The organism is Kribbella sp. NPDC059898, assembly GCF_042730855.1.
GTDB lineage: Bacteria > Actinomycetota > Actinomycetes > Propionibacteriales > Kribbellaceae > Kribbella.
This window is the reverse complement of the sequence record NZ_JBHWKR010000011.1, coordinates 216,312-273,982: the sequence shown is the minus strand read 5'-3', so window position 1 is coordinate 273,982 and position 57,671 is coordinate 216,312. Positions and strand designations below refer to the sequence as shown.

Genomic DNA, 57,671 nt, shown 5'->3' with positions numbered 1-57,671 from the left:
GAAATGGAACTACGCCCTTCAGGATGCGCAGGTCGCGCACGAGGCGATCATCAGCATCGATCACCCATGGGAAGCAGCGTCCGCGCTCGGGGCATGGGTGAGCCAGTTCAAGAGGGCGTACCACCACTGACCAAGGCCGAGTTGCGAAGTGCGGCGGTTGTCAGCAGACCTCGTTCGAGGGCGAGACCGAACAGAGTCTCTTCCAGCAGTCGCACAGTCACCGTTCGGCCCGCAGTCTCGAGACGATCGCGTCGTCCCTGGACCACGACTCGCGACGTGTTGTTGCTGACGGCTACAACTGTCAGACCGTGGTAGTCCGCATCCGCCATCGCAACACGGTCAGGCGCCACGCGACGAACGACGATTCCTGGGGCCACACCGTTGAGCTGACGCAGGTCATCGATTGCCTGGCGCCACGGGCGTGTCGAGACAAAAGCCTGGATCCGCACCGGTCGTCCGGGATCCCCGAGGTCTGAGCCATCCGAGCGACTCTCCATGCCGGTGGAGGCTAGAACCTCCCAGACGCTCAGCGTCGGTCGGTCGAGGATAGCTCCGTACGCCGCCGATGCACGTTGCCACCCTGCGGGCAGCATTTCGACGACCGCGGAGACGTTCAGTCCGAGCAGTCGTGCACCGACAACTACGAGGCCATCCCAACCGGCTGCTGTGGCCGCGGCATGCAGGTGGTCGGGCTCGTTGATCTGCGGTGCCCCGACAGTTTGGTCGCCCGGCCGTCGCCTGGTGCTCATCGGGTGACCTCGGCCGGCTCACCGGGTGTGCTCGTCCTGACGCGCGCAGCGGGCAGCAACCGAATGCCTCGCCGGCCGCGGTCCAACATCATGTAGACGCGGTCGCTCAACGTGATCCCCGCTGTGGTCATGATCTCGGCCGGGATGGCGACCTGGCCAGTCGCAGTCACCAGTCGCGGCCTGCCAGGATCGCGGATCGCCAACGTCGTTTGGGACATCGCTGCCGGCCTGATGCGTATCGCCTCAGGATCGTTGCCAGGAACATCAATCTTCACCAGGTGCCCGGGCGCTATGCGCGCGGCCTCGCGCAGCTGCCGCGGAAGGTGAATCCGCCGCCACTCGGTGATCGGCACCGGCCCCCAAGGTAAGTTGACATCGATCCACATACTGCTTATTTCAGCAGTAATGCTATCGATCAGCAACCCGTCAGACGGCTTGAACCGGAACACGATGGGGTACTTGACGCAGTGAGATGTTGCTGGCGCCGACTACAGTTGCTGGGTGAGCATGGGTGGTGACGCCGTGGGCGATCAAGAGATCCCGGCCGCATCCAGTGCTAACTCTCGGCGGCATCTGTATGCGGAAGGTGCGGCTCTGCTCGAAGAGGACTGCCACGTCGTGGGTGCCGAGGCGCTGTTCGACCAAGCGCTGACCAACGGGCTGCTGGCGATCGCAGCCCGCGCGATCCCGGGCCACAGCGCCGGCGACCCGACCGCCCGACAGCCGTCTGCGGCGAAGGTTCTCGACGACCTGGCGGCGATCGCTTCCGTGATCGACGGCATCGTGATGCTCGGGACTAGCGAGCCGGACTACGAGCTGGACGAGCGAGGGATGCTTCGGAAGCTCGACCATGAGAAGCAGGTGCCGTTGCACGTCGTCCAGTTGCGCGATGCGATTGCTCGAACCCAGACAGCTCGCCACGGTCGAGGTCCAGGACAGCAGGTGACGCCAGTAGACGTGGCAGCCCTCGTTGCATTGGACCAGGACCCGTCCCTCGGCACGCTGATCGACCACTATGCCGACCGTGACTGGCGGCGCGCGCATGTTGACGACCGAGCCGAGTGGGCGCGCGCAGCAGACTATTTAGACCTGCTCAGCAACAGCGAGATCGAGCGGCGCGTAGCTCAGGCTGCGGACCAACTCGGCAGTTCGTCCTGGAGCGACGACCTGGATCCGCAGGAGTGCCCGGTGTGTGGCAATGAGGCAATGCAGTCGACCGGCGGCGACGACTTCGGCTACCGAATCACCGCCGCCACCTGCCATGTCTGCTCGTACCGTCGAAGCGACCGAATCGCCTACGATCTAGGCATGGATGTGGAGTGGGAGACCCGTTGGAAATAGCCGAACTGGCCAGAAGCCGAGGCAGCCGTACGACGCTCCGTTGGCGGGTCCCGGACGGTGGTTGGGCGCTACGAGATCACCTCGGTCCGACGGTAACGACGCTGCCGATGTGACGACTCAGCCTGGTGGTGGGATGGAGGAAAAGCCTGGTCGCCTGATGTCCTCAGGGAGCCGACGCATTGTGGGGTTGACCCGGTTCGACGGACAGGGTTGGTGTGAGGTCGGTTCACGCTACCTGTTCGTGGGTGGCGTGGGTTGATTCGAAGGTGGCGGGGCTGAGGTAGCCGAGGGTGGAGTGGCGTCGGCGGGTGTTGTACCAGCCTTAATGGCAACCGCGGGGACGCCTATACCAGCCAGTGGCCACCGAGTCAGGGCATCGAGAGCGGCGCCTTTGCGGACGGAGTGCTGTTGCCGGCGTGGAACCCTGTGGCCAGGGCTGAGCCCGGACGTCGTGCATCACCAGGGCAAGATGCCGGTGGCAGCACCCCTGCCGCGAGGATGATCGCATCCTTGACACCAGCAGGGACCAGCCATCATCTTCATCAGACCTCGAGTCTCGAACGAGTTCGGGCGCTGCTGGTTCGCGGGGCGAGACGGCTGGTGAGATGTCGTGCCCAGAGCACTGTCCATTAGGGCGCCGGTGCCCCGCTAGGGATCCAACGACGAGGAGATACGGGTGCCGGCAGCAGGATGTGGGATCGACTGGGCAGAAGCCCACCACGATGTGGCGATCGTGGACCAACACGGTGCGGTCATCGTGGCTGAGCGGATCAACAACGACGCTGCGGGATTGGCGCGGTTGCTGGAGATTCTGACCGAACACGACCCGATCGAAGGCGCACTGGCCGTAGCGATCGAAACCAGCAAAGGACTGCTCGTCGCAGGACTACGTGCGGCCGGCCGCCGGGTATTCGCGATCAACCCTTTGGCGGTGTCGCGGTATCGGGATCGTTACCGGTCGTCGCGAGGGAAATCGGATGCCTTCGACGCCATGGTGTTGGCCAACATCATGCGCACCGACCGCGACGCGCACCGGCCCTTGCCAACCGACAGCGTTGGAGTGCAGGCACTTCAGGTACTGACCCGCGCGCAGCAGGACGTGATCTGGGACAAGATCACGTTAACCAACCGGATCCGATCACTGCTCAAGACATTCTTCCCGGCCGCGATCGCAGCGTTCGAGCGTGGTGGTAGGCATCGTCTGGAATCGGCTGCCTGCCGCGTGATCCTTGCTGCGGCGTGCACACCGCAGGCCGCACGGGCACTGTCGACAGGGCAGCTGGCGGCGCTGCTCACGCGTGCCGGTCGGCAACGCGGCATCGACGCCGAGGCCCTGCTGCTCCGCGAGTTGTTGCGTAGCGAACAGATTCGTCAGCCGGAGAATGTCGAACAGGCCATGGGCATGCAACTACGGGGTCTGGTGCGGCAGTTGGACGCGGTCTGTCAGGTCCTGGCCGAATTGGAGGAACAGATCGATCTCGCGTTCGGCGCGCATCCCGATGCCAAGGTTGTGGCCAGCTTTCCTGGTCTGGGGACCGCGCTCGGTGCTCGGCTTCTGGCCGAGATCGGCGATGACCGCACTCGGTTTGCTGATGCGCGGGGGCTGAAGGCATTCGCTGGCGCCGCGCCGGTCACGCGGGCGTCGGGCAAGTCCACCTTCGTGCACGCTCGGCGAGCCAAGAACGACCGGATCGCCGCGACCGGATACGTCTGGGCTCTCGCGGCCATCCGGCATGACCCCGACTGGGAGGCCCGCTACCGGGCCCGCCGGGCCGCAGGTGACCGGCACGCCGCCGCGCTGCGCAAACTGTTCAACCTCATGCTCGGCAAGCTGCACCATTGCCTGGCTACCGGTCAGGTCTACGACGCCTCCACTGCGTTTCCACCACCGATGCCAACCGAAGATCAATCAACTGCGGCTTGACTAACTGAGTTGGTGAGATGTCTCGATGTAGTCGAAGAGCGCGCTGGTGGCGGCTTTGCGGGTCGGCCAGGTCCGGCGGTGGATGAGCTCGGTCTTGACGGTGGCGAAGAAGGACTCGGCGACGGCGTTGTCCCAGCATTGCCCCTTGCGGCCGACCGACAGCGTGACGCCCAGGTCCCTGGCCAGGTTGGCGAACTGGGCCGAGGTGTACTGGCAGCCCCTGTCGCTGTGAAACAGGACGCCGGCCGCGGGCCGGCGCCGGTTGACTGCGTCGGTGAGGGCATCGGCGACCAGGCTGGTGCGCAGGTGGTCGGCGGTCGCCCAGCCGACCACTCGGCGGGAGGCCAGGTCGATCACGGTGGCCAGGTAGAGCCAGCCTTGCCAGGTGTGGATGTAGGTGATGTCACCACACCAGCGGGCATCCAACGCCGCGGGCTGGTCGGGGTCGATGCCGAAGTCGCGGCCGATCAGGTCCGGGCGCCTCGCGGCGCCGGGATCAGGGATCGTGGTCTTCTTCCATCGTCGCGGGATCCGGCCGTGACGGTCGGCCGCCTGCATCAGCCGCACGACCCGCTTGCGGGAACAGCGCTCGCCTTGGTCGAGTAACTCGTGGTGGACCCGTGGCGAGCCGTAGGTCAGGCGGGATTCGTCGTGGATCTCGATGATCTTCGCGGTCAGCTCGGCGTCGCGCTGAACACGGCGGGACGGTCGGCCGGCGCGGTCGGTGTAGTAGGCGGAACGGGAGACCTGCAGCAACTCACACGCACGCTTCACGTTGTGGTTGCCCTGCTTTTCCGCCTCGATGAACGGGTAACACGTGGTTGCCCTGGTCACCGGGTCTCCTTGATGCTCCTATGTCAAGCGGTTGGCGTCGTCACGCGGCGATGGCGGTCTCGGCGAGGGTGTGGGCCGTGCCGACTTGGTCGCCGCGCAGGGCCGTGAAGACGGCGTCGGAGAGCCGCCGGCGCAGGAGTCGCAGTGCGGCGGTCTTGTCCTTGCCGCGGGCCTGCTGCTTGGCCAGGTAGACCTGGCCGGGGCCGATGCCGCGGGCCTGGGTGACCGCGATCATGTGCAGGGCACAGTTCATCGTCCGGTTGCCGCCGCGGTTGAGCCGGACCTTGCCCTTGCTGGCGCCTGACCAGACCGGGACTGGCGCGGTGCCGGTGAAGCGGGCGAAGGCGTCCTTGGTGCGGAACCGGTGCACGCCTGCGGTTTCGCCGATGATCACCGCTGCCGAGAGCTCCCCACATCCCGGGATGCCCAGCAGGCTTGGCGCGAGGGCACGGACCAGCTTGCGCAGCTCGGCCTCGAGCGCGTTGACCTGATGGTTCAGCTCGTCGCACCGGCTCAGCAGATTGCGGGCCAGGCGCGCGACCGTACCATCGAAGCGATCCAGCTCCAGGAGCAGTTCGGCGACGACGCAGTGGCGCTTGAGACCACGGGATGGGATCGCCAGGTCGGGGTCAAGCTCGTGCAGGTACCAACGGATCTGGGAAGCGATCCGGGTGCGCTGAACGACCAGGTCATGGCGGTGATCGGACAGCAGCTTCACCTCTCGCGCCGGCCCGTCGAGCTCCGCAGCCGGCAGGTCCGGGTGGCGCAGCGCGGCCAGCGCCACTGCCTCGGCGTCGATGGGGTCCGACTTGCCCGGCTCCCTGGCCGCACGACGAGCACCGGCCATCAGCTTGGTCGGAACGCGCACAACGCGACAACCGGCCGCGAGCAGATCAGCCTCCAGACGGCGGGTCAGATGGCGGCAATCTTCCAGCGCGAAAGCGACCTCATCGAACTGAGCCGACCAACGGACCAGCCCGAAGTGGCCGTCGCTGTTGGTGCGGACGGTCTTGACTCCCAGCCGGCGGCCCACGTCGTCGACCGCGACGACAGTGTGGGTGCGCTTGTGAGAATCGGTGCCGATCATGACCATGCCGAGGGAACTCCTCACGTCCAGAGCAGGAAAGGATCCCGGGACCGCGCGAGGCGGGCACGCCTCAATCGAGCACGAAGGCAGGCTCCTATCAAGCCACATCCCCACGCGACCTGGGTGCCCGGCCGGGCCGCACATCGAGGACAGGCCATCAAATTGCGAGGCAGCAAAGAAACGAGCGAACCCCACCGGGCACCAAGATCATGGCATTGACGCGAAGAAAGCCGTGGCCCGCTTGAGGATCTCGACATCCTCACGCAGCCGGCGGTTCTCCCGCCGTAACTGGTTGAGCTCGTCTTTCTCGCGGGTGGTCAGCCCGCCGTCACCGGTGCCGGCGTCGCGCTCGGCCTGGTTCAGCCACTGCCGGACCGCGGTCTCGGTCAGATCGAAGTCCTTCGCGACCTGACCGACCGACCGGTCACCGCGCTGACACAGCTCGACGATCTCGGCCTTGAACTCGGGTGTGAACGAACGACGAGGCCGCGGCTTCTTCTTGCCCATGGACTCCATGATGAACATCCTTCCGGAGCACAAGCTCCTGATCTCGGATGTCCGTCAAAACGGGTCAGGCCCATTGATCTTCACGGCGGTCATCTGGTGCTGCATGTGGTCTACCGACGAGGCGACACTGACCGGTCATCAGAAGAGGCTCGCGGGAGCCACTGACCCCGAGAACGGCCGCCTCGTCGATCGGCCCCGATGCTCAGCCGGTCTCGGGGAACGCCGATGCCAGCACCTGCGACGGCGCCATCGCAGGTGAACCCGCGCGGCAAGATCCAGGAACCACCGCGCTCCGGGCAAGGCCGAGTCGGCGATCCGGCCGATGAACGCTGTCAGCAGTCCACGCGTGAGCTACAAGCATCCGCAGGTCACGCCGACGGCGGGCGAACTCGTCCACCCCTGCGCCCCAGCGGCCGCGCAAGCACGCTGTGTAACGGTCTGGACCGTTACGCGATGTAGTGGTCATGCGGTACTACGAGAGCTCGAACCAGTTCCGGTTCCTTGCGGGTGCGTCCGGTCCGGGCTGGCGCATCGCCCAGGAGGGCGCGGTCGCGGCGCTTGTCAAGCACTGGTCGACGTCGTCCCATCCCGGGCTGATTTCCCTCCCGACCGGCGCCGGAAAGTCTGCGGTCGCGCTTGCGGCGCCGCACCTCTGCAAGCCGCAGCGGGTGCTCGTGGTTGTCCCGACCCGACAGTTGCGGTCGCAGCTGGTGGCAGCTTTCGAGAGTCAGCAGGTGCTCCGAACGATCGGAGCAGTGAGCGGACGGCGCAACCCGGCCGTCGTCGAGCTGACCGGGATGGTGGACGACTGGTCCGTTCTGCGAACCGCCGACGTCGTCGTCGCGCTCCCCAACACGATTAGTCCGGTGTACTACGACGAGCACGAGCGACCGCCGCACGACCTGTTCGACCTGGTCGTCATCGACGAGGCACACCACGCACCGGCACGTACCTGGCGCGCAATCCTGGAGCACTTCGCGGATGCGCGCGCGGTGCTGCTGACGGCGACGCCCCGCCGGCGGGACGGTCAGCAACTGCCTGGTGAAGAGCTCTACTACTACCCGGTCAAACTTGCTCTCGACCACGGCTTCTACAAGCCCGTCCAGCCCCGCATCATCGGCCTGCCGACGGGTGCGTCACAGGAGTTCGTGGATCGTGCGATCGCGGCAGAAACCGTTGCAATCGCCAACCTTCCGGAGCATGCCTCGAGCTCGATCCTGATTCGCGCGAAGACCCGCGTCCGTGCCGAGGTCCTCGCGGGGCTGTACCGCGAACTCGGACTCGAGGTGTCCACGCTCTACAGCGGGATACCGCGTCCGTCGTACGAGGAGCTGATGGAGCGTGTCCGATCCGGGGAGTGCCGCGCGGTCGCCGTCGTGAACATGCTCGGAGAGGGGTTCGACCTGCCACGGCTCCGGATCGCGGCGTACCACGACAAGCATCGATCGCTGATGGCGACCGTGCAGTTCCTCGGCCGCTTCGCCAGGATGCACACCGACTATCCCCAACCCTCCACGGTTGTCGCCGCCCGGGACGTCGACGTGTACCCACAACTCCGGGACGCCGTTCGCGAACTCTACAAGCAGGACGCCGACTGGGCCCGGGTCCTGCCCGGCCTCATCGACGATGAGATCGTCGAGCAACGAGCGGACCGGGTGTTCGCGGCCGACTTCGCACCGGCTCCGCCGACGTTGTCGTTGGAGGCACTCCGGCCCGGCTGCAGCGTGCTGATTTTCGAGGTGCCGACCGACGCCGGTTACGAACCGGACTTCTTGTCCGGAGCTGTCCCCGAGGCCCTGCATGAAGGTCAGCGACTGGCCGGGCAGACGATCTTCTACAGCGCGGTCAGTCCGACAGGAGCGACGCTGCTGCTCGTGACGACGGCGATCGACCGGCCCAGATGGCATCCGAACCACCCCGGTCTCGACGCACCGACGTACGACCTGCACCTCCTGACCTGGCGACGAGCGCAACGCGTCGACGAGCCGCACCTCCTGCTCGTCAACAGCCACGACCGCCGGGTGATGAATGTGGTTCTGCAGGCTGTCGGCGCCGACGGGCAGCTCACGACGGCCGATCCGCGGCAGTTGCAAGATGCGTTCGACGCGCTGGATCGCGCATCTGTTTCGTCCGTCGGCGTGCGCAACACGTACCGCGGCAGCGTCGGTGTCCCGTCATACACGATGTTCGCCGGCAGCCAAGTGGACCGCGGCCTCCGGGACGCGGACACCGGGCGGCGCGCACTCGGGCACGCGATCGCACAGATCGGCTCCGGCCCCGGCTCGTACTCCGCGGGCGTCGCCACCGCAAAGGGGAAGTACTGGGAGTCCCGAGCGCTGTCGCTGCGGAACTACGAGGCGTTCACCGCCGAACTCGCCTCCAGGTACTGGCTGCCGACAGTGTCCGCTGCCGGCCGCCTCCTGCCGAACGTCACCCGTGGCGAGCGGCTGCGCCGCTTCCCGGACTCCGCGGTGGCACTGGTCGAGAACAGCCCCGGAATTCGCGGCCTCGGCTGGGTCACCGTCGACGGCGAACCGGTCGAGGAACTCGAGCTGCACCTCGACACCGACCGGACACGATCCGACGACAGCCTTCCGTTGGCGGCCTTCAGCCCAACCGCGCCCGGCGCACCTCTGTGGCGCGGCAGCCAAGGTATCGACGGCCACTTCTCCACAACTGGACCGGATCTCCAGGTGCAGTTGGGCTACGGCTCGCCGCTCCCGCTCGAGGACCTGCTGACCGCCCGGCCGCCGAGCATCTTCTTTCTCGATGGCCAGACGGTGATCGGCGCGGTCGGGTACCAGTCGATCGGGCGTACGACGTACCTCCCGGCAGTGGACGAGCGGACCATCGACTGGGGCAAGGTCGACATCACGAGCGAGACGAAGAAGAAGGCGGCCGAGAAACAGTTTGGTATCTCGATTCACGAGGAGCTCGAGCGGTACCTGAAGGCGCAGCCGCGGCGGATGAGCAGACGGTGGATCCTGTGCAACGACGGTCAGCGCGAGATCGCCGACTATATCGTGATCGAGATGGACCCCGGCCGCCGCGTCGCCGTCTCACTGTGGCACGCGAAGGCCGCGAACAGCGCCCAGCCGGGTGTCCGCGTCAACGACGTACAGACCGTTGCCCAGCAGGCGATCAAGAGCCGCACCTACATCACCGACCCGGGATTCTGGCGCGTCCTCGGCGCCCGCCTCACAGGGAAGGACACTCCCGCGATCGAGATCGTCGAGGGCAGCGAACGCCTGCTCCTGCTCCTGTGTGGCCACAATGCGAACCATTCCGATTGGGGCATCGCACGCCGGCCGCCGATCGTGACCGGCCGGATCGCGATCGCTCAGCCCGGCCTGTCCATGACGCAGCTCCGCAGTGATCTCGCCACCACCCAGCCGACGATCGCCGCGCAACAGATCCGCGAGTTCTTGACCGTTCTCCACGACTCGGTCAGTCCCGTCGCCGACATCGTCCTACTCACCAGCGACTGACATCAAGCGGTCAGCGGTGAGGCCCAAGGCCTCTCCTCATCCAGCGACAGCCTGGGGTCGTGCCGCGCCTGACACGGTTCGCTGTTGCCATGCGGGCCGGTTGTGGCCGAGGCGCTGCTGCTAGTTGGCGCGCTGCTCGCGCGCATAGGCGTCGAGACGGCCGAGTTCCTTGAAGTACACGCGGTGCAACCTGCGCGGCGCGACGATCCGCTCGACGAAGCCTGCGACGCCAGTCTCGCCGTGAAAGCTCGAGGTGATGTTCACCAGCGCTTGCTTGCCTTGGGGGCACGGTGTACGTCTTGACGAGCCCCGAGTCGTTGGTGTCGGTCTGGACCGGGGCTTTGCCTGACTCGGGTTCGGTGACCTGCATCCGGAGCTCCCGGACGCCGCCGGCGAAGTCGATCTTGAATCGGACGACGCTGTCGTTCTCGACCTGGAAGTCGTAAAGGGAGGTGGCAGGAACTTGGAGTGAAGTTGCGTGTCAGCGAGGTACCGGTAGATCTCGTCCGCGGGAGCGTCGACGGTGCGCCTGGCTGTTGCGATGAGTTGTGTTATGAGTCTTGCCTCCGTGTCTCTGGGTTGAAGCGCTGGGTTCAGACCGTCTTGATGGTGCCGCCGTCGATGACGTAATCGGCGCCGGTGATGTTGCCCGCGATGTCGGAGAGCAGGAATGCGACCAGGGCCGCGATCTCCTGGACTTCGATCATGCGACCGGTCGTGATGTTCTGGGCCTTCGCGATCTGCTGGACGAAGTCGGCCAGGCTGACGCCGGCGGCCGACGGCCCCCAACTGATTCGCTCCTGGTGGATCCTGACTGAGAAAGTTGCGGAGCCGGAGAAGGTGGGAGTGCTGCTCGGGTGCGCTGTCTGGTACGGCGGGCTGCGTGCTCGCCGTCCGGCTCAGCGAGAATCCGACCAGCAGGGCCCTACTGGTCGATGCCGGAACGGCGACACCAGCGACCGGATCACCCCTGCGCCGGCTTGGCCCCTGCTCCGCAGAACGGACATCGATGCGGCCTTCTAGACCGACCGTCAGGCAGGGTCCGGCCACGTCCATGATGACCTGAGAGGACGAGGTCATCGGCGGGACGGGGCATTCTCGCGATTTGCTTCCGGCGCAACTCCTGACGGCGTGTCGCAGCGTTGTTCTGCAACAACCTGCAAATTCGGCGAGATCGGGCAGGGCAGGCTCTACGATGCTGCCGACCTAACCGGGTCCGCTCGGGGGAGTGACTGGTTAGCTGGGGGATCTCGTGCGCCGCTTCCGCACCGTTGTTAACCTTGTCCTGCTCGCTCTGATCGGTACGCTTCTGGCGATCGATTCGTCGTCAGCGACGTCGCCGCCCGCTGCCGCGGCACCGCTGTCCAAGAGCGCCGGCGCGACCGCTGCGACGCCGGCTCTGCAGGCGGCGGCGGGGCAGTTCGTGCAGGTGCCCAACGCGACTGTCGTGAATGCGGCGTCGGTGGCTGCCGGTGGCGTGGTGACTGCGACGGTCACGGGTGCGAACGGCATACCCGCGGCAGCTCAGGTGAGCGCTGTCGTGGTACAGATGAGCGCGATCGGTGTGTCTGCGGCCGGGTGGGTGCAGACGTATGCCGCCGGAACAACGCGACCGTCAGACAGTACGACCAGTTTCGTGACCGGTCGGTACACGGCGACGTATGACGTTGTTCCGGTGTCGGCGAGTGGCCAGATCAGCGTGTACTCGAGCGCGGCGTCGACTGTCTACGTGCGTGTTCGTGGCTATTACACGTCGGCGTCGGCAACCGCGGCGGGTGCGACCTTCGTTCCGCTGCCACCGACGACCGTGGTGAACAACGTGTCCCTGGCCACGAACGGCACCTACACCTACACGTTCGCGGGGGCGAACGGCATCCCGGCGACCGGCAATGTTGCGGCCGTGGCTTTGTCGGTGGTCGCCTCCGCGGCAACGGCTGCCGGGTTCCTGCGTACCTATCCGGCCGACGCGGCCGCGCCCGCAGACGCCTCGGTCTATTACCCGGTCACCGTGAACCAGGGCAACTACGAGACGGTGAAGTTGTCGGCGTCCGGACAGGTCACCTTCGCGGCGACCGGCGCGACGCACCTCTTCGTCAGGCTTCGTGGCTACTACCTGGTGCCTACGGCAACTACCACCGGAGCCACCTACGTTCCGGTTGCCCGCGCGTCGGTGGTGAACGGCGTTGCGCTAGCAGCGGGCGGTACGACGACTGCCGCCCTGACCGGTGCGAACGGCGTACCGGCTGCTGCCTCGGTCGCGGCTGTCGCAGCGAACGTGGACGCGAGTACGCCGACGGCCGGTGGCGTGATCACCGGCTACCCCGCGGGCGCGACGCGGCCGTCGGATGCCTCGGTCTACTACGCCAGCGGCGTCTCGACCCAAGGCCATGACACCCTGGGCTTCTCGACCGCTGGACAGACGACCTTCTACGCCAGTGGCGCAGCGAAGCTGTTGGTGCGCCTTCGCGGCTACTACCTGAAGCCGACTGTGCCGGCCGCGCCGGCCACGGTCACGGCTGTCGGCGCGGACGGGTCGGCGACCGTCGACTGGGCGACGCCGAAGGACGGCGGATCGCCTATCACTGGATACACGGTCACCGCGAATCTCGGTGCGATCAAGATGACCGTGGGGCTGGTGAACGGCGCGACCATCGGGGGCCTGACGAACGGCGTCCCTTACACGTTCACCGTTCAGGCGATCAACGCGATCGGGACCGGTCCGAACTCGGCGCCGTCGAAGGCGATCGTGCCGATGGGCGGCGAGGTGCTCTACGCGCACGACCTGGATGGCCGGGTGAAGGCGGCGTTCACCTCCGACGGCACCGGCGTCGAGTACGTGTACGACGAGGTCGGGAACATCACCGCGACCACCACGTTGCCTGCCAACGTGCTGAAGATCGTCCAGACCGGTAACCCGGAGGTCGCGGTCGGAGACGAGTACGAGATCTACGGAACTGGGTTCGGCCTGGACCCGACGCAGGTGAGCGTGTCCGTCGGCGGGGTCAACGCACCGATCCAGACGCTGCGCCGAAACCACATCACGGTGTCGATTCCGGCCGGCAGCACGAGCGGAGCCGTGACGGTGACCGTGGGCGGCGTCACGGCCGGCGCGGGTAGCGTCGCCGTGCTGGTCGCACCGCAAGTCACGTCCTTCAGTCCACTGGTCGCCGACCGCGGCGCCACGGTCACCATCACGGGTTCCAACTTCGCACCGAGCACCGCGGGCAACACGGTCACCGTCAATGCGATGAAGCTCCAGGTGCTCACGGCGACACCGACCACCCTCACCGTGAAGGCGCCGACGTTCGGTTTGGCAGGCAAGGTCTCCGTCCGCACCAAGGGCGGCACGGCGTCGTCATCGGGCCATCTGGCCGTCGTGCCGACGCCGTTCCTCGCCGCTGACGTGGCCGGGGCGCCGCACACCACGATCGGCACGCCGAGCACGATCACCCTGACCACGTCCAACCAGATCGCGCTCGCCACCACCGACGGCACCTCGGGCAAGCGGTTCGGGTACCAGGTCGACACGACCATCAGCGGTTGCTACGAGGCGCACATTTGGGCGCCGGACCGGAGCGCCGTGTACGCCCAGGAAGAGCTGTGCGGCACGCAGTACATCGAGTTGCCGCGGACGGCGACCACCGGGACGTACCTGCTCGAGCTCGATCCGCGCGACCCGGCCACGGGCAGCTTCACGATCACGGCGCAGGAGAGCGCCGACGTGAGCAAGGCGATCACGATCGACGGCGCGTCCGGCAGTATCACCACAACAGTCCCGGTGTCGCACCCGGTCTTCACCTTCACCGGGTCGAAGGGCCAGCTGATCTTCACCACTCTTGGCGCGGCCAGCGATGCCCAGGTCGTGGACAACGCCGTACTGTGGGGCCCGAGCGGCCAGAAGCTGGGTGAGTCCGGGCAGTTCGTCGGAAACTCGTCGGTGAACTACCTGCCGACGATCGCGCTGCCCGAGGACGGGACCTACACGCTCGACTTCGACCCGGCCCGGTTCGATGTCGGGACGTTCACCGCACAGGTGACCACCGTTCCGCCGCCGATCACCACGACGACCACGATCGACGGTGCTGCCGGACGGCTGGACATCACTAAGCCCGGGCAGACCGGCTCGGTGAGCTTCACCGGTACGGCCGGGCAGCTCGTGCACGTCGACTTCGTGTCGAGCGCCGTGACCAGCGGCAAGGTGTCCGTCCGCGCGCCTGACGGCTCGTTCCTGTACCGAGACCTGTCCTGGTCGGCCTTCCTGCAGTACGAGGCGGACCGGTACACACTGCCGCAGACCGGCGAGTACATCCTGCTGCTCGTGCCGGGCGGGACGATGACCGGGAGCATCGACGTCAAGATCAACTCGATCCCCGACGACACGGTTTACCCGACCGTCGTCGACGGGCCGGCCAAAGTGGTGGCCAACACGGCGCCCGGCCAGTACGCCCGGTTGACCTTCCTGGCCACCGATGGCCAGCGGGTCCAGGTGACGTGCGTGCGGGACGCCGCGCACGACATCGATGTCGTCTACGAACTGCACGACCCCACCGGCGGCTACGTCGCCCGCAGCTTCTGCGACGAGTCCCACAACGGAATCCTGTTCGATGCGCGTGCGTTAACCGCGGGGACGTGGACCGTGCTGGTCGATCCGGAGGGGTCGTTGGTGTGGGGCCCAACGCTCCAGGTCGTCACGGCACCGGCGGGGCTCGTCAAGCCGGCGGCGCGCACGAAGACCACGGCGAAGAGTGCCGTCGCCGGCGAGCCGTCCGCGCCCCCGGTCTGGCCATCGCGCCAGGACGCGTCGCTGACCGGCAAGATCCTTCGCACCGACGGGGCGCCGCTGGCCAACGTGACCGTGCGGGTCGCGGACCGTTCGGTGAAGACCCGTCATGATGGCTCGTTCGTCCTGGACCGGCTGCCGCAAGGCACGTTCCTGTTCGTGATGGACGGGCGGACGGCCTCGACGCGGACCACGAAGTACGGGTACTTCGACGTACAGGTCAATCTTCGGCGGGGGCGCAACAAGCTGTTCTACCAGCCATACCTGCCGATCCTGGACACCGCGAACGAGGTGCCGATCGCTTCGCCGACCATCGCGCCGGTGGTGATCAAGACCCCGAAGGTCAAGGGTCTCGAGCTGCACCTCCCGGCCGGTGTCTCGATCACCGACGCCGACGGGAAGCCCGTCACCCGCGTCGGGATCACGCCGATCCCGGTTGACCGGACGCCGATTCCGATGCCCAAGGGCGTGCAGGTGCCGGTCTACTTCACCATCCAACCTGCCGGTGGCGTGATCCACGGCGGCAAGGGCCAGCTCTACTACCCGAACTACCTCAAGCAGAAGCCCGGTCAGGAGCTGAACTTCTGGACTCATGAGAAATACGCCGAGGGCTGGGAGGTCTACGGCCACGGCAACGTCACCTCGGACGGCACTCAGGTGAAGCCGTCGGCAGATACCGGGATCGAGAACTTCGACGGCGCGATGATCAACGTTCCCGACTGGCTCAAGGCGCTGACCAAGGGCGTCCTCGAGGCGCTCGGATCGGCAGGTGACCCGATCGACCTGGGGACCGGACGGTTCACCTACACGCAGTCCGACCTGTCACTCGGGGGCTTCATCCCGATCGAGGCGCAGCGCGCGTACAACTCTGGTGACGGGCGCGCTCGGCCGTTCGGCATGGGGACGATGGGCACGTACGACACATTCCTCACCTCTGACAAACAGTGGGAGGAGCTCGACCTCAACCTGATCGACGGCAGCCAGGTCCACTACGTCCGGACGTCTCCCGGCGACGGCTGGTCCGACGCCCGCTTCGCGGCCACTGGCACCTTCGGCCAGTTCGCCGGCTCCACCGTCGCCTGGAACGGCAGCGGCTGGGATCTGCGCCTTCGCGACGGCACGACGCTGGTGTACGGCGACCTCGCCCCACTCCAATCGATCAGGGACCGGTTCGGCCACTCGATCAAGATCCGCCGGATCGCCAAGAACGAGTGGGGCAGCCAGATCGGCGCCATCGTCTCAGTGACCTCCTCCGAGGGCTACTGGCTCGCGTACGACTACAACACCGCGGGCCAGGTCACGGCAATACACGACAACTCCGGACGTACGGTCTCGTACACCTATCAGAACGGCCTGCTGAAGACCGTCACAGACGTGAACGGAGGCGTCACGACGTACGGCTGGGACACGTCCAACCGCCTCACCACCATCACCGACGCGAAGAACCAGCTCTTCCTCACCAACACCTACGACACCAACAACCGGGTCATCCAGCAGAAGCTGGCCGACGGCGGCCTCTACAAGTTCGACTACACCCTCGACAGCACGGGCAAAAACGTCACCAAGACGACAGTCACCGACCCGGCTGGCGCCGTCCGCACCGTCGAGTACGACTCCTCCGGCTACCTCACCAAGGACACCAGCGCCGTCGGCACACCGGCGGAACGTAGTCACACCATCGAGCGTGACCCCACGTCCCACATCCCAATGAAGTCCACCGACAGCGACGGCCACTCTATGGTCAGCACCTACAACACCGACCTGCAGGCCACGTCGACCACTGTCACCCTCGGTGGCGAACAACAGCAGGAAACGGCGACGTACAACGGACCCGAAGGCGCGATGGATTCCTCTACCGATGCTCTCGGCAACACGACGCGTTACACGTTCGATGCCGCTGGCAACGTCGCCGTAGCCACCGACGCGGAAGGTCGCAAGATCGACTACGAGTGGAACAAGGACGGACTGCTCACCAAACAGACCGTCGAGGGTGCGGGGTCGACGACGTACGAGTACCAGGATGACGCCAGGACGGCTGTGACAGATGCGCTCGGGCGAAGGACGACGTACGACCTGGACTCAGTGGGACGGCTGGTCCAGACCGTGAATCCGGATGGCGGCGTTTCATCGGTCCAGTACGACGCAGCGAACCAGGTGCTGTCCAGCACGGACCCGATGGGCGCGACGACGGTGGCGACGTACGACAAGAACGGCAACCAGGAGACGTTGAAGGACGCGCGGGGCGGAACCACCACGTGGACATATGACATCTCGGACCGGGTCAGCCAGTTGACGGATCAACTCGGCAAGTCGACGACGTACACTTACACGGCGCTCGGAAGGCCGGAGACAGTCACTGACCGCCGTGGGATAACCACTGAATACCAGTATGACGATCTGCAGCGTCAGGCTTTCATCGGTTACGGTCGCACTGGGTCGCCAGGGGCGTATCAGTACCAGTCGACCATCGCGTCGATCTACGACGACCATGGTCGGTTGAAGTCTGTCGACGACTCGACTCCAGGTGCCGGCGCGATCACGTACACCTATGACAACCGTGACCGCTTGGCGACCGAGACAAGCGCGGAAGGGACCATTACCAGGGAGTGGGACGACGCCGACAGGTTGAAAACCCTCAAGGTGTCTGGGTTGCCGGACACGACCTATGAGTACGACAAGACTGATCGCCTGACCCAGGTCACCCGCGGAACAGTCACGGCGTCGTACGGGTACGACATCACCGGGCGGCTCAAGACCGAGACTCTGCCGGGTGGAGTGGTGCGGACAGCGGGCTACGACCCCTCCGGGGCGCTGACCGATCTTAGCTTCGCGTCGGGCTCGCAGGTTCTGGGGACCGTTACCTACCACTATGACAGCGCAGGCAGGCTGGATCGCACTGGCGGGAGCTGGGCACGTGCGGACCTCCCGACGCCAGTGTCAGCTGCCCAGTTCGATCCAGCCAACAGGCTGACCTCTCTCGACGGCGTGAGCCGGCAGTACGACCCTGAAGGTCACCTGCTGTCCGACGGATCGTCGACGTACATCTGGAACGCCAGAGGCGAGCTCGTCGGGACCACTGGCGCGGCGGGCGCGACGCAGATTCGGTACGACGCTCTCGGCCGCCGGATCGGGTCTTCAGTCGGTGCGGACAGTTGGAGTCTGCGCTACGACGGCGACAACCTGCTCGTCGAGGACGGGCCGGGCGGCCAAGATGCGACCTACCTGTCCGCGTTGGGCATCGACTCCGCAGTGGCCCGGGTCGACGGGCTGGACGGCACTGGCGGAGCCTCCGCACTATTGACGGACGGCCAGGGCTCGGTCGTTGCACGGACCACGCCCGGTACGGCGAGCCTCGCGGCGGAGTATACGTACGGTCCCTACGGCAGCGCCCGATCCAGCCTGACGGCGGATCCCAATCCCGTGCGATACACCCGCCGCGAGTCGGGTCCAGGGTTGCCAGCGGGGCTGCAGTTCAACCGTGCCCGGTGGTACGAACCCGCGACCGGACGCTTCTTGTCTGAGGACCCCGAAGGCTTCGACGCCGCAGGACCGAACCTCTATCCGTACGTCGGCGGCGACCCAGTCGACGCGACCGACCCGAGTGGCGGCATGCCGCAGATCGTCGCTGCCTGCGTGAGCGGTGCGATCATCAACACGGTCGCCGGCGCGTTGCTGGGCCGAAAGCACACGGCGGGCGACTACCTGCGAGGGCTGGGCAAGGGGTGTGTTGAGGGCGCGCTGATGTTCGGTGTCGGGGAGGTCCTCGGGATTGGGCTGCGGTCGGTCAAACCGCTGGCGAAGGAACTCGACGAGGCTGCGGAGTCGGCATCGCGCGCCTGCCCACTGAGTTTCGCAGGCGAGACACCTGTGCTGATGGCAGACGGAACCAAGAAGCCGATCTCGCAGGTCGAGGTAGGGGACATGGTGCTCGCGACCGACCCGGCGACCGGCGAGCAGGGGCCACACAAGGTCTCGGCACTCATCGAGCACCCTGATGACCTGGTCGACCTCGAGGTTGGTGACGCCGCTGTCACGACGACGCCGGACCATCCGTTCTGGAACGCGACCGACCAGCGCTTCGAGCCTGCAGCCGAGTTTGATGCAGGTGATCAGGTTCTGTCGGCGGATGGACGCAGGGTAGGCATCGGAAAGCTGTCCTCCGGTAGGCCGCATCACGCCGCGGCATACAACCTCACCGTTGACGGCCTCCACACGTACTATGTGCTGGCGGGCGAGACGCCGGTCCTGGTTCACAACTCCGGTGGTTGTATTCCGTGGTCAAGTGGAAGCGTTTCTAGCGCGTCCAAATCCTTGGCTGATGGTGCGACGAGCGTCACGGTGAAGAGTCGTTCAGAAGCAGAAGAGCTTTTCTTTCGGACGTATCAAGGAGACGGCTACAGAAACGCGTCTGGAATGGACGGCGTTGGAACGAAGCAATACTACGGAACTAAGCGCGGAACGTATCACTGGGATGACCAGCTCGGGGAGGACGGTCGAGTCCTTGGGCACGGCGCCGGAAACCGCGATGGAGATCTTCCGCACCTTCAAGTCCACACCTTTGACGGTCCGATCGTTCGAATCTTCTGGGGGCCCTAACATGCAGATTCAGGCGGTGAACAGGCTTCTCATGTCAAAATCAGAGGTCGCTGCCCGCAGGACGTCTAGTTCTGCAGAGAGCGAGTCTTGGATCTGGGTTATCCCACTCCGATCCGGAGAATTCAGAGTTCGGGCATTTGAAGTTCTTCGCAATCTATTGGCCGACGACAACGACATCTACGATGGGAATATGTCCATCGTTCATGACGAGACCGTCTCGTCGATTGACGATGTTGACGAGTCGGTCATCCGGGCGGGTGCTGATCCCGAAGAGTTGGATGTGCCGTGGAAATGTGACTTTCCGCTTTAGGTGACTCGTGAGATTCTTCAGCCCCGTGGAGCGGACCCGATGAGAGGTTTTCATCAGGGCCGCTCCACGGGTCTTCTGTCGTGCTTGACGGCAACGCTGACGGCAACGTCAGCGGACAACGCCTGTGGTGGTGGGGCATCGGGGGCGTCGGTCGGGCCGAGGGCGTTGCCGAGGGTGTCGATGGCCTGGCGCTGGAGGCGGAGGCGTACAACATGAAATCTCGAGGCTAGGACGCGTCTTTTGGACGCCAGTGTCCGCATGGCGACCACAGCGTTCTCGGCTGGCTTCTGCAACCTCTTCGGGGTTGTCCGTCTGCTTGGCTTTCTCGTTTTGCCGCCTCCGCGACGGCGAGGGCGCCGACGGCTACGGAGGTGGGGTCGATTTCGTTGTCGCCGATCTTCAGGCGGGGGACTCCGCTGGTGATGGCGACGATCGAGAAGAAGAGTCCTACGAAGTACGCTGCGGCGGTACCGACCTCGTTCTCGGTTTGGAGGGTGCAGTAGGCACCGAAGCCGAAGCCGGCGAGGGACAGGAATGCGGCAGCGATGCGGGTGATGTGGCGGTCGTGCCGATCAACCACAGTACGCGTTTCGTCATGCGGATTGCGTCCGCGATTCGGCGATGCCGGCGCTTGTCAGGGACGTGGCAGCGTACGGCCACGGGAGGCGTTCTTGCTCGAGGCGACGCGGTGGTGTGGAGCTGGAGAGCGCTGCGAGGGTGGATTGTTCGGATGGGGTGAGGGTTGAGTCGGGTGCGTCGACTCTGGTCGTGGTGTCGTCGACCGTCAGGTCTTGGTGGGTTTGCAGGGTTCGTCGGTCCATCAGGAGAGAGCGGATGGACGGGATCCGGCTGCGGGCTCGGGAGAGGAGGGTGAAGCCGGCTCGATCGAGGTCGCCCCAGTACCAAACCTCTGCGTTGGCGAGCCATGGGAGGGCTGGGAGCACGTCGAGGAAGTTGCCGAGGGAGTGGATGACGACGAGGCCGTCTGCGTCGGGGATCGGGAGGGCTGTTTCCTTGTTCTCGACTACTAGGGCTTTGGTGGGGGAGAGCGGCAGGGCGGCGATCTCGTCGAGTGGGGCTCGGAGGTGGCGGAGACCGTAGAGGCGAGCGCGGTCGTGCGGGTCGGTGAGGATGACGTCGACATGGCTGGGGAGTGGCTTCAGACCGAGCTGGTCGAGGTCTTGGGGTTCGAGGTCTTCGTCGGTGAAGCGCATGTGCTCGGTAACCTGATCCGGCGCAGGGACCAGGGCGAGTACGAGGCCGCGGTGCTTGGCGAGCCACTTGGTGTGCATGCCGATCACGGGCACCTGCCGGAGAGTCAGGCCGGAGCGCGGGTTGTCGATGAACCACTTGGCGGCGTGCAGCAGGAGCTCGAAGTCGTACGCGTCGAGGTCGACGATCTGCTTGAGATGCGGGTTGATCCGCGACTTCACGGCGCCGAGCGCACGCAGTTTGGGATACCGCTCGTTCGCCTTCCGCCAGTGCGTGCGGGTCTCGACGGCAAGGCCGGCCAAGGCGTCGACGCTCGGTATGTCCAGGTGCGTGTAGATCTGCTGCTGGCCGATGGTCGTCTTGACGGAGCGCTCGCGCAGCGAGATCCCGGGATGGCCGGCGGCCCATTTCCTCCACACGCCGAGCCAGGTACGTACGGCGTGTGCCTCGCGTGCAACGGTGTTCGCCGATGGTGCACCGAGCGGGAACGCGAACCCGTCGGTAGGCCGGCCGGACACCCACGTACGCCACTTGTTGTCGTAGCGCGTGCGGACAGTTTGAAGCACAGCGTCGGGGTCGTACATCACGCGACGTCCTCGGCCGTCAGGTCGAGAGCTTCCTCGATCGTCATGGTGAAGATGCGGACGCTGTTCGGGTTCTCCGGATCACTGTTGATATAGGCAACGGTTTCGACGTGGTTCTCGAAGGCGGTCGCCTTCTCACGAGGGGCCGCGACGATCAGCTGGAAACCCAGCGCACTCAAGGCGGACAGCGCACGCCCCGTGTAGTCGCTGTCGGACTTCACGAACCCTTCGTCCAGAACGATCGAGGCGTACGTCGGAGGCGCCTCGCCACCCTCTCCGAGCCGATACCGCAACGCCGCACCGAGAATGAACGCGATCAGCTCCTGCCCTTCGCCGCCACTCATGCCGGCGACGCCGTCGTGGACGATCTGCACCCCGTCCGGTCGCGTCTCGATGGCCTTGAACTCTAGGTGCTCCCGGGCATCGAAGACGCGCCGGCGCCAGGACTCGCCGGTCTTCGAGAGATCATGGAGCTGGTCGAGGGCCTTGCGGAGTCGCAGGAAGGATCGCTCGATCTGCTCGGCGTCCTGTTCGACGTCCTGCATCAGCGTGTCGCTGGTGTACGCCGTCAGCGTCGCCCGGAACTCGTGGAGGTCCTTGCTCGGCTTGGTGTCGATGTCGATCGTCAGCGCGGACGCTTCCCGGAAGGTCACCCCGGCGAGTACGGCGTTGACTGGGTCGATACCGCGCTGGATCGTCTTCCGGTCCTCGTCGATCTGGACCAGCAGGCCCTGGAGTTGGGTGTTCATGTCCTGATCCACCTTGGCCAGCCACCGCGATCGCGTCCGCGGCAGGTCGTCGGTCAGGATCTGCTGGTGGATCGCGAGCAGCGCCTCCAGGCTCTCGATGTTTTCGTCGATCTCCTTGGCGCTTTTCTCGTCGAGGTTGCGGTACGCCCGGATCGTCGCAAGCACCGAGCCTTCGAGCGTCTCCCGATCCTTCTCGTGCTGGAGGATCTCCGCGCGCAGATCCTCGACGGCCTTCCGGTAACTGGCCAGTACAGCGGCCTTCATCGCCGCCTCGACGTTTCCGTCGAGGGTGAACTGCGGCAAATTGAACGGCAACTTGGCCAACCCGGCCCGCTCGTCAGCAGTCAAAGGCTCCTGGCCGTCAAGCAGGCGAGTCGCCTCGTCTTTGCGGTCGCCGATCCACTCCCAGAGGTTCTCCAGTTGCGCCTTGCGTTTGCCGAGCTCCACCAGTGCTTGGCCGGTCTCGTTTTTCAGCTCCTGAGCCTCATCGAGCCGTTGACGACGATCCTTCAGCTCAGGAGTGTCGACGCCGGTGATCTGCGTCCGCAGGTCGCCGATCCGCCGCTGCAGCGGTTCGAGGTCGAACTCGGTCCAGTTCAGTTCGTCGCGCAGCTTCTTCAGCCGCTCGCTCCGCTGAAGCCCGTCAACGTACTCGGCGAGCAGGTCGGTCGCGTTCTGCTGAGCGACGCGGTTCTCCTCACGGAGTGCGGTGAGCTCGTCGTTGAGTTCGCTGCGCAAGTGGTGCGTGTCCCAGCCGATCCAGGTGTACCGGGCCGGCCGGTCGTCCTTCACGAAGCGGTCGTGCGTGCCGGTGCGCATCCCCGAACGGGTGACGGCGCCGATCGTGCCGCGGGGACGAGGTTCGTTCAGATCGGTGTCCCGCTCGACATAGCAGTACGGGAAGCGATTGAGCTCCGCCTGGATCCAATTGCGGCACGGCGAGTCTGCGATGTCGAGCAGCGCCGGGATCGTCCCGTCGATCGGCTCGGCAACCGGGCCGGTCGCTGTGGCCTTTGCCAACGTCACCGCGGACCGCATGTCGTGATCGTTGACGTACTTGCGTACATTCGGCAGATCGCGCTCGTCAACGACGAGATCCTTGACGAGCCCACGAAGTACGACCTGGACCGCCTTGGACCAACCGCGGTGCTGTGGCTTGATCTGCAGCAGCTCCCCGGCATACGGCAGCCGTTCGACAGGAACCTTGGTCGCAGCAGCGATCCGGGCTCGGACGTTGTCAGCCTCCGGCGGAATGTTGGTTCGCGCGGTCTGCAAGCGCTTCAGCTCCACCTCGAGGTCTTTTACCTTCCCGGCCAGCTTGTCGGCTCGAGCAGCCGCAGTCTTGCTCTGTGCAGCGTCGGCTCCCTCCACCTCGGCAAGCTCGTCGAGCATCGTGGCGATGCTTGCCTTCGTCAAGGTCACATCGCCCCGGGACGTGGGCAGCGGCAGCTTGAACTCGCCCAACCGAGTCGTGAGCTCAGCTCTGTAGGCCGATAACTTGCTCTGCTGCTCACTAGCGTGCTTCAGCTCGAGGGCGAGGGCCTGCGACGGGTCTCCACCCGCCGCCGTGAACTGGTTCAGCACATCCTGGAACTGCTGCTTCGCTGCCTTGTCATCCAGGGTCGCCTTCTGGAGTTCTTCCTCGACCTCGGCCCGCGCGAGAGCGTTGTCCTCGACCGCCTTCTCTGCCCAGGTATCGATCTTCTCGGCGTGCCAGACCTTCAGCCGCGGTACGTCGTACTTGAGCAACTCCTGCTTCAGCACGTAGTCCGCGCCGGCGGCCTTGTACCGCTCGGCGATCTCCGGCAGCGGGGCAAGCGTCTTCTGGCGTTTACGAGCGTCCTCGAACTCTTTGTACAGCTTGATGGCTTCCTGGTACGCCGCGAGCGCCGTGGTCCACCGCGAGAGCGCCAGCGGCTCGGTGAGGACGAACTCCTTGAACAGGGCGTTGATGTTAAAGATGCCCTTGGACGCCTGCGCGCGTCGGAGCAGCTGCATCGCCAGCCGCTGCGACTCGTCGCTCTTGCCCATCGACATCGCGGTCCGCATCTTCGCGTGCACCCTGGCCTGCGAGTCAACGATGTCACCGCGCGACACATCGATCAGCGGCGTCAGGGTCGCCTTGGTGAGCGGCGCCGCGCCGGCCCGCACGGGGCGGAGGCCATTCAGCTGCTCGAGCGGGAAGTCGTCGTGAACCAGCCCGTACACCGTGCTTGAGTTGATGTCGTCCGCATTGCTGGTGTCCGGCGACACCCAGACCAGGCGGAACACGGTCACCTTGCGACCATCGTCGTTCGTCCACGTGATCGCAGTACCGCTGGCGAAGCCGTTCGAGCCGGGCGGCCGGAGGTACGTCGTGGTGCCCGACCGCTTGTCCTCGCCGCGGCGACGGTCGGTCAGGCCGCGAGCGTACGTGTAGACGGTGCGTTCGCGCTTGCCGGCCTTGTCGTCGCGTGCCGCCTGGTTGAACTCCTGCGGATTCGGCATGATGACCGACGCCAGTGCGTCGAGCATCGTCGACTTGCCGCGGCCTGATGGTCCGAGGATCGCCGTACCGGCGTGTCGGACGCTCATGGTCTGCAGACCGCAGTACCCGCCCCAGTTGAGCAGCTGAACCCTGGAGATCCGGAACTGATCGTTCATGACGGCTCCTCGGATCCGGCTGCATGCTGAAAGACTGCCTCGAACCGCAACAGTTCGTCTGGGCCGATCAGCGGGACGACGGCAGGTGATACGACGTACAGATAGCCGGCGTCCTGGTCGGCCCGGAGGAGATTGAGATCGTCCAGCGCCTGGATCGCGGCATCGACTCGCCGGTCGAACTTGGCGCCGTCGCCGTCGCCCTCCTCCCGGTACGTCCGCAGGAACTCCTCGATCTGTGACTTGCTCACGACGACCGCGCCGTCCTCGTCGTCCGAATAGATGTACTCCTTACGGAGATAGATCAGGAGGAGCGAAGCGTCCCTCGACAGCTGCCGCTTCCGCTTGAGCACCCGCGGTGCGCTCTCGTCCGGGTCCTGGATCTTGAACGCGACGCCCATCTCGTGGTCGACCATCAGCTGCATGAAGCTCTCGGCGAGCCGCTCGCGGAGATCGTCCTCATGCGCGACGACCGCGTCCCATGTGGTGCGGTTGTCGCCGCGGGTGATGAACAGCGAGGACTGGAGTGTGATCAGGGCGCGGCGGGCCTCCATCGGGAGCCCAGAGCCGGCCGGTTCGCCGAAGGCGTTCTCTTCGTCGTACTCGGACATCATGACCTGCCTCCGACATCGATCCGCTGATCGAAGACCAGATGTGGGAGGACGATCCGCAACGGCGTCTCCCGATTGGCGTCGATCATCACCACTTCGCTCTGCTCGGCGTCGACGTGCCCGTGCGCGATCGCCAGATCGAGCAGGGTGACCAGCGCGCCCAGACGCTGGAACTCGGGCGGGGTCGCCTCGAACGCCTCGGCGCCGCTGACCAGGTGCCGTTCGCCGACGAGCTGATTGATGGTCCGTGCGACAGCCCGTGGGCTCGTACCGGCGGAAAGCCGCAGCGCCGCTCGATCGGCCGCTGGCAGCGCCGTCTCAGCGGGCGCCGAGTCGACGACGACCTTTTGCCGGCCGGGGTCGGTCCAGAGCGGGTACTGCGTGATGTCGACGACTTGGAAGACGCCGATCTCCAGTACGGCGTCGCTCATGACCCGCGCACCGGGTTGCTGCTCGGCCCACTGCGCGCCGGCGTACAGCGCTCGGTCCGCCAGGTTGATCAGGCGCTGATATCTGCCATGGGCCGACCGGGTGAGGAAGCGGCGTAGTGACGCCGTCCAGCGCAGGTAGCTCTCCTGGACCCGGAGCTCTGCAGCGAGCAATGTCGCGAGCATTGTCTCTAGTTGCTCGCGCTCGCTGTCAGTCATGTGTTCGCGGGCGAAGTCCTGGTCGAGGATCGAGTCGACGTCGTGACGGATGTTCGCGGCCTCGCGCGACGTGAGCATCTTGGCGAAGCCTCGGTACGCCTGTCCTTCGGGGGTGTCGCTGAGCAGGTCGTGCTCGTTCAGGTAGTCGTCGACCAGGTCCGCCTTCGTCGGGCCGTCGACCATCGCTCGACGGGCGACGCGTTGATGACGGTCCTCCACGAGGCTCCCCAGGCGCCGGAAGTCCGCGGGCAGCGATCGCGTGAGAGCGAGGATCTCGCTCAACTGTTGCTGCATCTCCTCGGGCGTGGCCAGCCGGACTCGTCCGGCTGCGACTGCCTCGCGCTGTGTCTGGAGCTTCTCGATCTGCTCGTCGATCCGCCGTACCTGCGCCTCACGGTCCGGATTGGTCATGTCGGCGAGCTTGTGTACCGCGTTGGCGATGCTGCCCAGCCGCGCCGCCGAAACGCTGTTCCCGCCTTCCACGACCAGCCGCACGATTTGCAGCGCGGTCAGCGATTCCTTGGTCAGCGCATAACGAAGGCGCCCGGTCTCCTTGTTGTCGGTACGCAGCCATTTCGCGTCGATCCAGTCGCTGCAGTACTGCTCCGGAGTCCGCTCACCTTGGCGGTCGACACGCTCAAGAGTTTCTGCGATCCGTTCGTGGAACCACTCGGCCGACACCCATTCCTCAGTAGATGTGAAGTGTTCGGCGAACAGCGGCAGGACCCACACACGGTGCCGCGCCGACAGCAGCTTGCATGTCGGGTTCTCCGCGAGCGCGTGCGCAATCGCCTCGAGACTGATCCCCCAACCAGTCGGCATAGTCGTACTGGTATTCACAAATTCCTCCCCGTTGGTGTCTATCGGTCGTCGGCGGGCAAATGTTTCAAGCGCCGAAGACCGCGAGCCATCGGTGGCCGGTGACTGGGCTGGACTTCTTCTCGCAGGACGCGGCTGGGCTGGAGGCCTCGATCGTCGCGCAGGAATTCGACCCGGCAGTGCGATGGCGACTGTCGCAGCGGTGAAAAGATCAGGGCAGCGCTGAGCCAGCGGTACCTCGGGTGCTCGATACCCAGCGCTCGGAGGTCAGCTGGGCACGCGGAGACGCCTTGGACGACGGCGTGCGGCACCTCGGGAGCTACGAACGAGGTCCTGATCCGATAGTCGATGGCATGCCCGAGCAGACTCCACTGCGTCATGGCGCGTCCCGGTGCGACCGGAAGGCGAACACGGCGGACCGGCAACTCGGCCACGACGGATCGCTTCACAGCCGCCGAACGGGGCAGCTGCGCTTCGAAATACCTCCTGAGCGGATGGTTCTCCTGCCCCAGGGCTGAGGTGAGGCTCATGTCCCCGGACCCTAGACACTGCCACCGACAGTATCTGAACAGTTGCTAACAGACAGGAGTATCCGGATTGGTAGCAACTGTTGCTTGAGGGGCGGCGGTGTCAATGGAGAGCTCCGGGCCTTCGGTTGGAATTCCTCTACACTAGGGGGAGTGGTGTTGAGGTTTTCCTGCGTGGGAGGTGTTGCTGTGATGCCGACGATCGATGAGCTGCTGGCTGAGCTGCCCGACACGTTCCGTTACTCCGAGGCGTTGGAGCAGATCAGTGAGCGTCAGCTTCGCAGGTTGCTCGCGGACGGTCGGATCACGGTTGTCTCGCGTGGTCTGTACCGAAAGAGCGAGTGGCTGGGCGACGATGGCCTGATTGAGATCGCGTCCAAGTCGCCGCGGGCCACGATTTGCTTGCGTTCGGCGCTGGCCAGGCATGACCTGATCGACGATATTCCGGCTGAGCTGGATGTTGCGGTTCCCCGTGGGTCGTGGATGCCGGAGACGATGGCTCCGGTTCGTTGGCGAAGCTTCGATCCGGCGACGTTTTCGATCGGGCGGGAGCTGCTGGATATCGGGGGTGGCCGTAGTATCGGGATCTACTCTGCTGAGCGGAGCATCGTTGATGCCTTTCGGCTGCGGCATCTTGACGGTTCCGATCTGGCGAACGAGGCGTTGAAGCGTTGGTTGCGGCGGGGAGGTCAGCCGTCGGAGCTGCTGCGGATTGCGATGGCGTTCCCGCGCACGATCACGCCGTTGCGTCAGACACTGGAGATACTTCTTTGAGCCCAATCTCTCGGGGAACGCCTGCAGGGGACGCCTACCTCGATCTCAAGAATCAGGCGCAGCGGACAGGGCGCACGACCCAGGAACTGCTGCAGCTCTATGTCCTTGAAGGGTTCCTCGCCCGGCTGGCTGCCAGCGACCTACGCGACAGCTTCGTCCTGAAGGGCGGTGTATTGCTTGCCGCGTTCGATACACGTCGCCCGACGAAGGATGTCGATCTTGCCGGCATAAAAGTGGTCAACTCCACTGAGGCGGTGCTCGATCTCGTTCAGACGGTACTTCGTGTCCCGGTCGCCGACGACGGCATCGAGTTCTTTCCCGAGACTGCTACCGCCGACGTCATCCGGGACGAGGAGCAGTACTCCGGCGTACGGGTTCATGCCGATGCCCGAGTGGCCAGTGCGCGGCTGACCTTCCACGTAGATGTCAATGTCGGGGACCCGATCTGGCCCGAGCCGGCCACGGTCGCGGTCCCGCGGTTGCGTGGCGGCGACCCGATCCGGTTGTCCGGCTATCCGATGCATATGGTTCACGCCGAGAAGATCGTCACGGCTGTTCAGCGAGGCATTGCCAATACCCGATGGCGTGACTTCGGCGACATCTGGACCCTTGCGCGGCGGCATCCGGTTGCCGGTTCGGACCTCCAGCGTGCGATCCTCGAAGTCGCCAAGGCTCGCGGCGCGACCGTCGCACCGCTTTCTGAAGTTCTCGAGGGATATCCCGAGTTCGCTCAAGCCAAGTGGGCGGCTTGGCGGCGTCGCATTGGTGCGGATCATCTGCCCGAGCAGTTCGTCGAGGTGCTCGACGGGGTGCTGCGGTTCGCCGACCAAGCACTCCGCGCGGAAGTCAACGACCTGACCTGGGCCCCAGACACCGGGAGCTGGCAGAGCTGATGCGACATTAGCTGCAAGAGGTTGCGAGCATTCTGGTCCGGGGAGTATCTGAACGCCCCTGCACCACGGTGCGCAGGACTGGACTGCTCCAGGCAGCGATCGATGTCGTGGCCGGTGGAGTCTCCGTGACCGCCAGGCTTGGTTGCATTCGTCTGATCGGCGGTCCAGGTCGTGTCCTCGGAGATGCGCACCAGCCACGACGTCTTCGACCATTCGGCGAACGCAATCTCGTCAGATGAGGTCGGGGTCGTCGAAGGCGTGTTCGAGGGCTTGGGCGGCGGCGGGGTTGGCGGGTTGGCGGTGGAGGTAGGTGTCTTGTGTGAGGGAGACTTTGGCTTGGCCGAGTTGGTCGGCGATTTGGCGGGCGGTGTGGCCGGCGTCGTCGAGGGCGGTGGCCGTGGTCTTGCGGAGGGCGTGGGAGCGGATCCAGGCGAGCTTGTCCGATTCGGAGGGTTTCGTGGCTTCGCTGAGTTGGGTGAGCAGGTCGGGGCTGTTGTCGAGGTCGATGCTGTAAGTCTTGGCGAGGCTGGAGATCAGTGGGTGGGTGGGTTTGAGGCGGCCGGTTTCGATGAGTTCGAGTCTGGTTTGGGGCCAGCCCAGGATGTGTGCGGCTTGTTTTCGGCTGAGGCGTTTCTGGCGGCGGAGGGCGCGGAGCGTTTGGCCAAGTTCGCGGCGGGCGGTGCTGGCGACGGGGGACAGGGCGGTGCGGAGGGCTCGGCGTGTGTTGGAAGGGTCGCGATAGCCGCCGATCGAGTTGGGGAAGATGGGGGCGTCGGGTTCGGTGTCGGTCGCGTAGCGGGCACGGAGGCTGGTGGTGGCCCAGGTGGGGAGGCTGAGGACGCGTTCGCCGGTTCTGGATTTGGTGGTCTTGCGGATCAGTCCTTCGCCGGGCGGCCGGGCGATGGTGTGGGTGATTTCGACCTTGTCAGCTTCGAGGTTGACTTGGTGCCATAGGACGGCGAGGGCTTCGCCGATGCGGACTCCGGTGCCGAGCATGAACGTGACTAGGTCGGGAAGGTCGGCTTGCAAGGCGTGTCCGTCTGCGGTCAGGGTCTTCTGCAGCAGGGTGACTTCTTTGGTGGTGAGGGCTCGGGGTGGGTTCTTGGGTTTGGTTTCGATGGTGTCGACTTCGCGGGCGGGGTTGATGGTGAGGGCTCCGTAGCGGACGGCGAGTTTCATGGCGCCGGAGATGATGGCACGGCAGGTTCTGGCGGTGGGGGCGCCGGCGTGTTGCTTGATGCTGGTGAGGACTGTGTCGAGGCGCTGGGTGGTGGCTTCGCCGATGTGGAGTTCGCCGATGGCGGGACGTACATGGTTCTTGAGGGACCGCCGGTAGGTGCCGAGCGTGGTGGGTGATCGTGTGCCGTCGGCGACCAGTCCTTCGAACCTCTTCTCCCACAGGTCGAGGAGGTGGTTGATCTTGTGGTTCGTGCTGAGGTCGCCGGAGTGATTGGTTCGAGCGCGGTTCTGGAGCTTGAGGAGTAGGGCGGTTCGTGCGGCGGTCTTGGTGGTGCCGGTGGCGGTGACGGCGCGGACTTTGCCGTCGTGGTCGCGGAACCTGGCGTGGGCCAGGTGTTTGAGGGGTTTGTGGTTCTTGGTGGTCTTCAGGGTTCTGGTGGAGATTTCTCCCCAGGTTCCGATGGGCAGTGGTGTCCTTGGCATGTGTTGCCTCCAACCGGTGTGGGCGTTGCTTGTTCAACGCTTGGCGGTTGCGGGGCCGGCGAGTCGGAGAGGTCGCGCAGGCACGTGATGTGACGCACAGTCACGACTAGATGAGGCCAGCAGATCCGGGTCGGCGAGAGAGCCGAGGCGGCTGAAAGCGTCGAATAAAAGGTGTCCTGCGGGCATGAAGAAGCCCAGGCCACGCTGTGACCTGGGCGTTTGTGCGCCGCCAGGGACTCGAACCCCGAACCCGCTGATTAAGAGTCAGCTGCTCTGCCAATTGAGCTAGCGGCGCCGGTTTTGCATTCGCGCTTGCTTGCGAACGAAGAGGATCGTAGCAGGGGGATCGGGGAGATGCGAAATCGGTTAGTGGGTGAGGACGGTCATCGCGGCGTTGTGGCCGCCGAGGCCGGAGACGGCGCCGCCGCGGCGGGCGCCGGAGCCGCAGATGAGGAGGTTGGGGACGTCGGTTTCGGTGCCCCAGCGGCCGGTGTCGGCGGGGGTGGTGGCCCAGGGCCATTGGAGGTCGCCGTGGAAGATGTGGCCGCCGGGCATGCCGACGGATGCCTCGATGTCGTACGGCGTCTTGGCCTCGATGCAGAGGTTGCCGTCGGCGTCCCGGGCGATGCAGTCGGCGAGCGGTTCGGCGAGGTACGACTCGAGGCCGGCGAGTACCCGGCGGGTGGCCTCGGCGCGGGCCGAATCGTTGTCGGAGGCAAACAACCGGGCGGGGAAGTGGACGCCGAAGACGGTCAGCGTGTGGTAGCCCGCGGCAACCAGCGCGGGGGAGAGGATCGACGGGTCGGTCAGCGAGTGGCAGTACACCTCGGACGGCGGTACGGCGGGTAGCTCGCCGCTGACGGCGGTGCGGTACGCCGACTCCAGCTGGCTGTAGTCCTCGTCGATGTGGAACGTACCGGCGAACGCCCGCGCCGGGTCGTCGCCCGACTTCAGCGCCGGGAGGTGGCGTAGCAGCAGGTTGATCTTCAGCTGCGACCCCTCTGGCTTCTCCACGCCCGCTTGACCACGTAGCGCAGCCAGGGTCGACGGTGCGACGTTCGACAGCACCCAGGTGCAGTCCACGGAGCGCTCGCCGTCGCCGCCGAGCCAAGTGACCGAGCCGCGCGTCCCGTCGACGTCCACGGACGTGACTTCCGCGTTGGTGACCAGGGCGGCGCCTGCGCGTCGTGCGGCCGCGGCCAGCGCGTCGGTGACTGCCCCCATGCCGCCCACCGGTACCCGCCACTCGCCGGTGCCGTTGCCGATCAGGTGGTACAGGAAGCACCTGTTCTGGATCAATGACTCGTCGTGGAGGCCTGCGAACGTACCGATCACGGAATCGGTCGCGACGACGCCCCGGACGGTGTCGTCGGAGAAACGGCGCTCGATGGTCTCTCCGAGCGGCCGCTCGACCAGCTCGTCCCAGAGCGCAGAGTCGACGCGGGAGCAGATCTCAGCGGCCGGCTGGAGTGGTTCGAGCAGGGTGGGCGCTACAGCCGCGGCCAGCGAGCCGACAGCACCGTAGAAGTCGGTCCAGGCCTCGTACTCCGTGTCGCTGCCCGTGAGCGTCCGGAACGAGTCCCTGGTGCCAGGGCCTTCCGGCCGCTCCACCAGGAGGCCGACGTCGCGTCCACCGCGGCGTACCGGCGTGTACGACGCCACGGCGCGTGAGCGGAGGTCCAGGCCGAGCCCTAGGTCGGCGACGATCTTGTCGGGCAGCAGGCTGACCAGGTACGAGTACCGCGACAGCCGTGCGTCAACGCCCGGGAAGACCCGCTCGCTGACCGCTGCGCCGCCGGTGTGCGCCTGTTGCTCCAGGATGAGCGTGGAGAGCCCGGACTGGGCCAGGTACGTGGCAGCGACGAGGCCGTTGTGCCCACCGCCGACTATGACGACGTCGTAGAAGTCCTTCATCCCACCGGCCAATCGAGCGTGTGATAAGCGGCGTCCCAGAACATCCATTCGTAGCGGCACGTCATGGCGAAGTGCTGGTGACAACGTTCCCGCTCCGCGGTGCCGACGTCCAGTGTGTCTGTCACCGCAAGCACCTGTTCGACCACCGTGTCGAACTCCTCCGAGCCGTACGTCGCGATCCACTTCGCGTACAGCGGGTCCGGCGACGACCGCTTGAGCAGCTCGCGCCCTACGTCCCGGTAGATCCAGTAACAGGGCAGCACGGCGGCCACGGCCTCGGCGTACGTGCCCGTGGCGCACACAGCGGTCAGATAGGACATGTACGCCGTTGTGGTCGGCCCGGAACCGGCCGCGTCCACGTCGGCCGATGTGAGACCGAGGGAGTCCAGCAGCGACGCGTGCAGCTCCCGCTCGACGGCGATCGCGTTGGCGGCGTGCAGCGCGAACATGCTGACCGCGTCCTCGTCCGTCGCCCGTGCCGCGACCAGGCTGAGCGCCCGCGAGTACGCACGCAGGTAGTGGCTGTCCTGGGTGATGAAGTACCGGAACGCGTCGTGGTCCAGCGTCCCGTCGGTCAGGCCGGTGATGAACGGGTGCTGGACGATCTGCTCGTACACACTGCCGGCACCGCGCTCCCACAGCTCGCTGGAAAACGTCATCCCCACTCCTCACCGTCGACTGCCACCGACCTTATCCACCGGGCGCGCACGGATCACGAGACGCAGATCACCTCGGCGCCCTACTCTGAAGCATGGGTGCACTCGAAGGGATGCCGCCGGAGACTCCGCTGCTCCGGCAGATCCGTGCGTCGGTGATCGGCGACGACCAGGTGATGCCCGGTCCGTACGGTCCGCGGCGGGTGACGTACGCCGACTACACCGCCTCCGGCCGCGCCCTGACGTTCCTGGAGGACTTCATCCGCGAGGAGGTCCTGCCGCGGTACGCGAACACCCACACCGAGTCCAGCGGGACCGGTCTGCAGACCACCCGGCTGCGCGAGGACGCCCGGCGGATCATCCACAGCGGCGTCGGCGGCGACGACGAGACCGCTCTGATCTTCTGCGGCTCCGGCGCGACCGGCGCGATCGACAAGCTGATCGGGATCATGGGCCTGCGGATCCCGGCCGAGCTCGACGACACGTACCACCTGACCGACCAGATCCCGCCCGACCAGCGCCCCGTCGTCTTCATCGGGCCGTACGAGCACCACTCGAACGAGCTGCCCTGGCGCGAGTCCATCGCGGACGTGGTGATGATCAGCCAGGACGCGGACGGCCACATCGACATCGACCAGCTCGAGTCGCGGCTGCGGCAGTACGCCGCCCGCCCGCTGAAGATCGGCTCGTTCTCGGCGGCGAGCAACGTCACGGGCATCGTCAGCAACACGCAGCGGGTGTCCGCCTTGCTCCACCGGTACGGCGCCCTGTCGTTCTGGGACTGCGCCGCGGCCGCGCCGTACGTCGAGATCGACATGTACGGCGGGCGCGACCAGGACCCGCTGTCGTACAAGGACGCGATCTTCCTCAGCCCGCACAAGCTGATCGGCGGTCCGGGCACGCCCGGCGTGCTGGTCGCGCGGCGCGAGCTGCTCCGCAACCGGGTGCCCGACGTACCCGGCGGGGGCACGGTCGCGTACGTGAACCCGCTGGAGCACCGGTACCTGGACGACCCGGTGCACCGCGAGGAGGGTGGGACGCCGGCGATCATCGGGTCGATCCGGGCCGGGCTGGCGTTCCAGCTGAAGCAGGCGGTCGGGATCGACGTGATCCGCGCGCACGAGGACGCGTACCTGCGGCGCGCGGTCGAGGCGTGGAAGAGCGAGCCGAACCTGCAGATCCTCGGCAACCTGGACGCGGAGCGGCTGTCGATCGTCTCGTTCGTGGTGAAGGGGCCGTCCGGGCGGTACCTGCACCACAACTTCGTCGTCGCGCTGCTGAACGACCTGTTCGGCATCCAGTCCCGCGGCGGCTGCTCGTGCGCCGGACCGTACGGTCACGCGCTGCTGGGGATCGACCTGGCCCGGTCGCACGAGTTCGAGGAGGAGATCCTGCACGGCTGCGAGGGGATCAAGCCGGGCTGGGTGCGGGTCAACTTCAACTACTTCATCTCCGAGGCGGTGTTCTCGTACGTCGTGGAGGCGGTCAAGCTGGTCGCCCGGGACGGGTGGCGGCTGCTCGGCGACTACCGCTTCGACCCGGCGAACGGCCTCTGGCGGCACCACCGTGGCCCGGTGGAACCGCCGATGCGGCTGTCCCAGGTCGGGTACGACGCCGACGGCAGGCTCAGGTATCCGCGGCACGACCACACCGCGCCCGAGTCCGCCCTCGACGACTACCTCGCCGAGGCCCGCGAACTGCTGGCCACCTGCGCCGAGAACCAGGCCGACCCCGACGGCCAGGTCAACAGCGGCTTCGACCACCTCCGCTGGTTCGAACTCCCATCCCGCTGTCTCACCCGCGACTAGCGGGCGCCGGCGGTCTCGAGGATCTTGGTGATCTCGGTGTAGCCGCGGGAGCGGGCGTGCTGGAGCGGGGTGACGCCGGCCTTGTCGGCGAGGCTCGGGTCGGCGCCGGCGTTGACGAGGGTCTGGACGATCTCTTGCCATGGCTTCGTGCCCTTCCCGAGGATGATCGCCTCGAGCAATGCGGTCCAGCCGAGGTCGTTCACGTGATTGACGTTCATCGTCGTCTTGACCGCCCGCCGCACGTAGTCGACGTGACCGCGTTCGCTCGCCGGGATCAGCGACGTACCGCCGAACCGGTTCCGCAGGGTCAGGTCCGGGTCCGCGGGCAGGAGGGTCTCCAGCATCGCGACGCTTCCGGTGACACCGGTGACGAGCCAGGCGGAGTCCTTCCGGTCGTCCTGCGCGTCGGGATCGGCGCCGAGCCGGACGAGCAGGCGGGCCACGTCCACCCGGTCGTTCAGCGACGCGAGCAGCAGCGCCGTACGGCGATGGTCGTCGCGGGATTCGAGCTTGGCGCCGGCCGCGAGTGCTGCGGCGGCTTTGTTGGTGTCGCCCGCAGTTGCCGCACCCAGCAGGTCGCCGGCGGTCGCTCGAGCGTCCAGTACGGCGCTCACCGCCTGCTGACCACGGTCCTTCGCAGCCTGCACCGGGGTGGTGCCGTCGTTGACAGCGGGCTTGTTCCGGTCGGCGCCGCCCGCGATCAGCAGCCGGACGGTGTCGACGTACTGCGGGGTGCCTTTGCCGAGGATGACCGCCTCGTGCAGGGCGGTCCAGCCGAGGTTGTTCACGTGGTTGACCGCGACACCTGCCTGGATCAGCCGCCCGACGACGGCAGCATGACCGCGTTCGGCGGCGCGGATGAGCGCCGTACCGTGGTAGCTGTCGAGGCTGCGGACGTCCGCGCCGTGCGCGAGCGTCAGGTTGAGCAGGTCGAGGTAGCCCTCGCTGGCCGCGATCAGGAACGCGCTCTGGACGGTGTTGTCGAGCGCGTTGACGTCGGCGCCGACGTCGATCAGGCGCTTGGCCGTGGGCACGTCGTTCTTCCAGGCTGCGGCGATCAGTTGGCTGTCGAGGGTGGACGGCACGGTGGCGCTCCTCGATGGCGTTGGGGTTGGTTGGGGAGTGCTGGCAGCTTCAGCGGAGCACGCGGTGGTCGCCGCCATCAGCAGGACGGCGACCACGGCGATCGGGCGGCGTGTCATCGGCGCGGGTTGAGCGTGATGACCTGGTACGGCGGGACCGCGGTGGCCTCGTCGAACTTGCTGTCGACCACCAGCAGCCGGCCCTGGGCGAGCTTGGCGGTGGTCAGCACCCGGTCGGGGTCGGTCGGCTTCGCGGACAGCAGCCGCGCGGTCGAGCCGTCGGCCGAGAGCCGGAGCGTGCTCAGCACCTTGGAGAAGTTCCGCACGACCCAGAGGGTGTTGCCCTGCTGGACCAGGCCGTCGGCGTTCACCAGGTCGGCGCCGGCGGTGTCGACGGCGGTGGCCTTCGCGGTCCGCAGGTCGAACCGCCACAGCTTGCCGACGTTGCCCTGGGCCACGACCAGCGCCTTGCGGTCGGGGGAGAGCACGATGCCGCCGAGGTTGAAGCCGTCCGCGGTCTGGATCGTCCCGGTCGCGTCGGCCCAGGTGCTGACGGTCCACTGGCCGTGCCGCTCGGCGACCCGGAAGATCTGCGGGGCGTTCGAGTTCGTGAAGTAGGCGGCGCCGTCCGGGCCGATCACGATGTCGTTGAGGAACGAGCTCGGTACGCCGGTGCGGAGCGCGGCGAGCAGCTTGCCGTCGCGGCTGTAGACCCACAGGTCCGGAGCGCCCGCGTGGTCGATCCCGTTCGGCCCGCCGGCGACGTACACCCGGCCCTGGGAGTCGACGTTCACGCCGCGGGCGGTCCAGCGGCCGTCGGTGCCGTCGCCCTTCAGCCACTCGATCGCGTTCGGGGTGTTGACCTGGCCGCGGTGGATCTCACCGCCGGTGGTCTCGGAGACGTAGTAGTTCTTGGTCCGGGCGTCGTACCCGATGCCCTCGAACTTCGAGCCGCCGGGGTCGCCGGGGAGCTCGTAGGTGCTCGGACGGGCCGCGAACGCCGTCGAGGCGCCCACGCCGAGCAGCGTGGCGGACAGGGCGAGGGTGGCGGACAGCGAACGGACGGACATCTGAACCTCTCAAAGGGTCGGTGGATTTCGAGCTGCCACCAGCTTCCGTCCGCGGCACCCGCCGGCACGACGGGTGTTCGGCCATCAACGGATAGCCGAACGGATGATTCGGAACCGGCTCCACCCGGCCTACGATCGGCTGAACATGTCTACTGCGCACACACCGTCGATCCTGAGCCATGCGACCCGCCTGGTGGCAGCACTGCACGCCGCGCTGGTCGTGCTCGTGCTGGCGTCCGTGGTGCGCTATCTGACCGGCCACGGGTTCACCGAGCGCGGTCCGTGGATCCTGCTGGCGGCCCTGGTGCTGCTGGCGACGTACGGCGCGTACCGTCTGCTGCCCAGCCGGGTCTGGCTGGCGCTGCTGGTGCTGGAGTGGTGCGTGCTGGTGTTCCTGGCGCCGTCGTTCGCCTGGTGCGCCGTGCCGCTGTCGTTTGTCGCGCTACGCATCCTGTCGTTCCGGCCGGCCTGTCTGGTCGTGGCCGGCATGGTGGTGGTCACCGTGGTGCAGTGGACCCGGATGACCGACCGGCTGGACCCGACGATCGTGCTGGGGCCGGTGTGCATCGCAGTGCTTGCCGTGGGCGCCTATCGGGCGCTGGAGCGGGACGCCCTGGCCAGACAGGCGTTGCTGGACGAGCTGCACGCCGCACAGGGCGACCTCGCCGACGCGCAACACCAGGCCGGGGTGATCGCCGAGCGGGCACGGCTGTCGCGAGAGATCCACGACAGCGTGGCGCAGGGCCTGTCCAGCATCAACCTGTTGCTGCAGGCCGCAGAGCGAGAGTGGGACGACAAGCCCGCTGTAGCGCGCCAGCACGCGGCCCAGGCAGCAGCCACCGCACGGGACGGTCTGGACGAAGCCAGGAGAGTCGTGCGCGACCTGGCACCCGCGGAGCTCGCCGCAGGTCTGCCGGACGCACTCCGCAAGACCTGTGAGCGGTTGTCCGCTCACAGCGACCTCAAGATCCACGTCCAGGTGCACGGTACGCCGGTGAAACTGGACTCGGAAGTGGAGACCGCACTGCTCCGCACGGCCCGCGGCGCGGTCGCCAACGTGCTCGAACACGCGCAGGCGGACTCGGCTTTCGTGACGCTCACCTACCACCCGGACGCGGTCGTCCTCGACGTTGTGGATAACGGCCGGGGCCTTTCGCGATCTCATGTCAAGATCGATTCCGACCGCGGCCACGGACTGGCCGGCATCCGGGAACGATTGAGACAACTGGGAGGAACGCTCGTGCTGGAGAGTGAACCGGGGGACGGTACGGCGTTGGCCGCTTCGATCCCGCTGCAGGCCACCCCGACGAAGATCGCGACAGACGGATGATCCGGGTGGCACTGGTCGACGACCATCCGGTCGTCCGGGCCGGCGTCCGGGCGCTGGTCGACGGCCAGGAAGACCTGACCGTCGTCGGCGAGGCGTCGGACGCGCACAGCGCCGAGCAGCTGGTCGCGGCGGTCCGCCCCGACGTGGTGCTGATGGACCTCAACCTCGAGCCGGGCGCGGGCGGCGCGGAGGTGACCGCGAAGCTGCGTGGGATGGCCGAGCCGCCGTACGTGCTGATCCTGACGACGTACGACACCGAGGCCGACATCATGGGCGCGATCGACGCGGGCGCCTCCGGATACCTGCTGAAGGACGCGCCGCCGGAGGACCTCTTCCGGGCGATCCGCGGCACCGCCCGCGGCGAGACCGTGCTCGCGCCGGCGGTCGCGGCCCGGCTGGTCCGGCGGACCGGTCCGACGCTGACCGAGCGCGAGGTGGAGATCCTCGGCCTGCTCGCCACCGGCAAGTCGAACCGGGAGATGGCCAAGACGCTGTACGTCAGCGAGGCGACGATCAAGTCGCACCTGCAGCACATCTACACCAAGCTGGAGGTGGAGACCCGGGCCGCGGCCGTGGCGCGCGCGATCGAGCAACGCATCATCCGTGCGGTCAGCTGAGTATGGTCTGAGGGTGAGCAGCTCCGAGGACGACGACAGCGGCAGCGAGAGCCTCCTGACAGTGTTGGTCGCACTCAGCGCGAACCTGCTGATCGCGCTCGCCAAGACGGTCGTCGCGGTGATCACCGGGTCCGCGTCGATGGCGGCCGAGTCCGCGCACTCCTGGGCCGACACCGGCAACGAGATCTTCCTGCTGGTCGGGGAGCGCCGGGCGCGGAAGCCGGCCGACCGGACGCATCCGCTCGGCTACGGCCGGGTCGGGTACGTCTGGTCGATGTTCGCGGCGTTCGGCCTCTTCACGGTCGGCGCGGCGGTGTCGGTGTGGCACGGCATCCAGTCGCTGGAACACGGCGAGGCCGAGGCCTCGTCGTACGGCTGGGCGTACGCCGTGCTCGGCGTCTCGTTCGTGCTCGAGGGGATCTCGTTCACGCAGGCGCTGCGGCAGACGAAGGCCGGGGCGCTGGAGCGGATGCTGCGGCCGTGGCGGTACGTCCGGATCACCTCGAACCCGGTCCTGCGGGCCGTGTTCGTCGAGGACCTGTCGGCGTTGATCGGCATCCTGATCGCGGCGCTCGCGATCCTGATGCACCAACTCACCGGCAACGCGGCGTGGGACGCGGTCGGGTCGATCGTGGTCGGCATCCTGCTCGGTGTGGTGGCGCTGTTCCTGATCAGCCGGAACATGGACTTCCTCACCGGCGAAGCGGTCACGCCGCTGGCCCGGAACCGGGTGCTCCGGGCGCTGCTCGAGCACCAGGACATCGAGCGGGTCACGTTCCTGCACATGGAGTGGGTCGGTGCCGACCGGATCTTCCTGGTCGCGGCGGTCGATGTCACCGGCAACGACGTCGAGTCCGAGGTCGCCGCCCGGCTGTCCGCGATCGAGGACGCGCTGAACGCCCGGCCCGAGATCCAGCAGGCGATCCTGACGCTGTCCCGCCCCGGCGACGCCACCAGCCTGCAGCCGGGCGAACTGCCCCGCTGGTACGTCGAGCCGCAGTCCTAAGGCACGTTCGCGAGGAAGGTCTCGCGGTCGACGATCACCCGGACGTGCTCGCAGTCCGCGACCAGCTGGCCCGCGGAGTTGGTGGCGCGGATCTGGAAGCGCAGGTGGTTGCCGTCGACCTCAGGGGCGTCCGCCGTGATGTCGACGGTGTCGCCGACACGGGTCGGCATCCGGTGCCGCATGCGGACCGACGTACCGACAGTGGTCTGGCCGGCCGCCAGCAGTGGCCGGGCCAGTTCGATGGCGGCGTACTCGAGCCAGGTGATCAGCCGGGGCGTGGCAAGCACCTCCACGTCTCCGCTGCCGACCGCGATCGCGGTGTCGGCGGGGGTCACAACATGTCGCACGGCGAACTGTCCTTACTCGAGGTGTACGCTTCCCGACCGTGGAGCCCGTACACGTGGCGGTTTCGGCTTTGGCTGCATTGTTGCCGATCACCAACCCGGTCGGTGCGCTGGCCACCTTCGCAGGCCTGACCGACGGCGCCGACCGCCGCGCGATGCGCCGTCAGGCGGTGATGACGGGCGTCTACGTGCTCGCCATCCTGACGGTGTTCGCGCTGCTCGGCACGCTCGTGCTCGAGGGCCTCGGGATCGGCCTGCCCGCGCTGCAGATCGCGGGCGGCCTGGTGGTCGGGCACTCCGGCTTCGGGATGATCGTGTCCCGGCAGACGCTGACCGACGACGAGAAGACGCATGGTGTGGCCAAGCCGGACGTGTCGTTCTCGCCGATGGCACTGCCGCTGGTCGCCGGCCCGGGCGCGATCGGCGTCGTGATCGCGCTCACCGCTCGGCACCCCGGCATCACCAACCGGCTCGGCGTGATCGTCGGAGTGGCCGTGATTGCGGCCTTGGTGGCGGTGCTGCTCCGCTTCGGTACGCCGCTGGTCGACAAGCTCGGTCCGACCGGGCTCGGGGCGCTGAGCCGGATCATCGGCTTCCTGACGCTGGCCATCGGCGTCGAGCTCGTCACGCACGGCGTACTCGCCGCGAAGTAAGGCCCGGCGCCCACCTGGACGCCGGGCCGGTTCTGTTCCTTACTTGCCGGTCGTGGAGACCGGCGGGAGCTTCCACGCCTTGCTCTCGGCCAGCGCGGTCAGGTCCTTGACGGACAACAGGGGAGTGGCGCGGGTGTGGCCCGGCTTCCCCTTCTCACGGGCACCGTTGTAGCTGGTGAGGCTGATGCTGCGGCCGTCCCGCCGTTGCAGCAGAACGTAGTTGCTGACGACACCGAACTCCGCCTGACGGCTGTCGGTGTACTCCGGCGACTCCTTCTCCACGTACAGCGTCGAGCCGTCCGGCAGCGTGCTGCAGCCTGGGCCGACCGGTACGCACCGGGGCTGCTCGCGGCCGCCGGAGAGCAGGACCTCCACCCGGGAGGCGCCGTGGCCGTCGTTGACGACGTACGCCGCTGCGCTGAAGCTGCCGTCACCCCAGGTCTCCGGCTTCGAGATGGAGCGGCCAGGGGTGGTAAGGAGCGTCTTGAGGGTGCTGAGTGTCTTCTTGTTGCTGGCGGCGTGCGTGGTTGATGGCGTGCCGCTCGGGATCGGCGACGGCTTCACCGAAGCGGACGGCTTGGTGATCGCGCTCGGCGTACCGGCGGCCGCGCTGTCGGCGGGGGAGCTGAGGACGTGGATGCCGCCCGCGATCAGGCCGGCGGTGGCCAGTACGGCGCCGGTGCCGCCCGCGGCGAGCAGCGTCGTACGCCGGCGGCGCAAGCGGGTGCCCTGTACGACGGTGCGTTCCAGCAGGTCGGGGGAGACGGGCTCGAGGTTCTCGGTGGCCCGCCGCATCAGGTCGGTGAGGTTGTTCATGGGTTCTCCTGAGCTCAGAGGGCGATCAACTGGTCGGCGCCGTCACCAAGGACCGCCCGCAGGCGTTCCAGGGCTCGGGCGGTGCGGGTCGTGATCGCACTGGTCTTCTTGCCAAGATCGAGCGCCACCTGCTCGACGCTGCGATCTTCGAAGAACCGCAGCACCAGCACCGCCCGATCCAACGGCGCAAGCTCCCCCAACGCACTCTGCAGAGCCACCCGCAACTCCACGTCCCCGGCCCGCTCCACGACCTCAGGCAGCTCCCCAGTTGGCCGTTCCCCCCAACTCTTCCGCCGCCGCTGAGAGATGTAGGTACGAACGAGAGCCGTCCGCGCATACGCCCCGGGGCTGTCGATCCGCCCCCACGCCTTCATCAGATTCGCGAGCGTGTCCTGTACCAGATCCTCTGCGTGATGCCGGTCTCCACACAGCAACCAAGCAGTCCGGTACATCCGCGGTATCTGCACCCGCGCGAACTCCTCGAAGTCCTCGCTCGTACCCATCCACACCTCCAGTAGCTGCCTCTACCCACAGAGACGCATCCACCAGAGCGTCAGGTCACACGAGGATCAGAACACCTTGGAAAGAACCCACACAGCAAACGCCAAAACCCCCACGACGAAGGTCACCACCACCACAACCCCATACCCGAACCAGGCACTCCCACTCAACTTCACGGATGAATCCTCCCACGCAACCACCCAAACCCGACCACAGCAGCCAAGCCAACAACCAAACCCGACCCAGCAACCGAGCCAACAAGCGAACCCGACCCAGCAGCCGAGCCAACAAGCGAACCCGCCCACAGCAGCCGAGCGAAGCGAAGGCGAAAAGGGGTGCGGGTGGCGGAGCCCCCGCTCCGCGGCAAGCGAAGCGCAGCCGCACAAATGACGAAGCCGACCAAGTCGCGCGATTTTGCGCGACATGGCCGGCCATCGGGTGAGTGACGGGACTTGAACCCGCGACCACCTGGACCACAACCAGGTGCTCTACCAGCTGAGCTACACCCACCATTGCCGCCCGAACTGCGACGGCTGAGCAATCATAGCGATGAAGTGGCAGGACCAAAAATCGGCAGGTCAGGAGGCGGTTGGGCTGTCTTCGGCGGGCGCCGTGATGAGGCTGGCGGCGGCCCGTGCGGTGCTGGAGTCGGGCCCTGGCTGCGGCACGAAGACGGTCTCCCGGTAGTACCGCAGTTCGTCGATGCTTTCGGTGATGTCGGCGAGGGCGCGGTGGTTGCCGTTCTTGGCGGGCGTCGCGTAGTACACGCGCGGGTACCACCGGCGTACCAGTTCCTTGATCGAGCTGACGTCGACGTTGCGGTAGTGCAGGTGGGACTCGACGCGGGGCATGTCGCGGACCAGGAAGGTGCGGTCGGTGCCGACGGAGTTCCCGGCGAGGGCGGCCTTGCGGGGTTCCTTGACGTACGACGTGATGAAGTCGAGCACCTGCTGCTCGGCGTCGGCGAGCGGGATGCCGCCGGCGAGCTCGTCGAGCAGCCCGGAGGCGGTGTGCATGTCGCGGACGAAGTCACCCATCTGCTCGAGCGCGCCCGGGGGCGGCGCGATCACCAGGTCGATCCCGTCACCGAGCACGTTCAGTTCGTAGTCGGTGACCAGCACCGCGACCTCGATCAGGGCGTCGTTCTCCAGATCGAGGCCGGTCATCTCGCAGTCGATCCACACCAGCCGGTCGTTCATGGGCACCCACCTTACGGCGAGGGCCCGACAGTACGGCGACCGCGTACCCGGTCAGCGCGGCGCGTGTCCGATGTGGACGCTCCGGACGGACAGTACGGCGAGGTCGGTGCGACGTCCGAGGAAATACGGCCCTTCGGGGTCCAGCAACTGCCGCCAGACGTCGACGTCTTCCGGACTGAGCCACTCTTCATCCGGGACCGCATGCCCGTGGCCGTGCCCATGCCCGGTCAGCCGCTCGATCCGCGTCCGGAACCCGTGCACGACCCTGTCCAGCCGCTCCGCCGTCAACGGCGCCGGTGTCTCGCTCAGCACGCTCCGGGTCGTCACGTCGACCAGCCCGGCCCGCGTCAGCGCCTCGGTCCACCCGTACGGCATCGGCACCGACCCCGGCAGCGAGTCGCGCATCACCTTGAACCATCGGTCCTGCGCCACGTCCAGCCGCAGCTCCAGCCCGGGTTCGCCGAGCCCCAGGTCCCAGGGCAACTGCCGCGACGGCATCCCACCTTCGGCGAGCGCCAGCCGCCCGCCGCCGGCGAGCAACCGAGCCAAAGCGTCCACAGCTGCCTGCTGATCGGCGGCGTGGTGGACCGAGGCCGATGCCCAGATCAGGTCTGCTGGCGCACCGATTGCCTCACGCAACGGTTCCGCTCCGTCGTCCATCGACGCCAGTTCGCACCGCACCAGCCCGGCCGTGTGCTCACGCGCCTGCTCCAGTACGTCGGGGTCCGCGTCGATCGCCACCACCGTCGCGCCCGGTCGCGCCTCGGCGAGCGCTTTCGCCATGCCGCCCCCGCCACACCCCACGTCCGCCAGTACCTGGTCACTGTCGCGGACGAGCGTGGCCGCCACCGCGGCGTTCCAATCGGCTTCGCCTTCGGCGGAGGTCCGCAGCCGCCCGGCCTCGCCTGCCCAGTCGATCTCGATCATGGCGACCAGTCTGGCAAAGGGGGCTAGGTTGGCGCGGTGATCACCACCGAGCGCCTGACGCTGCTACCTCTGCGGGTCGAGTACGCCGTACCGATGGCAGAGGTGCTGTCCGACCCGGCGCTCTACACGTTCACGGGTGGGGAGCCGCCGACCGTGGCGGTGCTCGAGGCGCGGTACCGCCGCCAGATCGCCGGCCCCGACCGGGAAGATGAACAATGGCTGAACTGGGTCGTCCGGTCCGAGGACAAGCTGATCGGCTACGTTCAGGCCACGGTCACCGGAAGTACGGCGGAAATTGCCTGGGTGATCGGCACCGCGTGGCAGGGCCGGGGATTCGCGAAAGAAGCAGCACAGGGACTGGTCACCTGGCTGAGGGCAGGAAATGCCCGCCGGATCATTGCACATGTGAATCCGGAACACACCGCGTCGGCCGCCGTGGCAGCCGCGATCGGTCTCGCGCGCACCGACGTACTGGAGGACGGCGAGTACCTGTGGAGCACGGCAGACCCGGCCTGAGCCGGGCCTGCCGATCGAACAACCGTCGGAAGGACGGCCGAGATCAGACGGGGCGAACGTTCTCCGCCTGCAGGCCCTTCGGGCCCTGGGCGATCTCGAACTCGACGCGCTGGTTCTCGTCCAGGGAGCGGAAGCCCTGGGTCTGGATCGCCGAGTAGTGCACGAACACGTCGGCGCCGCCGTCCTCCTGGGAGATGAAGCCGAAGCCCTTCTCGCCGTTGAACCACTTAACTGTTCCCAAAGCCATGATTTTCTCCTGATACGACAAAACGCCCAGCGGATCACAATCCGCGGGCGCTTCGACACGAACGTGGAACTGCAGAACTGCAACAATCCAAAATCCTAGCACGCTGGATGAGTCGTCAGCCACCCCTCGCCGCGCCGTATGTCGTACTCGTCCGGAGTTCCGGCCCATGTCTGCGCGCAGCCCGAGGTGCCGCACTCGCAGGCGAACGGGTACGGCGGCAGCTCGGACAGCCCGCGATCCGCCTGCCACAACCGCCCCTGCCGGCACGCCGCGAGGTTCTCGTACTGCCGCTGCCTGCTCAACTCCGCTCCTGCCTGCAACCGAGGGAGCGGCCCTAGTGCATCAGTCACGCTCCCAGCGACAGCAGCCCAGTCCGGGTCGGCCGGTACCTCTACGACGGCCCGCCCGCGCTCCGCGGCCTCGCGCCGTACCCGATCAGCCAGTACGGCGTCCCGCGCCAGCAGGCCCTCCAACTGCTCACGGCCACCTGGCCGCTGCTCCCGGGCCTGTCTGGTCTGTTCTGTGTCCGGCACCAACCACACCGCCGCCGTAACGCCGTCAGCCATCGACGGGTACAGCTGTGGCCCCTCTACCAGTGCAGGTACGTCGCCGAGCCCGCGTTCGCGCACGTCCTCGACAACCAGCTCCAGTCGCAGCCGGGCCGTCTCCACGAAGCTGTCTGCCGCGTACGACGGCCCGTGGGCCAGGTCTTCCGTCAACGGCCGGAGCGGTGGCAGCCGGTCCAGGTGGGCGTACGTCCAGAGGTCGATCGGGTGCAGCGGCAGGTCGCCGCGACGGGCGAGCTCCCGGGCGATCGTCGACTTCCCCGCACCCGGGGCCCCACCGATCCACGCCATCGCCGGCCAGCTCACCGGCCCAATCCTGCTACGGCCGCACGTACGTTGCCAGCGACGCCGCACCGGCCTGAACGACAGAGGCGAGCTTCAGGTGCACCGGCTGGTCCAGCGGGCCGAAGATGTTCTCACCGGCCCCGACGATCGACGGCAGCGTCATCAGCCGGTACTCGTCGACCAGGTCCGCGGCCTGCAGCTCCCGGATCACGCTAAGGCTGCCGGTGACCGCGATCGTCCGCGGCTCCGACCGTACGTAGTCGGTCAGCGAGCCTTCCATCAGTGTCGAGTTCGGGAACACCGAGACGTCGGTGAGCGAGTGTGACGCGACCACCTTGGCCATCTTGTTCATCTTGACGGAGAAGTCGTCGGTGCGGTTCGGCCAGAGCTTGCTGAACAGCTCCCAGGTGTTCCGGCCGAGCAGCAGCACGCCGGTGTCCATCAGGTCGCCGAGGCGGAACTTGTCCCCGCCGACGGTCTCCGGCCCGTGCCGGAACGCCCAGCCGCCGAACGGCGTACCGCCCGAGCCGTCGGGGTCGGTGATGACGCCGTCCATGCTGACGAATCCAGTGACGATGACGTGTCCCATGGCCCTGCTCCTTCTGCTGATCGGTTGATGCCGGTACATACCGCCGGAGTGCCGTCGAATCATCGGTCGGACGGAAATGTGACCTTGACCTCATTCGGCTTCATCGCCTACCGTATTCTGTATGCAATCTTCGATGAGAGTTGCGATTCTCGGCGCCGGTGCGATCGGGGCGTACGTCGGCGCCGCGCTGCACCGCGGCGGCACCGAAGTGCACCTGGTCGCCCGCGGCGCGCACCTGGCCGCGATCCGCTCCGGCGGCGTGCTGGTGCGCAGTCCCCGCGGCGACTTCACCGCCCGCACCCCGGCCACCGACGACCCGGCCGAGATCGGCCCGGTCGACTACGTCTTCCTCGGGCTCAAGGCGAACTCGTACGCGAGCGCCGGCCCGTTGCTCGCCCCGCTGCTGCACGACCGCACCGTCGTGGTCGCCGCGCAGAACGGCATCCCCTGGTGGTACTTCCACGGGCTGACCGGTCCGTACGAGGGCCGCCGCGTCGAGTCGGTCGACCCGGGCGGCGCGGTCACCCGGGTGCTCGACCTCGACCGCGCGATCGGCTGCGTCGTCTACTGCTCCACCGAACTCGAGGCGCCCGGCGTCGTCCGGCACCTCGAAGGCACCCGTTTCTCGATCGGCGAACCGGCGGGCGGTCCGTCGGACCGCTGCGAACGGTTCAGTACGGCGATGGTCGCCGGCGGGCTGAAGTGCCCGGTTGAGGCGGACATCCGCAACGACATCTGGATCAAGCTGCTCGGCAACGCGGCGTTCAACCCGATCAGCGCCCTGGCCCGGGCGACGATGGTGGAGATCGCCACGCACCAGGGCACCCGGCAGATGGTCCGGATGATGATGGAGGAGTCGCTGGCGATCGCGGCCGCGCTCGGCTGCCACCCGGACATCTCGGTCGACAAGCGGCTGGACGGTGCCAAGCGTGTCGGCGAGCACAAGACCTCGATGCTGCAGGACCTGGAGAAGGACAAGCCGCTCGAGCTCGACGTCATCCTCGCCGCGGTCGTCGAGCTCGCCGACCTCACCGGCGTACCCGCGCCGACGCTGCGCGCCGTACACGCCGTCGCCGACCTGCTGGCGAGCAAAGTCGGCGTCTGAAGAGCCGGGTGGGTCCGGCCCACAGCGACGCCGGACCCACCTGTTCCACCTGCCCCGGCTCGCCGGGAGAGCGGCTGTGTTGACGCAAACATGTCTAGACTCCTGGCACACGGGAGGTGCCGGGTGGAGGGAACGGTAGGGAGACGGCGGCGGGGTCCGTCGATGGCCGACGTCGCGCGGCTGGCCGGAGTGTCCGGGCAGACCGTCTCGCGGGTCGCGAACGGGCGGCAGAACGTCGACGACCTCACGCGTGCCCGGGTGCAGGACGCGATGCGCCAGCTCGGCTACCGCCCGAACGGCGCCGCGCGCGCCCTGCGCAGCGGTGAGTTCCGCAGCATCGGGGTGATCGTCTTCGAACTCTCGACGTTCGGTACGACGCGAACCCTGGACGCGATCGCCACCGCCGCCACCGCGCGCGGGTACTCCGTCAACCTGATGCCGGTGCTCTCGGTCAGCCCGCAGGCGGTCGCGGACGCGTTCACCAGGCTGGGGGAGCAGGCGGTGGACGGCGTGATCATGATGATCGAGGCGCACGTGCTGCGGGAAGTACAGCTGCCGGTGGGTCTGCCGGTCGTGGTGGTGCATGCCGGCGCGCACTACGACCATCCGGTCGTCGATACCGATCAGACGCAGGGCGCTCGGCTCGCGACGGAGCATCTGCTCGAGCTAGGGCACCGTACGGTCTGGCACGTCGCCGGGCCGTCGTCGTCGTACGCGGCCGACCAGCGGCGTCGGTCCTGGGAGCAGACGCTCCGCGACCGCGGGTGCGACGTACCGGCGCTGCTGTTCGGGGACTGGTCGTCGGGGTCCGGGTACGACGCCGGGTGCCGGCTCGCGGCGGATCCGGACGTCACCGCGATCTTCGTCGCCAACGACCAGATGGCGCTCGGTGTCCTGCGAGCCCTGCACGCGCACGGGCGGTTGGTGCCGGAGGACGTCAGCGTGGTCGGCTTCGACGACATGGAGGAGGCGGCCCAGTTCTGGCCGCCGCTCACCACGATCCGTCAGACCTTCACCGACCTCGGCCGCCGCAGCGTCGACACACTGCTGGCCGAACTCCACGCCACCAACCACGACCACACGCCGTACGCCGTCCCCACCAGCCTCGTGATCCGCAACAGCACCGCTAGCCCGTCGCGAGGACCGTTCGCATGAGGTCGGCGGTCTCGGTGGGGGTCTTGCCGACGCGTACGCCGGCTGCTTCGAGGGCTTCCTGTTTCGCGGCCGCGGTGCCGGACGAACCGGAGACGATCGCGCCGGCGTGACCCATGGTCTTGCCCTCCGGCGCGGTGAAGCCCGCGACGTACCCGACGACCGGCTTGGTCACGTTCTCCTTGATGAACGCGGCCGCCCGCTCCTCTGCGTCACCACCGATCTCACCGATCATCACGATCGCGTCGGTGTCCGGGTCGTCCTGGAACGCCTGCAACGCGTCGATGTGCGTCGTCCCGATGATCGGGTCGCCACCGATCCCGATCGCCGTCGAGAACCCGAGGTCCCGTAACTCGTACATCATCTGGTACGTCAGCGTCCCGGACTTGCTGACGAGGCCGAGTCGCCCGGGTCCCGCGATGTCGGCGGGAATGATCCCCGCGTTGGACCGCCCCGGGCTGATGATCCCCGGGCAGTTCGGCCCGATCACGCGCGTCCCGTTCGCCTGCGCATACGCGAAGAACTCCGCCGTGTCGTGCACCGGCACGCCCTCGGTGATCACCACGACCAATGGGATGGCGGCATCAACTGCCTCCATTACGGCCGCCTTGGTGAAACGTGGAGGCACGAACACCACCGACACGTCGGCGTCCGCCGCCCGCACCGCATCCGCACACGACCCGTACACCGGCACCGAACACTTCGCGAAGTCCACCGACTGCCCACCCTTGCCCGGCGTCACCCCGCCGACCACGGTGGTGCCGGCGGCAAGCATCCGGCTGGTGTGCTTCTGGCCCTCTGCGCCGGTCATCCCTTGGACGAGGACCCGGCTCTTCTCGGTCAGGAAGATCGCCATCTCACTACGCTCCGTTCTGGGCGGCCAGTTCGGCGGCGCCGTCCATGGTGGCGACCACGGTCACCAGCGGATGGTTGGCCTGGGCAAGGATCTTGCGGCCTTCGTCGACGTTGTTGCCGTCCAGCCGGACGACGAGCGGCTTGTCGGCCTGCCGGCCGAGCACGGCGAGGGCTTGCACGATCCCGTTCGCGACCGCGTCACAAGCGGTGATCCCGCCGAAGACGTTCACGAACACGCTCTTCACCTGCGCGTCGGACAGGATGATCCCTAGCCCGTTCGCCATCACCTCGGCACTCGCGCCGCCGCCGATGTCGAGGAAGTTGGCCGGTTTCACGCCGTACCGCGCCCCCGCGTACGCGACCACGTCGAGCGTCGACATGACCAGGCCGGCACCGTTGCCGATGATGCCGACCGAGCCGTCGAGCTTGACGTAGTTCAGGCCCTTCGCATGCGCCGCGGCCTCGAGCGGATCGGCCGCATCCTTGTCGTCGTACGACGCGTGCTCTGGGTGCCGGTACGCCGCGTTCTCGTCGAGCGTGACCTTGCCGTCAAGGGCTTCGAGCGACCCGTCGGCCAGCTTCACCAGCGGATTCACCTCGACGAGCGAGGCGTCCTCGGCGACGAAGACGTCCCACAACCGTCGTACGACGGTCGCCGCCGCGGCCGGGAAGCCTGCTGCCGCGACGATCTCCGCAGCTTTCGCCTCGTCGACGCCGGCGATCGGGTCGATCCGGATCTTCGCGATCGAGTCCGGGCTGGTACGGGCGACCTCCTCGATCTCCATGCCGCCCTCGGTGCTCGCGATACAGAGGTACTCGCGGTTCGCGCGGTCGATCAGGAACGAGAGGTAATACTCCTCCGCGATGTCCGCGGCCGGGGCGAGCAGCACGCGCGGCACGGTGTGCCCCTTGAGGTCCATCCCGAGGATCTCGGCCGCCACCGTGTGCGCTTCCTCCGGGGTGGCGGCGAGTTTCACGCCGCCCGCCTTGCCGCGGCCGCCGGCCTTCACCTGCGCCTTGACCACGACGCGCCCGCCGAGCTCGCGCGCCGCGTCCTGCGCGGCGACCGGGTCGTCGATCACGCGGCCGAGCGTCACCGGAACGCCGTGCCGGGCGAACAGCTCCTTGGCCTGGTACTCCATCAGGTCCACATCAGCCTCCCTGAGAGTGTCTGGTGACGACTGTATGCGGTATGCAATCTTGTCACAAGAGCGCCCAGGTCTGGACATGCCGCGGCCGGAGAGGTACCACAGATCACATGTAGATCTAATACGGTATGCAGTAGTCAGGAGGCGACATGATTTCCACGCCCCGGGATGTGCGTGACGTCTACGGCCGGCGGTACCGGATCGGCGAGGATGCCCGCGAGCTGACCGGACACCCGCGCCGCTGGCAGTTGTGGGCCGCCTGGGCCTGCATGGTCGCGATCAGCCCACTGCAGTACTCGTTCGGTACGGCGGCGCTCGGGCTCGGGTCCGACCGCGGGTGGGGTACGGCCCGCACGCTCTGGTTGCTCGCGCTCTTCGTCGCCTGTCAGGCGCTGGTCGCCGTACCTGCCGCCTGGGTGCACCGGGTACGTCGCCTGACGCCGGCGCAGCTCGTCGTCGCCGGCGGGGTGCTCGCGGTGGTCGGACTCGTCACGTTGGCGCATGGACACAGCTATGCCGCCGTACTCGTCGGCTTCTCGCTGCTCGGCGGTACCGGTGCGGGGATCGTGTACGCCGCCTGCATCACGACGTCGGCGCGCTGGTTCCCGGAGCGCCGGACCGCGACGATCGGGTTCGTCACCGGCGGGTTCGCGGTGGGCGCCGTACCGAGCATTGTGCTGTTGTCGATTGTCGACGAGCGGATTGTCTACGATCTGACGGCCGGGGTGGCGCTGCTGGTGGTGCTGGTCGCGGGTGGGTTGCTGAAGGATCCGCCGCGGCACTGGTGGCCGGCGGAGCTCGATGCTCAGGCATGGGCGATCGACCGGAAGCTGAACCGCAGCATTCCGCACAACGCGCCGGCGGTTCGCCAGTACCGTCCGCGTGAGGCGATGCGGACCGGGGCACTGCCGCTGATGTGGTTGCTGTTGGCAATCAGTACGGCGTTGTCGTTGTTCGGGATCGCGTTCGTGGTGAGTTATGCGGTCGGGTCCGGGCATGCGTTCGCTACCGCGGCCGTGGCGGCGGGGATGTTGGCCGCTGTCAACGGGCTCGGGCGGTCGACGGCGGCGAGTTTGTCGGACCGATTCGGTCGGCGGCGGGTGCTGGCGGCCGTGTTGATGGTCGAGGGGTTCGCGCACATCGGGCTGGTGGTGGCTCAGTCCGGCTGGGTGTTCGTCGTCTGTGCGATGTTCGCCGGTCTCGGTGGTGGGGCGTTCTACGCGATCATGGCGAACCTGGTGCTGGAGTTCTTCGGCGAGAACAGCCTGTTGCAGAACCAGGCGATTCTTTACTCCGCCAAGGCTGTCGGTGGGGTGTTGGGGATCGGGGTGACCGCGTCCTTGGTGAGCGTGGTTGGATACCGGCCGCTGTTCCTCGGTGCGGGTCTTCTCGGAGTGCTGACCGCGCTGAGCGTGCGCCTCCTCAAACAGCCCGGTCGGCCGGCGCTTCCGGTACGTCCCCAACTGGGTACTCCGGTGACCGGCGAGTGAGCGGCTACGCGAAGGTCCCGCGCTCGGCTCCGTGTCTGATGGAGTTGGTCTCCCGGCTGGCTCGAGAACCGTGGACCGACCGCCCGTCAACCGTCCACCCAGTCCTGAGCGCCGCCGCCCGCGCCACCCACGACCACACCACCTCAACCGCCCGCCATCTCCTTCTCCCGCTCGCTCCCCACTTCCTCAACACCAACACGCCAGGCGTCGAACCCACCGCCCGCCTGGTAGCCCTCTGTGTTTCCACCGCCCTAGCAACCACCGAAGCCTCGGCGAGGGACGAGTGGCGGAGGTTGAAGGCTGCTCAGCGGATGGCGTTGCATCTGCTGGGGAGTGGGGAAGAGCCCGTGGGGCCAGCGCGGTGGTGGTTGCCGGTGGTTTTGCGGCTGGGGTGGTACCGGAGCTTTGTCGCCACGGAGCAAGTCGCGGAAGCCGTGGGGATCGTCGCGCGCGCACCCGACGGAGACCGGCGGGTGCGGCAGCTGCTCAGGCAGTGCCTAGCGGTTCACGGCGCCGTACGGCCAAGGCCTTCCTGTTCCGCCTCGGCCCAGAAGTCGTGGGCGTAGTCGTCGTCGGGAATGGCCACCAGCTCGTGCGGCCGCCGTCGTACACCGACCTGCTGCTCCAACCGCCGGAGGTCGGCGGTGCAGCGCTCTAGGTCGTCCAGCAGCCGCAAGAGGTCGACGTGCGGACCGACGCGATTCCTCAACGCTGTAAGGGACTTCTCCAGTGCGGCCAGTGCGGTCCGGGTGCGATCGAGTTCGTCGGAAATCGTCATCACAGCCTCCTGGTCCCGAGCTCTGGACAACTGCTGTCGCCTGGGTTAAGACTACGACTACACCATACGGTATGCAATCTACATCACGCCGAATGACGGCCCTTCCGAGGAGTTGACTGCAGATGGCGCAGACAGTGTCGGAGACCCAACCCACAGCGGTGGTCAAGGAGCCGGAGACGATCTCCGGCGGTCACCTCGTCGCGAAGGCCTTGAAGGCCGAGGGAATCGACGTGATCTTCACGCTCTGTGGTGGTCACATCATCGACATCTACGACGGCTGCGTGGACGACGGCATCGCGGTGGTGGACGTCCGGCACGAGCAGGTCGCCGCGCACGCGGCCGACGGGTACGCCCGCGTCACCGGCAAGCCAGGCTGCGCGGTCGTCACCGCCGGCCCGGGTACGACGGACGCGGTCACCGGTGTCGCGAACGCGTTCCGCGCCGAGTCCCCGATGCTGCTGATCGGCGGCCAGGGCGCGCTGAATCAGCACAAGATGGGGTCCCTGCAGGACCTGCCGCACGTCGACATGATGACGCCGATCACGAAGTTCGCGGCGACCGTGCCGCACACCGCGCGGGTCGCGGACATGGTCTCGATGGCGTTCCGCGAGTGCTACAACGGTGCGCCCGGCCCGTCGTTCCTGGAGATCCCGCGCGACATCCTGGACAACTCGGTCCCGGTCGGCTCCGCGACTGTCCCCGAGGCCGGCCACTACCGCGCGTCGACGAAGAGCATCGGCGACCCGGCGAGCGTCGAGGCCCTTGCGGATCTGCTCGTCCGCGCCGAGAAACCCGTCGTACTGCTCGGCTCCCAGGTCTGGACGTCCCGCGGCAGCGCGGCGGCGACCGACTTCGTCCGGACGCTCGACATCCCCGCGTTCATGAACGGTTCGGCCCGCGGCACGCTGCCGCCCGGCGACCCGCACCACTTCCACCTGTCCCGGCGGTACGGGTTCAACAACGCGGACCTGATCCTGATCGTCGGTACGCCGTTCGACTTCCGGATGGGGTACGGGCGCCGGCTCCCGCAGAGCGCCACCGTCGTACAGATCGACCTCGACTACCGCACCGTCGGCAAGAACCGCGACATCGACCTCGGCCTGGTCGGCGACCCGGGCGCGATCCTCGCGGCCGTCACGCAGGCGGCGTCGGGTCGGCTGCGGAAGGCCGATCGCAAGGCGTGGTTCGCGGAGCTCCGCGCCGAGGAGGACGCGGCGTACCAGAAGCGCCTCCCGCGGCAGCTGTCCGACGCGAACCCGATCCACCCGCTGCGGCTCGCGCACGAGATCAACGAGTTCCTCACCGAGGACTCGATCTACATCGGCGACGGCGGCGACATCGTCACGTTCTCCGGCGGCGTCGTACAGCCGAAGTCGCCCGGCCACTGGATGGACCCGGGCCCGCTCGGCACGCTCGGCGTCGGCATCCCGTTCGTGCTCGCGGCGAAGTACGCGCGGCCCGACAAGGAGGTCGTCGCGCTGTTCGGCGACGGCGCGTTCTCGCTGACCGGGTGGGACTTCGAGACGCTGGTCCGCTACAACCTCCCGTTCGTCGGTGTCGTCGGCAACAACTCGTCGATGAACCAGATCCGCTACGGCCAGGAAGCGAAGTACGGCAAGGACCGCGGCCGGGTCGGCAACACCCTCGGCGACGTGAAGTACGACGAGTTCGCGCGGATGCTCGGCGGGTACGGCGAGGAGGTCCGCGACCCCGCCGACATCGGGCCGGCGCTGCTCCGGGCGCGCGAGTCCGGGCTGCCGTCGCTGATCAACGTCTGGGTCGACCCGGACGCCTACGCCCCCGGAACCATGAACCAGACCATGTACAAGTAAGGGGACCCCGTCATGACCAAGGCCCTCGAGGGTGTCCGTGTTCTCGACATGACCCATGTGCAGTCCGGCCCGTCCTGCACCCAGATCCTCGCCTGGCTCGGCGCCGACGTGATCAAGCTGGAGGCACCGACCGGCGACATCACCCGCCAGCAGCTGCGCGACCTCCCGGACGTCGACAGCCTGTACTTCACCATGCTGAACTGCAACAAGCGCAGCATCACGCTGAATATGAAGTCCGACCGCGGCAAGGAGATCTTCACCGACCTGGTGCAGAACTCCGACGTCCTGGTGGAGAACTTCGCGCCCGGTGCGATCGACCGGATGGGCTTCACCTGGGAACGCCTGCAGACGCTCAACCCGGGCCTGATCTTCGCGTCGATCAAGGGCTTCGGCCCCGGCCGGTACGAGAACTTCAAGGCGTACGAGGTGGTTGCCCAGGCGATGGGCGGCGCGATGAGTACGACGGGGTTCGAGGACGGGCCGCCGACCGCGACCGGCGCGCAGATCGGCGACTCCGGTACCGGGATCCATCTGGTGGCGGGCATCCTCGCCGCGCTGTTCCAGCGGACCCAGACCGGCAAGGGTCAACGGGTGACGGTCGCCATGCAGGAAGCCGTGCTGAACCTGACCCGGGTGAAGCTCCGCGACCAGCAGCGGCTGACGCACGGTCCGCTGCGTGAGTACCCGAACGACTACTTCAACGGCGAGGTGCCGCGGTCCGGGAACGCGTCCGGTGGCGGTCAGCCCGGCTGGGCGGTGCGCTGCGCGCCGGGCGGGCCGAACGACTACATCTACGTGATCGTCCAGCCGCCCGGCTGGGCGCCGATCGCGCAGCTGATCGGCAAGCCGGAGCTGGCCGAGGACCCGGACTGGGCGACGCCGGCCGCGCGGCTGGACAAGCTCGACAAGATGTTCGCGCTGATCGAGCAGTGGACCGAGCAGCACACGAAGTTCGAGGTCATGGACAAGCTGAACGCGCTGAACGTGCCGTGCGGGCCGATCATGTCGACCGCGGAACTGATCGCCGACGAGACGCTCGCCGACCTCGGCGCGGTGGTCGAGGTCCAGCACCCGCTGCGCGGCACGTTCAAGACCGTCGGCTGCCCGATCAAACTGTCCGACTCGCCGGTCGAGGTGCGGACCTCGCCGGGACTCGGCGAACACAACTCCACCATCTACGGCTCGCTCGGGATCTCCGCGGCCGAGCTCGACGACCTGAAGACCGCGGGCGTGATCTGACGTGGGAGAGCAGATGACATACGACAAGGCAGCAGTCCGGACCGTCCTCGACCAGGCGCTGGCGGACGGCCGTACGTCGCTGAGCGCGCCCGAGGCGAAGCTGGTGGCCGACGCGTACGGCATCCCGACGCCGGGCGAGGGGCTGGCCACGACAGCCGACGGCGCCGCCGGGCTCGCGGCCGAGATCGGGTTCCCGGTGGTGCTGAAGATCGTGTCGCCGGACATCCTGCACAAGACCGAGGCCGGCGGGGTGGTGGTCGGGGTCGACTCCGCGGACGCCGCCCGGCAGGCCTTTCAGCAGATTGTCGACAATGCGAAGGCCTACCAACCGGACGCTGACATCGTCGGCGTCCAGGTGCAGCAGATGCTCGCCGCCGGCGGTGACGTGCAGGAGGTGATCGTCGGCGCGGTCACCGATCCGACCTTCGGCAAGGTGGTCGCGTTCGGGCTCGGCGGCGTACTGGTCGAGGTGCTGAAGGACGTCACGTTCCGGCTGGCGCCGCTGACCGACGACGAGGCCCGGGCGATGGTCGACGGGATCGAGGCGCACGAGATGCTCGAGGGCGTCCGCGGGGCGCGACCTGTCGACAAGCAGATTGTCGGCAATCTGATCAAACGGCTCTCCGACCTGGTCACGGACTTCCCGCAGTTCGCCGAGGTGGACCTGAACCCGGTGCTCGCCGGGCCGGACGGCGCCACCGCGGTCGACGTCCGGATCATCGTCGACGCCGAGGCCGGCACGCCGGTCGAGCGCTACAGCTCCGAGCAGATCCTGACCGCGATGACCCGGATCATGCGGCCGAGCGCGGTCGCCGTGATCGGGGCCTCCAACGAGGACGGCAAGATCGGCAACTCGGTGATGAAGAACCTGGTCAACGGCGGGTACGCCGGCGACATCTACCCGGTCAACCCGCGCGGTGGCGAGGTGCTCGGGCGGAAGGCGTTCCCGTCGATCCTCGACGTACCGGGTGACGTCGATGTCGCGGTGTTCGCCGTACCGGCCAAGTTCGTCGGGGCGGCGCTCGAGCAATGCGGCCAGAAGGGCGTCGCGGGCGCGATCCTGATCCCGTCCGGGTTCGCCGAGACCGGCGAGCAGGCACTCCAGGACGAGGTGGTCGCGATCGCCCGCAAGCACAACGTGCGGATCCTCGGCCCGAACATCTACGGCTACTACTACCTCCCGGAGAACCTCTGCGCGACCTTCTGTACGCC

The 57,671-nt window shown here is 67.1% G+C and carries 48 protein-coding genes and 2 tRNA genes (2 of these 50 cut by a window edge); 20 read left to right on the top strand and 30 right to left on the bottom strand.

Annotated features, from left to right (window positions below; translation table 11 throughout):
* Positions 1-130, top strand: the end of a protein-coding gene (locus ACFV9C_RS30935) for a hypothetical protein (protein ID WP_380199072.1). The gene continues 1,025 nt to the left of window position 1, outside the view; only the last 130 of its 1,155 coding nucleotides appear in the window; its start codon lies off the left edge, out of view; the stop codon is at positions 128-130.
* Here the strand turns inward: ACFV9C_RS30935 and ACFV9C_RS30930 are convergent.
* Together ACFV9C_RS30930 and ACFV9C_RS30925 are read right to left on the bottom strand one after the other, a co-directional pair.
* A complete protein-coding gene (locus ACFV9C_RS30930) occupies positions 108-749 on the bottom strand; it encodes a hypothetical protein (protein ID WP_380199071.1) in 642 nt (213 codons plus the stop codon). The two genes, ACFV9C_RS30935 and ACFV9C_RS30930, sit on opposite strands and share 23 nt — an antisense overlap.
* Positions 746-1,198 (bottom strand): hypothetical protein, encoded by a 453-nt coding sequence (locus ACFV9C_RS30925; protein WP_380199070.1) that lies wholly within the window; start codon positions 1,196-1,198, stop codon positions 746-748. The genes ACFV9C_RS30930 and ACFV9C_RS30925 overlap by 4 nt, the downstream gene beginning before the upstream one ends.
* A gap of 52 nt (positions 1,199-1,250) precedes the next feature.
* Here ACFV9C_RS30925 and ACFV9C_RS30920 point away from each other — a divergent pair, with 52 nt between their 5' ends.
* Entirely contained in the window at positions 1,251-2,090 is an 840-nt protein-coding gene (locus ACFV9C_RS30920) for a hypothetical protein (protein WP_380199069.1), read from the top strand.
* 676 nt (positions 2,091-2,766) lie between these two features.
* A complete protein-coding gene (locus ACFV9C_RS30915) occupies positions 2,767-4,014 on the top strand; it encodes an IS110 family transposase (RefSeq protein ID WP_380199068.1) in 1,248 nt (415 codons plus the stop codon).
* Here the strand turns inward: ACFV9C_RS30915 and ACFV9C_RS30910 are convergent, their stop codons facing one another.
* The 3 genes from ACFV9C_RS30910 to ACFV9C_RS30900 form a co-directional block, all read right to left on the bottom strand.
* A complete protein-coding gene (locus ACFV9C_RS30910; protein WP_380199067.1) occupies positions 4,015-4,848 on the bottom strand; it encodes an IS3 family transposase in 834 nt (277 codons plus the stop codon).
* Positions 4,849-4,888: 40 nt separating this feature from the next.
* Positions 4,889-5,941 carry an IS110 family transposase gene (locus tag ACFV9C_RS30905; RefSeq protein WP_380199066.1) on the bottom strand — a complete coding sequence of 351 codons (1,053 nt, stop codon included), beginning with the start codon at positions 5,939-5,941 and terminating at the stop codon, positions 4,889-4,891.
* Positions 5,942-6,142: 201 nt separating this feature from the next.
* The gene (locus ACFV9C_RS30900; RefSeq protein WP_380199065.1) at positions 6,143-6,451 is read right to left on the bottom strand and encodes a transposase; all 309 of its coding nucleotides are present in this window, start codon (positions 6,449-6,451) and stop codon (positions 6,143-6,145) included.
* A gap of 455 nt (positions 6,452-6,906) precedes the next feature.
* Here ACFV9C_RS30900 and ACFV9C_RS30895 point away from each other — a divergent pair, with 455 nt between their 5' ends.
* Positions 6,907-9,930, top strand: coding sequence for a DEAD/DEAH box helicase family protein (locus ACFV9C_RS30895; RefSeq protein WP_380199064.1), 3,024 nt, complete (start codon positions 6,907-6,909; stop codon positions 9,928-9,930).
* Positions 9,931-10,050: 120 nt separating this feature from the next.
* Here ACFV9C_RS30895 and ACFV9C_RS30890 read toward each other — a convergent pair whose 3' ends face one another.
* Entirely contained in the window at positions 10,051-10,194 is a 144-nt protein-coding gene (locus ACFV9C_RS30890) for a hypothetical protein (RefSeq protein WP_380199063.1), read from the bottom strand.
* A gap of 329 nt (positions 10,195-10,523) precedes the next feature.
* A complete protein-coding gene (locus ACFV9C_RS30885) occupies positions 10,524-10,637 on the bottom strand; it encodes an SDR family oxidoreductase (RefSeq protein ID WP_380199062.1) in 114 nt (37 codons plus the stop codon).
* On the opposite strand from ACFV9C_RS30885, the gene ACFV9C_RS30880 reads away from it, so the two are divergent.
* Together ACFV9C_RS30880 and ACFV9C_RS30875 are read left to right on the top strand one after the other, a co-directional pair.
* Positions 10,636-10,953: a hypothetical protein gene (locus ACFV9C_RS30880; RefSeq protein ID WP_380199061.1), complete on the top strand. Its 318-nt coding sequence runs from the start codon at positions 10,636-10,638 to the stop codon at positions 10,951-10,953. The genes ACFV9C_RS30885 and ACFV9C_RS30880 overlap by 2 nt on opposite strands.
* A gap of 229 nt (positions 10,954-11,182) precedes the next feature.
* Entirely contained in the window at positions 11,183-19,306 is an 8,124-nt protein-coding gene (locus ACFV9C_RS30875; protein ID WP_380199060.1) for an RHS repeat-associated core domain-containing protein, read from the top strand.
* 536 nt (positions 19,307-19,842) lie between these two features.
* Here the strand turns inward: ACFV9C_RS30875 and ACFV9C_RS30870 are convergent.
* The 5 genes from ACFV9C_RS30870 to ACFV9C_RS30850 are packed head-to-tail and all read right to left on the bottom strand — an operon-like array spanning position 19,843 to position 26,881.
* The gene (locus ACFV9C_RS30870; protein ID WP_380199059.1) at positions 19,843-20,196 is read right to left on the bottom strand and encodes a hypothetical protein; all 354 of its coding nucleotides are present in this window, start codon (positions 20,194-20,196) and stop codon (positions 19,843-19,845) included.
* A 13-nt stretch (positions 20,197-20,209) separates the two neighbouring features.
* Entirely contained in the window at positions 20,210-21,412 is a 1,203-nt protein-coding gene (locus tag ACFV9C_RS30865) for a Wadjet anti-phage system protein JetD domain-containing protein (RefSeq protein WP_380199058.1), read from the bottom strand.
* Complete coding sequence (locus tag ACFV9C_RS30860) at positions 21,412-24,804, bottom strand: ATP-binding protein (protein WP_380199057.1); 3,393 nt, start codon at positions 24,802-24,804, stop codon at positions 21,412-21,414. The genes ACFV9C_RS30865 and ACFV9C_RS30860 overlap by 1 nt, the downstream gene beginning before the upstream one ends.
* Positions 24,801-25,412 carry a DUF4194 domain-containing protein gene (locus ACFV9C_RS30855; protein WP_380199056.1) on the bottom strand — a complete coding sequence of 204 codons (612 nt, stop codon included), beginning with the start codon at positions 25,410-25,412 and terminating at the stop codon, positions 24,801-24,803. The genes ACFV9C_RS30860 and ACFV9C_RS30855 overlap by 4 nt, the downstream gene beginning before the upstream one ends.
* The gene (locus ACFV9C_RS30850; RefSeq protein WP_380199055.1) at positions 25,412-26,881 is read right to left on the bottom strand and encodes a DUF3375 family protein; all 1,470 of its coding nucleotides are present in this window, start codon (positions 26,879-26,881) and stop codon (positions 25,412-25,414) included. Before ACFV9C_RS30850 ends, ACFV9C_RS30855 begins: the two co-directional genes overlap by 1 nt.
* A 716-nt stretch (positions 26,882-27,597) precedes the next feature.
* On the opposite strand from ACFV9C_RS30850, the gene ACFV9C_RS30845 reads away from it, so the two are divergent.
* Positions 27,598-28,179, top strand: a complete 582-nt coding sequence (locus ACFV9C_RS30845) for a type IV toxin-antitoxin system AbiEi family antitoxin domain-containing protein (RefSeq protein WP_380199054.1) — start codon at positions 27,598-27,600, stop codon at positions 28,177-28,179.
* Positions 28,176-29,072 (top strand): nucleotidyl transferase AbiEii/AbiGii toxin family protein, encoded by an 897-nt coding sequence (locus ACFV9C_RS30840; protein ID WP_380199053.1) that lies wholly within the window; start codon positions 28,176-28,178, stop codon positions 29,070-29,072. Before ACFV9C_RS30845 ends, ACFV9C_RS30840 begins: the two co-directional genes overlap by 4 nt.
* 231 nt (positions 29,073-29,303) lie before the next feature.
* On the opposite strand, the gene ACFV9C_RS30835 is transcribed toward ACFV9C_RS30840, so the two are convergent.
* The 4 genes from ACFV9C_RS30835 to tenA all read right to left on the bottom strand — a co-directional run bounded on the left by ACFV9C_RS30835 (position 29,304) and on the right by tenA (position 33,307).
* Positions 29,304-30,734 (bottom strand): helix-turn-helix domain-containing protein, encoded by a 1,431-nt coding sequence (locus ACFV9C_RS30835; RefSeq protein ID WP_380199052.1) that lies wholly within the window; start codon positions 30,732-30,734, stop codon positions 29,304-29,306.
* A 222-nt stretch (positions 30,735-30,956) separates the two neighbouring features.
* Positions 30,957-31,029, bottom strand: a tRNA-Lys gene (locus ACFV9C_RS30830).
* A gap of 71 nt (positions 31,030-31,100) precedes the next feature.
* A complete protein-coding gene (locus ACFV9C_RS30825; RefSeq protein WP_380199051.1) occupies positions 31,101-32,648 on the bottom strand; it encodes a phytoene desaturase family protein in 1,548 nt (515 codons plus the stop codon).
* Complete coding sequence (gene tenA / locus ACFV9C_RS30820) at positions 32,645-33,307, bottom strand: thiaminase II (RefSeq protein ID WP_380199050.1); 663 nt, start codon at positions 33,305-33,307, stop codon at positions 32,645-32,647. The genes ACFV9C_RS30825 and tenA overlap by 4 nt, the downstream gene beginning before the upstream one ends.
* 92 nt (positions 33,308-33,399) lie before the next feature.
* On the opposite strand from tenA, the gene ACFV9C_RS30815 reads away from it, so the two are divergent.
* A complete protein-coding gene (locus tag ACFV9C_RS30815; protein ID WP_380199049.1) occupies positions 33,400-35,112 on the top strand; it encodes an aminotransferase class V-fold PLP-dependent enzyme in 1,713 nt (570 codons plus the stop codon).
* Here ACFV9C_RS30815 and ACFV9C_RS30810 read toward each other — a convergent pair.
* The gene (locus tag ACFV9C_RS30810) at positions 35,109-36,197 is read right to left on the bottom strand and encodes an ankyrin repeat domain-containing protein (protein ID WP_380199048.1); all 1,089 of its coding nucleotides are present in this window, start codon (positions 36,195-36,197) and stop codon (positions 35,109-35,111) included. The two genes, ACFV9C_RS30815 and ACFV9C_RS30810, sit on opposite strands and share 4 nt — an antisense overlap.
* 113 nt (positions 36,198-36,310) lie before the next feature.
* On the bottom strand, positions 36,311-37,264 hold the full coding sequence (locus ACFV9C_RS30805; RefSeq protein WP_380199047.1) for an SMP-30/gluconolactonase/LRE family protein: 954 nt from the start codon (positions 37,262-37,264) through the stop codon (positions 36,311-36,313).
* A 145-nt stretch (positions 37,265-37,409) separates the two neighbouring features.
* Between ACFV9C_RS30805 and ACFV9C_RS30800 the strand changes: the two genes are divergently transcribed.
* The 3 genes from ACFV9C_RS30800 to ACFV9C_RS30790 are packed head-to-tail and all read left to right on the top strand — an operon-like array spanning position 37,410 to position 40,217.
* Complete coding sequence (locus ACFV9C_RS30800; protein ID WP_380199046.1) at positions 37,410-38,594, top strand: sensor histidine kinase; 1,185 nt, start codon at positions 37,410-37,412, stop codon at positions 38,592-38,594.
* Positions 38,591-39,211: a response regulator gene (locus tag ACFV9C_RS30795; RefSeq protein ID WP_380199045.1), complete on the top strand. Its 621-nt coding sequence runs from the start codon at positions 38,591-38,593 to the stop codon at positions 39,209-39,211. Before ACFV9C_RS30800 ends, ACFV9C_RS30795 begins: the two co-directional genes overlap by 4 nt.
* A 13-nt stretch (positions 39,212-39,224) precedes the next feature.
* Positions 39,225-40,217: a cation diffusion facilitator family transporter gene (locus tag ACFV9C_RS30790; RefSeq protein ID WP_380199044.1), complete on the top strand. Its 993-nt coding sequence runs from the start codon at positions 39,225-39,227 to the stop codon at positions 40,215-40,217.
* Here ACFV9C_RS30790 and ACFV9C_RS30785 read toward each other — a convergent pair.
* A complete protein-coding gene (locus tag ACFV9C_RS30785; RefSeq protein ID WP_380199043.1) occupies positions 40,214-40,564 on the bottom strand; it encodes a thioesterase family protein in 351 nt (116 codons plus the stop codon). The two genes, ACFV9C_RS30790 and ACFV9C_RS30785, sit on opposite strands and share 4 nt — an antisense overlap.
* 38 nt (positions 40,565-40,602) lie before the next feature.
* Here ACFV9C_RS30785 and ACFV9C_RS30780 point away from each other — a divergent pair, with 38 nt between their 5' ends.
* Entirely contained in the window at positions 40,603-41,214 is a 612-nt protein-coding gene (locus ACFV9C_RS30780) for a MarC family protein (protein WP_380199042.1), read from the top strand.
* Between the two features lie 39 nt (positions 41,215-41,253).
* Here ACFV9C_RS30780 and ACFV9C_RS30775 read toward each other — a convergent pair whose 3' ends face one another.
* The 5 genes from ACFV9C_RS30775 to ACFV9C_RS30755 all read right to left on the bottom strand — a co-directional run bounded on the left by ACFV9C_RS30775 (position 41,254) and on the right by ACFV9C_RS30755 (position 44,657).
* Complete coding sequence (locus ACFV9C_RS30775) at positions 41,254-42,030, bottom strand: hypothetical protein (RefSeq protein WP_380199041.1); 777 nt, start codon at positions 42,028-42,030, stop codon at positions 41,254-41,256.
* A 14-nt stretch (positions 42,031-42,044) separates the two neighbouring features.
* Complete coding sequence (locus ACFV9C_RS30770; RefSeq protein WP_380199040.1) at positions 42,045-42,533, bottom strand: SigE family RNA polymerase sigma factor; 489 nt, start codon at positions 42,531-42,533, stop codon at positions 42,045-42,047.
* A 435-nt stretch (positions 42,534-42,968) separates the two neighbouring features.
* Positions 42,969-43,041 (bottom strand) — tRNA-His (locus ACFV9C_RS30765).
* Positions 43,042-43,109: 68 nt separating this feature from the next.
* Complete coding sequence (orn, locus tag ACFV9C_RS30760; protein ID WP_380199039.1) at positions 43,110-43,730, bottom strand: oligoribonuclease; 621 nt, start codon at positions 43,728-43,730, stop codon at positions 43,110-43,112.
* Positions 43,731-43,781: 51 nt separating this feature from the next.
* Complete coding sequence (locus ACFV9C_RS30755; RefSeq protein WP_380199038.1) at positions 43,782-44,657, bottom strand: class I SAM-dependent methyltransferase; 876 nt, start codon at positions 44,655-44,657, stop codon at positions 43,782-43,784.
* Positions 44,658-44,693: 36 nt separating this feature from the next.
* On the opposite strand from ACFV9C_RS30755, the gene ACFV9C_RS30750 reads away from it, so the two are divergent.
* Positions 44,694-45,173, top strand: a complete 480-nt coding sequence (locus ACFV9C_RS30750; RefSeq protein WP_380199037.1) for a GNAT family N-acetyltransferase — start codon at positions 44,694-44,696, stop codon at positions 45,171-45,173.
* Between the two features lie 43 nt (positions 45,174-45,216).
* Here the strand turns inward: ACFV9C_RS30750 and ACFV9C_RS30745 are convergent, their stop codons facing one another.
* The 3 genes from ACFV9C_RS30745 to ACFV9C_RS30735 form a co-directional block, all read right to left on the bottom strand.
* Entirely contained in the window at positions 45,217-45,420 is a 204-nt protein-coding gene (locus ACFV9C_RS30745; protein ID WP_130381366.1) for a cold-shock protein, read from the bottom strand.
* A gap of 95 nt (positions 45,421-45,515) precedes the next feature.
* Complete coding sequence (locus ACFV9C_RS30740; protein WP_380199036.1) at positions 45,516-46,292, bottom strand: hypothetical protein; 777 nt, start codon at positions 46,290-46,292, stop codon at positions 45,516-45,518.
* A 13-nt stretch (positions 46,293-46,305) separates the two neighbouring features.
* Positions 46,306-46,860 (bottom strand): dihydrofolate reductase family protein, encoded by a 555-nt coding sequence (locus tag ACFV9C_RS30735; protein WP_380199035.1) that lies wholly within the window; start codon positions 46,858-46,860, stop codon positions 46,306-46,308.
* Between the two features lie 133 nt (positions 46,861-46,993).
* Between ACFV9C_RS30735 and ACFV9C_RS30730 the strand changes: the two genes are divergently transcribed.
* Positions 46,994-47,965, top strand: coding sequence for a 2-dehydropantoate 2-reductase (locus ACFV9C_RS30730; RefSeq protein WP_380199034.1), 972 nt, complete (start codon positions 46,994-46,996; stop codon positions 47,963-47,965).
* Positions 47,966-48,127: 162 nt separating this feature from the next.
* A complete protein-coding gene (locus tag ACFV9C_RS30725; RefSeq protein ID WP_380199033.1) occupies positions 48,128-49,120 on the top strand; it encodes a LacI family DNA-binding transcriptional regulator in 993 nt (330 codons plus the stop codon).
* On the opposite strand, the gene sucD is transcribed toward ACFV9C_RS30725, so the two are convergent.
* Entirely contained in the window at positions 49,092-49,973 is an 882-nt protein-coding gene (gene sucD, locus ACFV9C_RS30720) for a succinate--CoA ligase subunit alpha (protein ID WP_380199032.1), read from the bottom strand. The genes ACFV9C_RS30725 and sucD overlap by 29 nt on opposite strands.
* 4 nt (positions 49,974-49,977) lie before the next feature.
* Positions 49,978-51,201: an ADP-forming succinate--CoA ligase subunit beta gene (sucC, locus tag ACFV9C_RS30715; protein ID WP_380199031.1), complete on the bottom strand. Its 1,224-nt coding sequence runs from the start codon at positions 51,199-51,201 to the stop codon at positions 49,978-49,980.
* A 68-nt stretch (positions 51,202-51,269) separates the two neighbouring features.
* On the opposite strand from sucC, the gene ACFV9C_RS30710 reads away from it, so the two are divergent.
* Positions 51,270-52,610 carry an MFS transporter gene (locus ACFV9C_RS30710; RefSeq protein WP_380199030.1) on the top strand — a complete coding sequence of 447 codons (1,341 nt, stop codon included), beginning with the start codon at positions 51,270-51,272 and terminating at the stop codon, positions 52,608-52,610.
* Between the two features lie 505 nt (positions 52,611-53,115).
* Here the strand turns inward: ACFV9C_RS30710 and ACFV9C_RS30705 are convergent.
* Positions 53,116-53,388, bottom strand: a complete 273-nt coding sequence (locus ACFV9C_RS30705; RefSeq protein ID WP_380199029.1) for a hypothetical protein — start codon at positions 53,386-53,388, stop codon at positions 53,116-53,118.
* A gap of 122 nt (positions 53,389-53,510) precedes the next feature.
* Here ACFV9C_RS30705 and ACFV9C_RS30700 point away from each other — a divergent pair, with 122 nt between their 5' ends.
* The 3 genes in view from ACFV9C_RS30700 to ACFV9C_RS30690 are tightly spaced (at most 13 nt apart) and all read left to right on the top strand, a layout consistent with a single transcriptional unit that may run on beyond the window.
* Complete coding sequence (locus tag ACFV9C_RS30700; protein WP_380199028.1) at positions 53,511-55,220, top strand: thiamine pyrophosphate-binding protein; 1,710 nt, start codon at positions 53,511-53,513, stop codon at positions 55,218-55,220.
* Positions 55,221-55,232: 12 nt separating this feature from the next.
* Positions 55,233-56,459, top strand: a complete 1,227-nt coding sequence (gene frc, locus ACFV9C_RS30695) for a formyl-CoA transferase (RefSeq protein ID WP_380199027.1) — start codon at positions 55,233-55,235, stop codon at positions 56,457-56,459.
* A gap of 13 nt (positions 56,460-56,472) precedes the next feature.
* Positions 56,473-57,671: the 5' portion of an acetate--CoA ligase family protein gene (locus ACFV9C_RS30690; protein WP_380199026.1), read on the top strand. The gene runs 940 nt beyond the window's last position; the window shows 1,199 of its 2,139 coding nt (coding positions 1-1,199); it begins with the start codon at positions 56,473-56,475; its stop codon lies off the right edge, out of view.

What these genes read in the sequence shown, in the direction of transcription:
- ACFV9C_RS30745 (WP_130381366.1), bottom strand. Translation starts at nt 45,420, where the DNA reads ATGGCTTTGGGAACAGTTAAGTGGTTCAACGGCGAGAAGGGCTTCGGC.
- tenA (WP_380199050.1), bottom strand. Translation starts at nt 33,307, where the DNA reads ATGACGTTTTCCAGCGAGCTGTGGGAGCGCGGTGCCGGCAGTGTGTAC.
- ACFV9C_RS30735 (WP_380199035.1), bottom strand. Translation starts at nt 46,860, where the DNA reads ATGGGACACGTCATCGTCACTGGATTCGTCAGCATGGACGGCGTCATC.
- ACFV9C_RS30800 (WP_380199046.1), top strand. Translation starts at nt 37,410, where the DNA reads ATGTCTACTGCGCACACACCGTCGATCCTGAGCCATGCGACCCGCCTG.
- frc (WP_380199027.1), top strand. Translation starts at nt 55,233, where the DNA reads ATGACCAAGGCCCTCGAGGGTGTCCGTGTTCTCGACATGACCCATGTG.
- ACFV9C_RS30880 (WP_380199061.1), top strand. Translation starts at nt 10,636, where the DNA reads ATGCGACCGGTCGTGATGTTCTGGGCCTTCGCGATCTGCTGGACGAAG.
- orn (WP_380199039.1), bottom strand. Translation starts at nt 43,730, where the DNA reads ATGAACGACCGGCTGGTGTGGATCGACTGCGAGATGACCGGCCTCGAT.
- ACFV9C_RS30700 (WP_380199028.1), top strand. Translation starts at nt 53,511, where the DNA reads ATGGCGCAGACAGTGTCGGAGACCCAACCCACAGCGGTGGTCAAGGAG.
- ACFV9C_RS30835 (WP_380199052.1), bottom strand. Translation starts at nt 30,734, where the DNA reads ATGCCAAGGACACCACTGCCCATCGGAACCTGGGGAGAAATCTCCACC.
- ACFV9C_RS30730 (WP_380199034.1), top strand. Translation starts at nt 46,994, where the DNA reads ATGAGAGTTGCGATTCTCGGCGCCGGTGCGATCGGGGCGTACGTCGGC.
- ACFV9C_RS30905 (WP_380199066.1), bottom strand. Translation starts at nt 5,941, where the DNA reads ATGGTCATGATCGGCACCGATTCTCACAAGCGCACCCACACTGTCGTC.
- ACFV9C_RS30850 (WP_380199055.1), bottom strand. Translation starts at nt 26,881, where the DNA reads ATGCCGACTGGTTGGGGGATCAGTCTCGAGGCGATTGCGCACGCGCTC.
- ACFV9C_RS30865 (WP_380199058.1), bottom strand. Translation starts at nt 21,412, where the DNA reads ATGTACGACCCCGACGCTGTGCTTCAAACTGTCCGCACGCGCTACGAC.
- ACFV9C_RS30895 (WP_380199064.1), top strand. Translation starts at nt 6,907, where the DNA reads ATGCGGTACTACGAGAGCTCGAACCAGTTCCGGTTCCTTGCGGGTGCG.
- ACFV9C_RS30930 (WP_380199071.1), bottom strand. Translation starts at nt 749, where the DNA reads ATGAGCACCAGGCGACGGCCGGGCGACCAAACTGTCGGGGCACCGCAG.
- ACFV9C_RS30805 (WP_380199047.1), bottom strand. Translation starts at nt 37,264, where the DNA reads ATGTCCGTCCGTTCGCTGTCCGCCACCCTCGCCCTGTCCGCCACGCTG.
- ACFV9C_RS30795 (WP_380199045.1), top strand. Translation starts at nt 38,591, where the DNA reads ATGATCCGGGTGGCACTGGTCGACGACCATCCGGTCGTCCGGGCCGGC.
- ACFV9C_RS30825 (WP_380199051.1), bottom strand. Translation starts at nt 32,648, where the DNA reads ATGAAGGACTTCTACGACGTCGTCATAGTCGGCGGTGGGCACAACGGC.
- sucC (WP_380199031.1), bottom strand. Translation starts at nt 51,201, where the DNA reads ATGTCCAGACCTGGGCGCTCTTGTGACAAGATTGCATACCGCATACAG.
- ACFV9C_RS30845 (WP_380199054.1), top strand. Translation starts at nt 27,598, where the DNA reads ATGCCGACGATCGATGAGCTGCTGGCTGAGCTGCCCGACACGTTCCGT.
- ACFV9C_RS30775 (WP_380199041.1), bottom strand. Translation starts at nt 42,030, where the DNA reads ATGAACAACCTCACCGACCTGATGCGGCGGGCCACCGAGAACCTCGAG.
- ACFV9C_RS30815 (WP_380199049.1), top strand. Translation starts at nt 33,400, where the DNA reads ATGGGTGCACTCGAAGGGATGCCGCCGGAGACTCCGCTGCTCCGGCAG.
- ACFV9C_RS30855 (WP_380199056.1), bottom strand. Translation starts at nt 25,412, where the DNA reads ATGTCCGAGTACGACGAAGAGAACGCCTTCGGCGAACCGGCCGGCTCT.
- sucD (WP_380199032.1), bottom strand. Translation starts at nt 49,973, where the DNA reads ATGGCGATCTTCCTGACCGAGAAGAGCCGGGTCCTCGTCCAAGGGATG.
- ACFV9C_RS30900 (WP_380199065.1), bottom strand. Translation starts at nt 6,451, where the DNA reads ATGGAGTCCATGGGCAAGAAGAAGCCGCGGCCTCGTCGTTCGTTCACA.
- ACFV9C_RS30885 (WP_380199062.1), bottom strand. Translation starts at nt 10,637, where the DNA reads ATGATCGAAGTCCAGGAGATCGCGGCCCTGGTCGCATTCCTGCTCTCC.
- ACFV9C_RS30725 (WP_380199033.1), top strand. Translation starts at nt 48,128, where the DNA reads ATGGCCGACGTCGCGCGGCTGGCCGGAGTGTCCGGGCAGACCGTCTCG.
- ACFV9C_RS30860 (WP_380199057.1), bottom strand. Translation starts at nt 24,804, where the DNA reads ATGAACGATCAGTTCCGGATCTCCAGGGTTCAGCTGCTCAACTGGGGC.
- ACFV9C_RS30705 (WP_380199029.1), bottom strand. Translation starts at nt 53,388, where the DNA reads ATGACGATTTCCGACGAACTCGATCGCACCCGGACCGCACTGGCCGCA.
- ACFV9C_RS30770 (WP_380199040.1), bottom strand. Translation starts at nt 42,533, where the DNA reads ATGGGTACGAGCGAGGACTTCGAGGAGTTCGCGCGGGTGCAGATACCG.
- ACFV9C_RS30710 (WP_380199030.1), top strand. Translation starts at nt 51,270, where the DNA reads ATGATTTCCACGCCCCGGGATGTGCGTGACGTCTACGGCCGGCGGTAC.
- ACFV9C_RS30755 (WP_380199038.1), bottom strand. Translation starts at nt 44,657, where the DNA reads ATGATCGAGATCGACTGGGCAGGCGAGGCCGGGCGGCTGCGGACCTCC.